Below are 57,671 nucleotides of genomic sequence, written 5' to 3'. Positions count from 1 at the left end.
TTCTAGGCTTCTTCAGTTCGTACTGATGGCTGGTATTCTGGTGATGGCCACCAGCGGAAATAAAACCTTACTTCTGGCAGGGGTTATCCTATTTGCGGTCACCACTCTTTTTGCTTTCGTTACTTTACCTGTGGAATATGATGCGAGCAACCGGGCATTGGCTTGGCTGAGAAGTTCTGGGACACTGGCCAATAATGCTGAATATGAAGGCGCTCAGGACAGTTTGAAATGGGCTGCCAGAACCTACGTTGTTGCGGCATTAGGTTCGCTTGCACAGCTCATTTATTTTGCTTCACTGCTTACAGGAAGAAGCAGCGATTAAGTTGCAAAACTAAAAGAAACATGAAGCATTTCGGACAATTGTTCTGAAATGCTTTTTTTTTGCGACAATTTTACCATGGCACGGATACGGCAGTTATGTTCACTTTCAAACTCGATAATCTGCGCTCCGGCTTTGTTGAGAAGGGTGAAAATAAGATGTTGCTGGCTGAAACTGAAACTTGCAGAAAGTTCTGTCTCAAGTTCCCGGGTAATAATTTTTGAAGATTCCAACGTCAGTTTTGCGGTTTCTTTATACGCTTTTACCAATCCTGAAACACCGAGTTTTGTGCCACCATAATACCGGACAACGATCAGAAGAATATTGGTAACTGCATGTGCTAACAACTGATTGTAAATCGGAAGTCCAGCGCTTCCTGCAGGTTCTCCGTCATCGTTGGCTCTGTGCAATTCACCTTCAAGTCCGATTCGAAAAGCATAACAATGGTGTGTAGCCTTTGGATGTTCCGTTTTTACAGCTTCCAGACAGGTTTTCATGCTGTTTTCATCATGAACCGGAAACGCATAACCGATAAATTTACTTCCTTTTTCTTTTAAAAGAACGGAATCAACAGAAGTTTCAATTGTGGTGAATTCATACATTACTGATACTTCAGTTTTAATTAATGATTTTTATAATGATATATCGTGTTTTCAGAAATTACGCTTTTCCCATCAGGAGCAACGGGCAGAACCGGAGCTACTGTTCCTTTTTTGAAATGTAGGTGTTCATTATGAATCACCACGGCTTCGTCCCAAAGAGAACTGTCAATAAATTGTTGAAGGGTGTTTCTGCCACCTTCTACCATCACCGATTGTATCTGTTCCTCAAAGAGAGTGGCCATCAGATGTTTCAGAAAATGTTGTCTTTCTGTTTTAATGAAAGTAAGATGACCTTCTTGCATTTCTTTTACAGAGTTGAAAATAAACGTTTTCGCTTCAGCATTAAAAATATTAAAATCAGAAGGAACTTTCAAATCAAAATCGATAAGAATCCTGATTGGGTTTTTCCCCGAAACCTGACGAACTGTAAGGCTGGGATTATCGTTCAGAGCAGTGTTGGTTCCCACTAAAATAGCATGTTCCTCGGCGCGCATCTGATGCATATATTGATGGGTAATTTGGGCGGAGATTGCTGCCGGCTGGAAATTTTTGTCCATAAAACCGTCTGCAGACTGTGCCCATTTCAGAAGGATGTAGGGTCTTTTTTTCTCATGATAAGTGAAAAATCTTTTGTTTAACTCCCGACATTCTTTTTCAAGAACTCCCGTCGTTACGTCAATTCCGGCTTGTTTCAGTAATTTTATACCTTGTCCGCAAACTTTTTCATTACAGTCTGTACTTCCGATTACCACTCTTTTGAAACCAATTTCCACGAGTTTCGCAGCGCAGGGTGGTGTTTTTCCGTAATGGGAACAGGGTTCAAGGGAAACATACAGCGTAGATTCCCGCAAAAGTTCTGGATTTTTAACTGACGCGATAGCATGAATTTCGGCGTGAGGGCTTCCCGCCCGTTGATGATACCCTTCTCCGATAATGACGCCGTTATGCACAATAACACATCCAACCAAAGGATTCGGAAAAGTGTTTCCTGCTGCTTTTTCAGCAAGTTCTATACACCGGTGAAGGTAGATTTCATCATGATTCATAGGATTAAAAAAGGCGAAGTCTTGATGCTCCGCCACTTTTTTTTAATAGGATGTAAATTTATTCGCCTCCAATGATTTGATGAAGGCTTTGTTTCATAGATTCCAACTGAGCCTTTTTTTGATCAATTGTGTTGTAAGTATCTCTCAAAAGCGGATTTTCACGGGAAGGATTGGTAAAAAATCCAATGTTGTTTTCCAGTTTTACAATCTCCGCTTCCAGATCTCCAATCTGATTCTTGATTTTTCGGGCTTTATCGGTAATTTGACCTTCGCTCAATCCATCTTCTTTCAGTTCATAATCATGGATTTTGTTCAGCTTCATCTTTTCTCTCATGGTTTTGTTAAACTCAGAGTTGATGCTGATTTTTTCTCTCGGTACTTTCCCGATATTGTTCCATGAAGTTTTGATTTGTTCTATTTTTTCTACGCTTCCTTCTTCATCGGTCACGTTTTTCAATTCTTCAAGAAGTGCTTTTTTCTGCTGAAAATTCTCTTTCCAGTTATCATTTTGCACATTGTTTTTTGCTCTGTATTGGTTGAAGAAAACATTGCAAGCTTCGCGAAACTCGTCCCACACTTTATTGGCCATACTTCTGGGAACATGCCCGATCGTTTTCCAGTCATCCTGAAGTTTTTTGAACAGCGGAACAGCAGTATCCCAATCTTCAGAATGCATATTATCTTTGGCAGTTTGGATGAGTTTCATTTTTTCATCCAGATTGTGTTGCTGATTGTGTTTCAGATTTTTGTAGAATTCATTTTTAGCGGAATTAAAGTTCCGGATGGTTTCTTTAAAATCATTCCAGTTCTGATTGGATATTTTTCTGGGAACATTTCCGGTTTTCAGGAAGTTGGCCCGTAATTCTTCCATAGTTTTTATGGCGGTTTGCCAATAATGATGATTGGGTTCCTTCTCCGGTGAAGCCAGTTTCTTAATTTCCTCGATAATGTTGTTCTTTTTCTCCAGATTCTCTTGTTGCTCCGCTTCTATTTGAGCGTTCAACTCACTCTTTCTTTCATGTATCCTGTTAGAAATTTCTTTAAACACCTCCCATGTTTTTTCTCTGAATTCTTCTGCAACAGGTTCAGCTTCCTCTTTCCACAATTTGTGCAGAAACTGCAGTTCGTTCAATGCTTTCTGTACGGAAGATTCTTTTTCCAACTCTTGAGCTCTTTCAATAATATGTTGTCTTTTCTCAAGATTATGGCTGTATTCCTGTTCCAGATATTCCTTGTTCATATCCAGCATCTGATAAAACTGATTCAGATGATGAAAGTAATTGTTATTCAGTATTTTAAATTCTGATTTAGCTACTTGTCCGGCATTTCCCCACTCTTGTTTTATTTCCCGGATTTCTTTAAAAAGATTCACTCCCGGTTCCGAATTGGTATATAGATTTTTCAACCTCTCAATGATACTTTGTCGTTGTTCCAGATTTTTTGCCTGTTCCGCATCTTGCTGTTGGTGAAAAGCATCTTGTTTTTCCCTGAAAATGGAAATTAATCCGGAAAGTTTGGCCTGAGAAGGGTGTTCATAATGAACTCGCTCTTCCGGAAGTTCTGTATCAGCAGCTTGATTTTTATGCTCTTCAGATTCATCATGAATGATTTTGAAAGCATGTTCTTTCAGTTGGTGGAATTTTTTATGGTAAGCTCCGGCATTATTTAGATTAATCAGCTGTTCCATTCGCTCCATGATCTGTGGCAGAGTAAGTCCGGAAAGTTCGTCTTCTTTATGTTCGTCTTCCAAAGCTTCGTGAATTTCTTCAGATTCTTCAGCTACAGGTTTTTCTTCAGAAATAACTTCAGATTTCGGTTCCAGCTTGTTCTCTTCAGCAGAAGTTTGCTTCAGCTCTTCAGGCGCCATTTCAGGCTTCGGATCTTCATGAGCCGGAATCTCTTCTTCTGCATTTTCAGAAGAAGTTTGAATTTGATCTTCAGAGATTGGTTGAACAGCTTGGTTTTCAGTGTTGTTTTCTTGATTTTCTGATGCTGGCTGAACCTGTTCTTTTTCAGAACTGTCCTGAATTTCTTCAGGTTGTTTAGTGTCAGGTTCTTCTTCAGAAGAAACTTCAGACTTCGGTTCATTGGAAGTTTCTTTTCCTTCTTCATAAACAGCTTCTATTTGAGAATCTTCCGGAGCTGAAATCTCTTTTTCAGCATTTTCAGAATTGGGTTGGATCTTATTTTCAGACGTTGACGGTTGAGCCGCTTTATTTTCAGCGTTCATGTCTTGGTTTTCGGAATTGGGCTGGTCCGTAATCATAGCAAATCTTTTTGAGATAAAGGTCAATATATACAGAGTATGGCGATGGTGCCACAATCAGGCAATAAATATAATAATTTTTTTTTGAAACCTCATTTGGGATTTACTTTTTTTAGCATGCATCAACGGTTCCAGAGTTGCCAAGCTTTTTCTGCCTGTTGTTCAAGCATATAGAGGCCGTTCAGCGTAGTGGCGCCGGATATTCCAGCTTTTTTCAAAAAATGCGTAACCGGAGGATTGTAGATGAGATCAATCACCAAATGTTGTGGACTTAGGCTCTCAAAAGGGAAAGGTACACAATCTTCCGTCGCCGGAAACGTGCCGACAGGGGTACACTGCACAATAATCCGGCGTTGTTGAACAAACTCCGGACTGAGATTTTCGAAATTTAGATTTCCTTTCCGGCTCACTGTTTCATAAGGAATATCCATTTGTCTGAAAACATACTGTACTGCTTTTGCTGCACCGCCGTTTCCTAAGATTAATGCGCTGTTGTGAAAATCTTTCTTTAGAAGGAGCAGGCTTTTCTCAAATCCTACAGCATCGGTATTGTATCCGGTTTTCTTCCCGTTTCGGATCGCGATCACATTCACAGCTCCAATTTGTTGTGCTTCTTCACTCAGCTCATCTAAGTAAGGAAGAATCTGTTCTTTATAAGGAATGGTGACATTCAGCCCGGAAAGTCGTTCTATTCTGAAAATCTTGTCTATTTCTTGAATATCTTTGAGATCAAAAACCTGATAGGTGTCTTCCAGCATTAGACGGTCAAATTTATCGCTGAAATACTTTTGGGAAAAAGAGTAGGAGATATTACGGCCGATCAGCCCGAAAATTCTTGGTGGCTTCATCCTTCAAAAATACAAAAAAGACTCAGTAAAACTGAGCCCTTGATGATGATTTTTGCGATGTTTAAAGTTATCGAACAATAATTTTATGAGATTTTCCGTCTAATACCAGCAAGTAAGTTCCTCTTGCAAGATGATTAAGATGGATTTCAGAGGAAGTTTTGAACGGATGCGCAATGCGTTGCATCAAACGTCCTTCCAAGCTATAAATCTCAGCACTCATTATTTTCTTGAGATATTTTCCTTTTACATACAATACGCCGTTTACTACAGGATTAGGATACACTTTTATAGTTTCCTGTACATTGTTTTCAGCGGTATTTAAGGTGTAACATGACCATGTAAGATCATCTATTGCTACACGTTCTCCAGAGTTAGGTTGAATAACTTTAATCACCACATCTCCTGTAATATTCAGATTACTCAAAGTAGTTGTAGTAACTGTTGAGCTGTATGGAATGGTTCCAACGTTGGCTCCGTTGATTTCTACATTTAAATTTCCGCCACTTCCGGAAAATTTCAACTGCGTTGTCAAGGTGATGGAACTGATTCCTCCCGAAATTGAGGAAGAGGTAAGGCTTCCGTTGCGAATGGTAATTGCTTTGTTGTTGATAGTTTCGTCGGTTCTGGCATCGGTCGCCGTCCAAGTAATTCCGTTGTTGGTCCAGGTTCTGCTGCTGTAACTTCCGGAATTTGTTGTAGGAATATTTTCAAAATCTTCTGTACCGCAACTTCCTCCCGGAGTTCCGGCAAGGGTGGTAGCAGAAATGGTATTGCTGGCAGCGGAGGAGTTTCCTGAACTATCCTTGGCAATAACATAAAAAGAATATGTAGTGGAAGCTGTCAGTCCGGAAATGTTAGCGGAAGTTCCTGTTACGGTAGAGTGGTAGGTTCCGTTCATATAAATATCATAAGCCGCAACAGCGATATTATCTGTAGAAGCTGTCCAGCTTAACGAAACAGAATTTGTAGTAGTTCCGGTCGCGGTTAGTGCTGTTGGTGCTGTTGGGGGCGTACTGTCCGGTGTTCCCCAAATGTCATTTACCCATTGCGGATTATCAATAAAAGGATTCCGGTTTCCCTGAAAAGTATAGGAAGCATTATTTCTGGAAATTTCTGCATTGGATACAGGATCCTGAATGTGCCACAGCATCAGCTGCTGAAGCTGCCAGTTTTGAAGTCCAGGATAAGCACTTCCTCCCAACATATTTCCGGAATTGAAACCGCTCAATTGCGTTTCATAACGCGTTACAAAATAAAAAATCATTCTCGCTACGTCACCTTTAAAAGCGTCGATAGGCTCAAAAACAGTTCCTGAATATCCCGGGGAAATAGAACTGCCCACTTTTGATCCGTTGAGGGAAGTAAAAGATGCGCTGCCCACTTTCCCAAAAGGATAATTGCTTCGCATTCCGTTCACTTTTCCGTCGGTAGCACGTACAGTATGAATGTCATTTTTCATCGGGCTGCCTTCGTTAAATAGACTTTGTGGAACAATATGTTCGCGGTTATAACAGTCGCCTTCATTGGAATAATTTCCACATTGTTTTTGTCCAGGAGTAAAGTTATAAGGATCTGGACCATTAGGGTTTTCTGAATAAATGTCGAGAACAGTTCCGTCGTTTTCATAAAAATAATCACGGTCGGTAGTCATATAACCAGTCCAGAGTCCGTTATATCCCTGATCGGAATGTCCGTTGGTGATAATTTGTTTCAGTTTCGTTTTCAAGGCTGCACCGGTTAGGGTAGCAGTCCCATTATAATATCCCGCTGGAGGTTGCGCATCGGCATAGTGCCCAGCCAGAATAAACAAAAGTACTATGAGTATTTTTTTCATTATAAGTGACATAAAAAATAAACGGCAAAATTACGAAAAAATAAATAGGCAACAGATCAGGAACGGATGATATATCTCCTGTTAATTTTTGAAAATAACCACGAAACGGCAAATCCAAAACCTCCCGCTGTAAGGGTAACCAAGACATAATTAATCGGTTCTATTTTCACAGGAAAAGGAAGGGTCGGGTTGGCCATGAAAATGCCCGTATGCAGTTGTAGCAGGCAGATGAGTGTTCCGATAATCAACCCGGAGACAATTCCTGCAAACACAATCAGAAGGCCGGTAAAGAAATAGGTGCGCCGGAGATGATGCAGCGGAAAACCAAGAGAGATCAACGATAGCGACTGGTTCTTTTTGTCTAGCTGAAGGATAATAATTGCGCCCGCCAGATTGAAAGTTGTGATGAGAATGACCAATCCGAAAATAAGATAAATAAAAAGTTTTTCGATGTTAATCATCTTCCAGAAAGCAGCGTTTTCTTCATTTTTCGTGGTGATGGTGTACGGACTTCCCAGTTTCTGCTGAAGTTCTTTTTTTATTTTATCTGTAGCAGCGGGATCTTTCAGCTGAATGACGATTTGATAAGCCGCATTCTTAGGAAGTTCCAAGAGTTGCTGTGTGATTTCGATAGGGCCGATAATATAATTGTTCAGCTGATCGTTTCCGGAGAAAACACCGCTCACATACACATCTTTTTTATTGAAAATATCTTCCTCTTTCTGAATCAGACCGGTTCCTGCTTTTGGCATAAAGACCGTGGCAAAATCTAGTCCGTCGCCTACAGGAACAGCGAGCCGGTTGTTCAAGCTGTGCTCCATAAGCACTTCATTGGAATATTTAAAACTGGGATAAGTGCCGTAAAAAACATTTTTATGAATAGGATTTACACTGGTATAAGCAGAATCCACTCCCCGAAGAACTGCAATATCCCCTTTGCCGGAATAATCTATATAAACTTTTTCCTCAATTACTTTGGAATATGCTGCAACAGACGGCTCTTTCTTCAGGACAGATTCCAGTGCAGGAATATCTTTCAGGGTTTTTCCTGATTTGCTTTTTATGGTAAGGTCAGCATGAAGGTCGGAGATGAGTTCCCGGTTCAGTTCTTCCAATCCGGAAAATACAGAAACAATGATGAACATCGCAGCCACAGCCACCGTCATGGCAATTGCGGCAAGCCAGGTAATAAAAGTAACCGCTGTACTGCCTTTTCGGGCAATCAGATAACGTCTTGCAATGTACAGAGGTGTGTTTTTCAAAGCGGCAGATTTATGCTATAAAACAGGATTATCTCCTTCGCCCCGCAGTTCGCGTTCTATTTTTTCCACATCGTCCAGAGAAGTGTCCAGATAAAACTGAAGATCAGGAATTATACGAACCTGTTTTGCCATTTTCTGTCCCAAATAGTTGCGGTATTGCGCTTTATTGGTTTCTATTTCTTTCATCACAGGACCTCTAAACTCCTGCGGAAAAATGCTGAGGTAAATTCTTGCGATACCCAGATCTGGAGTTACTTTAGCATCAGAAACCGATACCAGAAAATTCTGTTTGCTTTCTGAAGCCTGCTTTCTGAAGAGTTCCGCGAAATCTTCCTGAATAATCTGAGCTATTTTTCTCTGTCTATTGCTTTCGTTCATAATGCAAATTTAGTACTTTTGTCTGAAATCTACAGTCTCGGTGATGAACCAAAACAGTTAGATTAATTTTTTAACAACATATGAAAATAGAACATTTAGGAATTGCCGTGAAATCGCTGGAAAATGCAGATTTGCTTTTTTCAAAACTTCTGGGAGCTGAACCATATAAGCACGAAACCGTCGAGAGGGAAGGCGTCACGACTTCATTTTACAAAACGGGAGAGAGTAAAATCGAACTTCTGGAAGCATCCAATGCCGAAAGTCCTATCGCAAAATTCATCGAAAAAAGAGGCGAAGGTATTCATCATATCGCTTTGGGGGTTGAAAATATCGCAAAAGAAGTTGAACGGTTGAAAAAAGAAGGGTTTATTTTCATTTCCGAAGAGCCCAAAGAAGGTGCTGATAACAAGCTCGTTGTCTTTCTTCATCCCAAATCTACCAATGGAGTGTTGGTGGAATTATGCCAAGAAAAGCCTTAATTAGTTTTGAAATTCTGTAAAAAAGATTATTTTTGCAACCCAACAAAAGAACAAATGTTCTTCGGGTCCTATAGCTCAGTTGGTTAGAGCACCTGACTCATAATCAGGTGGTCCCTGGTTCGAGCCCAGGTGGGACCACAATCCGTCTCATGATAAAAATTGAGACGGATTTTTTTATTTTCACGATTTTTTATTCTGAATCTTTCTTTTTCTGACAGCTTTTACATTTATTAAATGGGTTGTTAAAAAAGTATTAATTATTTTCATGGAAACTGTATTTACATTATTTTTGCCCAAATCTGATAATTAATGGAGCATTTTGATAGCTGGAAAGATCTTTTAAATCCTGAATTTTATATTAAGCTTGGTGGATACTGGCTGATACTGTTCATTATTTTTGCAGAAACAGGTTTGTTTGTAGGTTTTTTCCTTCCGGGAGACAGTCTTTTATTTATTTCCGGAATTTATTCTGTCGAAATGATCAGTTCCGCGTATGGTTCCACAGGCAGCGACTTTCTCGATACAACCTTGTTGGCACTTTCTATCGCCGCCGCAGCAATCATTGGTAATGAAGTAGGTTATTGGTTCGGAAGAAAAGCCGGACCTGCACTTTACAAGAAAAATGACAACTTTTTTTATAAGAAAAAATACCTGTATCAAGCGCATAATTTTTTCGCTAAGCATGGGAGTTTGGCCATTATTCTTGCTCGTTTTCTTCCGATTGTAAGAACGTTCGTTCCGATTGTGGCAGGAATTGTAGGCATGAATAAAGGACGCTTTTTTCTTGACAATGTTCTGGGAGCACTTCTTTGGTCTTTTTCTCTGGTGTTTGCCGGACATTATCTGGATAAGCTTTTTATAGACCAATTTGGAATCGATCTGAAAGCACATTTAGAGCTTATCATCCTCATCCTCATTGTTTTTACCACATTGCCGGTACTTTTCAAAATCGTTTTCGGAAAACATGAAGAACCGGATATGCCGAATCAACCTTAGAATTGTTTAATTTTCTCAGTAAAACGTAAACAGATGGTTAGTTTTGAATCCAATCTAATATAGCGGGAAGTATAATACTATCCCGCTTTTTTTTGCTGTACAGCCGCGGTGTATGCCCTGTTTTTTTCATGAAAATAAACCGGTGCGGTACTTCCATTGCAGTCAGCACACTGTCCAAAGCAATACCTTGACTTTTATGAACCAAAACATCCCGATCTCCCTGAAAAATAAGCGTAGGAACGGCCGCAACCTGCGAAATAGGGCTCGCTTCTTTGAATTTTTCTGAAAGTTTTTTTCTGTTGAATTTCTCTCCTACCACATCTTCAATCGTAGGGGAAGTATATCTGGAATAGACTGAGTTCAGAAAGCCTGAGGTATAAAAATCGGAAGGTCCGCTCAGAGAAATAATTTTCTTTACCTGATTCGGGTTTCGGTAACCGTATAATAAGGCCAGATGCGCACCGGAACTTTCCCCTAGAAGGATATAATGATTACTCATCAGGCCTGCATTCCGGGACAAAGAATTAAATTTTTCGATCGATAGTGCAATATCTTCCAGCTGTTCACGATAAGATATTTTCTGTTTTTTGCTTACCAAACGGTAATTAATATTGACAGTCGGAATACGGTGACGATGGAGAAAATTCTGTATCTGTATCATTTTCTGCTTGCGTCCGAATTTCCAGAAACCACCATGAATAAGCAACACCACAGGAGTATCCGGGGTGTAATACGCGGGCAGAAAAATATCCATATTCTGTTTCCGGTGTTCGCCGTATTTCAGATTGAAAATTTTCTGTTCCATTCCTTTTCCTACCCAAATTCGGTGTTTGGTGTTGCAGGAAAGCAACAGAAGTGGAAATGTTAGCATCAACAAAAAGTGAAAAAAGCTCTTTTTTATCATACTTAAGCACAAAGTTACTAAAATCAGCACATTAACAAAAGTCTGTGATATGGCGGGTTAAGAGATATTATGTAGGATACAGAATGACAATAAACTGTTAATTTATGAATTTTTAGCTGACTTTGTTAAACTAATGTTTTTTTTATTTAATTTTACTTCAATATATGTCTAACTTAATTAAAATTTGTGTAATATGAAACGTAAACTATTTTTTCTGGCCATTTGGTTAATGGCTTTCGGTCTGGCAGGAGCTCAGGATCTACAATATCAGACTGCATTGATGGATAACGGAAGTACCTCCGCAAATTCAAGAGCACCACAGGGATCTCAAAGATACCAGCGTTCTGTTTACTTGATTACAGCTACGGAAATGGCAGCTTCTGGCCTTGTGAATGGCGATATACTTCGAGGAATTGGTTTTGAATATACGATACCATTGACGGCCCCAATAAGTGGTAATATCAAAATCTACCTCCAGAATACAACAGATATTGCCAATAACAAAAGCACCGCTTGGGCTACTGCGGTAACCGGAATGACTGAAGCCAGTAACGGATCTATTACGATTCCCGCTGCTGCCACACTTTTTCACGCTTTTTCAGGCGGTAGTAATTTCACTTATACTGGTGGAGGCCTTTATGTAGCTTTTGAATACCAGAATCCTTCGGGTGCTCTTGCTACAACAGGGAATACTGCATTATGTTCCACTACATTGACTGGCGGACTAAAAGGGGCTCAGAGCAACTCTGCGCTACCAACTACTTTAACGGCGTCTAACTGGAGGCCTAAAACATTTTTGGCAAAAGCAGTGGCTTGTGCTACATTGCTTAGCCCAACGATGACCGCATATACGGATAATTCAGCCACTATAAGCTGGATTGGAGTTTTGAACGCTCAGATAGAATATGGAATATCTCCCTATACACAGGGCAGCGGCGGAACTACAGCAACGGCCACTTCTTCCTCTTCTCAAACTATATCTGGTTTGATGCCGGGTAAAGCGTATGATGTTTACCTAAGAAAAGACTGCGGCGGTGGCGTGTACAGTGCTTGGACAAAAGTAACGGTAGGAACATCCAATTCAGCTCCTATCACATCTTTTCCCTATTCAATGAATTTTGAGACTGCTCCAGATCAAGCTTTTATATTTAATTTGGGCTGGGATAATAATCCTGTTGGTAATGTTGGTGGTTGGTCTTGGTACAAAGACGATACTACGGATGGCGATCCTACAAACGATTTTGCGCATTCTCCTGTTTCATTCATAGGAAGCTCTATTGCTACAACAGCACAGAATGCATGGAGTTTCTCTCCGCCATTGCAACTTGAAGCAGGAAATACTTATAACATCAGTTATTATTACCGTACTTTCAGTACAGCAGCTACCACCGCATCAGTGAGTTTTTCTGTGGGAATTAATTCTTCAAAAACAGGAACAGGAGCCACTATTTTAGCAAATCATCCGGATTATAATAACTTGACTTATGTTCAGGGTAACGTGCAATTTACTCCAAGTACGTCCGGCAATTATTACCTTGGTTTCCATAATAATACACCGGCAAGAACAGGAATTACGACCACGAATTATGTCTTTATTGATACAGTGAGCATTTCACAACAACTGGGTACCCACGAAACAGAACTGGAATCACCAAGCCTGAGCATTTATCCAAATCCAGTTGCTGATATTTTGACCGTGGAAGTAAAAGACAAGCTGAGAAACATCAGTATTTACGATCTTTCAGGAAGAAAAATGAACGTTCCGGTAGCTGGAAATACGGTGGAAGTCCGTCATCTGAAACCGGGAAGCTATTTGATCGCAATTGAAACTGACCAAGGTTCTGCGTCAGCAAAATTCATTAAGAAATAATTTTTTTGTAACACTTCAAGAAAGAATCCGCCTCAATTGAAGCGGATTCTTTTCTTATTTATTGATTGAACTCACTGATAAAATGCAATTTCACATTCGGAAATTTCTCCTGAGTCATATGAATTGTGAATGAAGAATCGGCTAGAAAAACCAGTTGTCCGTATTTGTCCCGAGCCATAAATCGTTGTTTCAGCCTTGCAAATTCCTTAAATTCTTCTGATTTTTCATCCGCTTCTATCCAGCAGGCTTTATGGATGGAGAGCGGTTCATAGGTGCATTTTGCACCGTATTCATGCTCTAAACGATATTGGATGACCTCGTATTGTAGTGCACCCACTGTTCCTATGATTTTTCTTCCGTTCATTTCCAGCGTGAAAAGTTGTGCCACACCTTCATCCATCAATTGATCAATACCTTTCGCTAATTGCTTGGCTTTCAGAGGATCGTTATTGTTGATATAACGGAAGTGTTCCGGCGAGAAGTTTGGAATTCCTTTGAAGGAAAGCTTTTCTCCTGCCGTCAGCGTGTCGCCGATCCGGAAATTTCCTGTGTCGTGAAGCCCCACAATATCACCGGGAAAACTTTCTTCCACCACTTCTTTCTTATCAGCAAAAAAAGCATTGGGCGCCGAAAATTTCATTTTTTTTCCTTCTCGAACCAGCAGATAATTTTCATTTCTTTTAAAAGTTCCCGATACAATTTTTACAAAAGCAAGACGGTCCCGATGTTTGGGATCCATATTGGCGTGAATTTTAAAAACAAATCCTGTGAAATCTTTCTCTTCCGGGCGCACCAGTCGGATATCAGATTCCCTGGGCTGCGGCATCGGAGCGATCTCGGTAAAAGCATCCAGCAGTTCCCGGACTCCAAAATTATTGAGGGCTGAGCCGAAGAAAACCGGTTGCAGATTTCCTTCCATATAATCGTCCCGGTTGAATTCCGGATAAACAGATTCCACAAGTTCCAACTCTTCACGAAGCGTGGCAGCAGCTTTTGAGCCTATCATTTCATCAACTTCAGCGTCCTGAATATCAGTAATTTTTACTGAAGTTCCTACTTTCTGCTTCTTCTCTTCCAGAAAAAATTCAATATTCTTTTCCCAGATATTATAAATGCCCTGAAAATCTGAACCCATTCCGATAGGCAAAGATAATGGCGTAACGGTAAGCCCGAGTTTCTGTTCGACTTCATCCAGCAAATCGAAAGCGTCTTTTCCCTCGCGGTCTAATTTATTGATAAATACCAGCATCGGAATATTTCTCATCCGACACACCTGTACCAGTTTTTCGGTCTGCTCTTCTACACCTTTGGCCACATCTATTACCACAATCACAGAATCTACTGCGGTTAAAGTACGATAGGTGTCTTCAGCAAAATCCTTATGTCCGGGTGTATCCAGGATATTGATTTTAAATCCTTTATATTCAAATGCTAAAACCGAGGTCGCCACAGAAATTCCCCTCTGTCTTTCAATTTCCATAAAGTCAGAGGTAGCGCCTTTTTTTATTTTGTTGGATTTCACAGCTCCCGCTTCCTGAATAGCACCTCCGAAAAGAAGGAGTTTTTCAGTAAGGGTGGTTTTTCCGGCATCGGGATGCGATATAATACCGAAGGTTTTACGTTTTTGTATTTCTTTGATAAGGTCTGACATATTGAAATTTATGGTTGCAAAAATCGGTATTTTACATGAGAACAGAAAACTTCAATATCCAAAGTTTGTTATCTTTGCCCGGAAACAAATCAAAAAATGGCTCCGGAAAAAAATATGCCTGTTTTTACCTTCGATTGGAAGGGCTTTTTCATCTTAATCGCAGGTGCTGTTATTCCGACCTTTGCGGTGGCGATGCTGAATGTCATGTTCATGTTGCTGCAGAACGAGAATCTTCAGTATAACTTCTTTTTTCTTTTACTTTCCAATGCTGTTTTATGGTTGGGAGCGATCCTCGCGTTTGATTTCTTTATTTGCAGACCCGAAACGGGAAGGAAACTTAATTTCCCCATGCATTCTCCGGATCTGAAAGCGTATCTGATTATATTTCCATTGATGTTCGGAATGATGCTGACAGCGGAATTTATCACTTCGCAAATTCCTGTTACCGGACCCGTATTTGGTCCGATGTACGAATGGTTTTCGCTGCAAATGGAAATGCTTTCCGACGATATTTCCGTTATGATTGTTTTGGCGGTAGTGATGGCACCCGTTTTTGAAGAAATTGTATTTCGCGGAATTATACAAAAAGGATTGATTAATAAAGGAATGAAGCCTGGACCTGCAATTTTATTCAGTGCTTTCCTTTTTGGTTTGGTACATTTTAATCCATGGCAATTTGCCGGTGCATTGCTGCTGGGGATCGTTCTGGGATGGGTGTATGAAAAAACTCGGTCGCTGCTGATGCCTATTTTATTGCACGCTTTCAATAACCTCGGCTCTACATTAATCATTGTATATACAGGAACAGAAAGTTTTGCCGACGCATTTTCGGTTTCAGAATATATCCTGTTGGCCATCGGATTGTTGATGGTGGCGGGATTTGGATTTTTGTTGAAGAAATACGGTTCTCAGGAAGCAGCACCTTATAATAATTAATAAAATGAAAGAAATTTTATTCGCCACTCATAATCTTCATAAGAAAGAAGAAATTCAGCAGATTCTCGGCTCCCGGTTCTTGGTCAAAAGCCTGACGGATTATCACCTGAATGAAGAAATTGAAGAAAATGGAACCTCTTTTCATGAAAATGCGCTCATCAAAGCACAGTATTGTTTTGAACAGACCGGAATCCCGAGTGTGGGCGATGATTCCGGATTGGTGGTAAATGAATTGGGCGGAAGACCGGGAATTTATTCCGCACGATATGCGTCAGATCATGATTTTCAGAAAAATATTGCGAAAGTTCTGGAAGAAATGAAAGGGAAAACCGACCGTTCAGCTTATTTTGTCACCGTGCTGTGTTATTATACAGAACAGGGCCCGGTTTATTTTGAAGGGAAAGTATTTGGAAATTTATTGGATGAAAATAAAGGAGTTCAGGGTTTTGGCTACGATCCGATTTTCGTTCCGGATGGCTTTCAGATGACGTTTGCCGAAATGCAGCCGGATGAAAAAAATAAAATCAGCCACCGGAAAAAAGCACTGGATCAATTTCTCCATGCTTTCGATCTGTAATTCCTGCCGTAGTCTTTTTTTTCCTATTTTTACGGAATTGTTAATAGAGAAAATACTATTTTTTGAGTACCCATCTTACCATTCTCGGTTTTAATTCCGCAATACCCACGGTAAATTCTGCACCTACAGCTCAATTGTTGGAAATGGAGGAACGGCATTTTCTGATAGATTGTGGCGAGGGAACACAGGTGCAACTTAGAAAAGCGAAAAGCAGATTTTCGAAAATAAATCATATTTTTATTTCTCATCTTCATGGCGATCACTGTTTCGGATTGCCCGGGCTTATCGCTTCTTTCCGGCTGTTGGGGCGCGAAACGCCGATGCATATTTATGGCCCGAAAGGAATTGCTGAAATGTTGGAAACCATTTTCAGATTGACGGAAACCCATCGAGGTTTTGAAATAATCTATCATGAGCTGAGCAGTAAACAATCAGAAAAAATTTATGAAGACCAGAGGGTAGAAGTATTCACGATTCCACTGAAACACAGAATTTATTGTAATGGTTATCTTTTTCGGGAAAAACAGAAACCACGCCATCTTAATATAAAGGAAATTATAAAATATCCTGAAATTGAAACCTGCGATTATCACAATCTGAAACTGGGAAAAGATTTTATATTGAAAGATGGTTATGTGTTGAAAAACGAAGTGTTGACCACCGATCCTACAAAATCTGTTTCCTATGCTTTTTGTAGTGATACCCGTTATTCAGAAGAGATCATTCCCATTATTCAGAATGTAGATGTCCTGTATCACGAAGCTACTTTCCTGCACGATCTTAGCGAAATGGCGCAACACACCGGTCATAGTACTGCGCTGGAAGCCGCCAGAATTGCTCGGAAAGCGCAGGTTGGGAAATTAATTCTCGGACATTTTTCCAACCGTTATCAGGATCTGTCGGTTTTCACGGATGAAGCTAGGAAAATATTTGCCGAAACGTATCTCCCTCAACAACTGATTCCAGTTCAAATAGGTTGAGAACCAGGGTCTTGAAGATTTATTATTGCCGTAACATAAAAATTCTGCGGATTTAAAATATAATTGTATCTTGCACCCAGTTATTTAATGAGAAATTCAATCAATGTTCATATGTCCGTTCAATTGATTTCCACTATTTAATCAAATTTTTTTTAATTTTTTATTATGAACATTTTTATTTCAAATCTTAACTACAATACAGTTGAGAGCGAGTTACAAGCACTTTTCGAAAACTACGGAGAAGTGGAATCAGCAAAAATCATTACCGACCGTGAAACGGGAAGAAGCCGTGGATTCGGTTTCGTTGAAATGCCGGAAAACGAAGACGCACTGAAAGCAATTGAAGAACTGAATCAAAAGGAATTCAAGCAAAAAGTGCTGAATGTATCTGAAGCACGTCCGAAAGAGCAGAAGCCAAGAAGCTTCGGTGGAAACGGAGGTGGCGGAGGCTACAACAGAGGCGGCAACGACCGGAGAAGAGACTGGTAATATTAAATATCTTACCAAAAAAGAAGTTCAGGAATTTCCTGGACTTTTTTTGTGGGTAAAGATGAGGTATATAAAGAGCGGAAATTTATTTCCCCATTCCTTCATATCTTTATTTTCCAGTCACGATCCATATCACTATCTTTGCGCTCACTAAAACAAAAGGGCATAGGAACATCGTTTTTCTTAGCCCGGAATATTCTAATTCGTCATCTATGAAATGTGGTATTGTAGGGCTTCCGAATGTAGGCAAGTCAACTCTTTTTAATTGTTTAAGCAACGCCAAAGCACAATCGGCAAACTACCCTTTCTGCACGATTGAACCCAACATCGGAACAGTTTCTGTGCCGGATCCGCGACTTTTTGAACTGGAAAAACTGGTCAATCCTGAGCGCGTTCTGCCTGCAGTAGTAGAAATTGTGGATATTGCCGGCCTGGTGAAAGGAGCTTCAAAAGGAGAAGGTTTGGGAAATCAGTTTCTTGCCAACATCCGCGAATGTGAAGCGATTATTCACGTGCTAAGATGTTTTGAAAACGGAAATATCATTCATGTGGAAGGGTCTGTAGATCCGTTGCGGGATAAGGAAATTATCGATATCGAACTTCAGTTGAAAGATTTGGAAACGATAGGAAAAGCCGTAGATAAAGCAAAAAAGTTCATCAAGTCTGGAAAGAAAGATGATATTCTGGCCTACGAAACATTGCTTGCACTTCAGAAATTTCTGGAAGACGGAAGAAATGCAAGAGAGTTTCACACGAATGATCTCGCTCAGGCGATGATTGATGAGGTTCAGCTTTTAACGAAAAAACCAATTCTTTACGTGTGCAATGTTGATGAAAATTCCATTAAAAACGGCAATGAATGGATTTCGAAAATTGAAGAAATGGCCGCAAAAGAAAATGCAGAAGTAGTAGTACTCGCTGCACAGATAGAAGCAGACATCAACGAACTGGAAACCTTCGAAGAAAGACAGATGTTTCTGGAAGAACTCGGCTTAGAAGAACCGGGCGTTAACAAATTAATTAGAAAAGCGTACGATTTACTTCATCTCCAAACGTATTTCACGGCCGGAGTAAAAGAAGTTCGTGCCTGGACTATTGGCCAAGGCTGGACGGCACCGCAGGCTGCGGGCGTTATTCATACCGATTTTGAAAAAGGTTTCATTCGTGCCGAAGTGATTAAGTACGACGATTTCATCCGGTATGGTTCCGAAGCGAAAGTGAAAGAAGCTGGGAAAATGGGCGTGGAAGGCAAAGAATATATTGTGCAGGATGGCGATATCATGCATTTCAGATTTAATGTATAAAAGAAAATAAATAAGATAAAACAAGAGCCGGAGAATATGATCTTCGGCTTTTTTGTTTCCATACATTAAAAGAAAAGCTAAATTATGGAAGAATAATTGGTTTGGTTTTATGTAATTTTACTTTTCCTTAATCCAATAATCATTGAAAAACATAAAACAATAGAAACAAAGTGGCAATAATTAAATTCATTGCTGTGCTTTTTCCCTAAAAAACAGAAAAGTTAGTTAGTGATATTGATGAGAAAAAGGTAACAGGCATCATACAAAACTAAAACACTTAGAAGAAGAAGTTCATGTGAACAGATTCTTTAAGCAACATCTTTAAACAAAATATTTTTATGTCAGATTTTACAAACAAAACGGTAATTATTACGGGAGCAGCAATGGGCTTAGGCCTTGCAGCTGCGGAGGAACTTGCATCAAGAGGTGCCAACTTAGCGTTGGTAGATTATAATCAGGATGCATTAAACAAAGCTAAAGATGAACTGTCAGGGAAATATCCCGATGCAAAATTTTTAACAGTAATGGCTGATGTTTCCAATGAAGAAGCAGTGAAAGGGTATGTGAATGCTACGGTAAAGGAATTCGGAAAAATTGATGGTTTTTATAACAATGCCGGTATCGAAGGCAAACAGGCTCCATTAACGGAATATGACGTTAATGTATTCAAAAAGGTGGTGGACATCAATTTGATGGGAGTTTATTACGGACTGCGTTATGTAATTCCGGTGATGCAGAAAAACGGCGGCGGAAGAATTGTAAATGTAGCCTCGGTGGGCGGTATTCGGGGTGTGATGAATCAAACCCCTTACGTAGCCACGAAACATGCGGTGGCCGGAATGAGCAAAAATGCAGCTTTGGAATACGGAAGATATGGAATTCTGACCAACGCCATTGCTCCGGGTGCCATCAAAACGCCTATGGTGGCGGAAGCTTTTAGAGAGGTAAATCCCGATAATCCACAGGCTGCTGAGGATGAATACGCCTCCCGAAACCCAACCAAAAAACTTGGCAAATCTTCTGATGTTGCCTCATTGGTGGCATTTCTCCTAAGTGATCAGAACGGATATATTTCCGGTCAGGTCATCGCTATCGATGGCGGTGAAAGCAATATCTATGGTAATTCGTGATTAACTTTTTGGTAAAAATCAAAGTGATAATTTAACATTTTAAAATAAAAATTATGGCAAAAAAAATCGCAGTGTTAGTAGGGAGCTTAAGAAAAGAGAGCTTTAACAGAAAAATAGCAAATGAATTGAGCCGCCTTTCATCAGACGGATTTGATCTGGAAATAATAGAAATCGGAAATTTACCATTGTACAGTGAAGATCTCGATCAGAGCCCGCCACAGGAATGGACAGATTTCCGTCAGAAAATTAAAAATTCGGATGGTATTCTGGTAGTTTCACCAGAGTACAACAGAACGATTCCGGGTGCGCTGAAAAATGCAATTGACGTCGGTTCCAGGCCTTACGGAAGTTCGGTGTGGCCAGGGAAACCCGGAGCTGTAGTTACTTCCTCTATCAGTTCGCTGGGAGGTTTGGCGGCCAATCATCACATTCGCCAGGCTTTTGTATTCATTGATGTTCCGCTGATGCAGCAGCCTGAAGCATACATCGGAAATTCTTCACAAATCTGGAACGATGACGGAACGGCTGTGGAAGAAACCCAGAAATTCCTGAAAGACTGGATGGGAGCTTATGAAAAATGGGTGAACGGATTCTCGAAATCCTGATCAAACAGAATAATGACTAAAATAAAATAGCCGGATGAGATTAGCAATCACCCGGCTGTTTTATGTCTAAAATAAGTTCAGTAACTGAATTAAATCCAGCCTTGTTCCTTCATCCATTCGTCGTTGTAAATTTTTCCAACATACCGCGAACCGTGGTCATGAAGTAACACGACGATGATATCATCCTTGGTAAACTGATGCTGAAGCTGTTTGATAGCGGCAATGGCACTTCCGGCAGAATAACCACAGAAAATGCCTTCTTCCTTGGCTAATTTCCGAGCATACAGTGCGCCGTCTTTATCGGTAACTTTTTCAAAATGATCGATAACGGACATATCATAGTTTTCCGGGATAATATCTTCGCCAATACCTTCGGTAATATACGTATAAGCATTTTCGGGATGCAGTTCGCCGGTTTCATGATATTCCTTCAGGATGGATCCGTAAGTATCTACCCCAATGATTTTTATATTTGGATTTTTTTCTTTAAAAAACATTCCACAACCGGTGACGGTGCCTCCCGTTCCTGCGCCTACAATGAAATGAGTGAGTCGTCCGTCCGTCTGTTCCCAGATTTCAGGAGCGGTTTCTTCATAATGAGCCTGTCGGTTCGAAAGGTTGTCATATTGGTTCACGTACCACGCGTTTTCCGTTTCTTCTGCCAGTCTGCGCGAAACGGAATAATAAGATCTCGGATCATCTGGAGCCACATCGGTCGGGCAAATAACTACTTCTGCTCCCAGAGCTTTCAGGACATCAGCTTTCTCTTTAGACTGCTTGGTATTGGTAACAAAGATACAGCGATAGCCTTTTACAATGGCAGCCAGTGCAAGGCCCATTCCGGTATTTCCAGAGGTTCCTTCAATGATGGTTCCGCCCGGTTTCAGGCGGCCGTCTTTTTCGGCATCTTCGATCATTTTCACCGCCATTCTGTCTTTGACGGAATTTCCGGGATTAAAGGTTTCCACTTTGGCCAAAACCAAAGCAGGAAAATCTTCTCCTAATACTTTATTAAGTTTTACCATTGGTGTATTTCCAATGGTTTCCAGAATATTGTTTGCGAATTTCATATAGTAATTATAGAACTGCAAATATACTACTTAAAAATAAGTTGCTCCGGAAATCTAATTGTATTTGATGGACTTCACCGGTGAAATTTTGCTAATCAGATAACTTGGGAAAATCAATGAAAACCCTGAAATAATGAGAATTCCTGCTGAAATAACGAGCGGAATCAGCGGATTCATATCCACGGGAACTACACTGATGTAGTAATTCTCAGGATTCAGACGGATAACGCCCCAGAAATGCTGAATCGCCAACAGTCCGATGCCGATTAAATTCCCGAAAACAAGCCCCGGAATCATAATCATCAGTGTATAATTGATGAAAATAGTCCGGATTTGCGTATTAGGAGCACCCAGCGTTTTTAAAAGCCCGATAGAATTGGTTCTTTCGATAATGAGAATCAGCAAGACCATAATAATGTTGATCACAACTACAACAAGCATAATCACGATAATTACAGCGATATTATTGTCAAAAATATTGATCCAGTCTACAATCTGAGGATATTTATCTGTAGCTTTCTCAGTGTAGTTTTTCACACCCGTATATTTCTCAATATCAGGAAGATCCTTGTCAATATCATTCACGTTTTTCAAAAAAACATCGATACCTCCAACATCCGTTTTTTCCATATCCAAAATACGGCGCGCATGGTTGATATCACCGATGATGAATTGATCATCAATCATTTTAATATCCGTTTTATAGATCCCTGTAACCTCGAATTTTCGGTATAAAGGCTGTTCTTGTCCGTTTTTGGAAAAGATGGCCACAATGCTGTCTTTCACTTTCAGGTGTAGGTCGCCGGCGATTTTCTCTGAAATGGCAACGCCGGAATTAAATCCTTTTTCTGTAATCTCAGGGGTTTTTCCCGCAATCAGGAATTTTTCAAAACGCTGATGGTCAAAATCTTTCCCGACTCCTTTATAAACAATTCCTGCAAAGTTGTGCTCATTTCTCAAAATCCCATAAACAGTAGCGTATTCTTGCATTCCGGCAACGTCGGGGTGTGCTTTTATTTTATTGAGTTGTAATCCTTTTTGATCTAATACCGAAGAATCGTAAGACGAATTGGAACGTTTGGATTTAATATTGATATGTCCGCTGAAATCGGCCATACGCAGTTTGATCGCTTCCTTGGAGCCAAGACCTACCGATACCGTGATCAGGGAAACAATGATGCCTAATGCCACGGAAAGCCGTCCAATAAAGATAATGACCCGGGAAAGGTTATTTTTATTATCTTTGGAAAGCGCGATTTTTTTGGAAAAGTATAATGGAAAATTCAAACTGATGGGTTTAAGCCTCAAAATTAAAAATTTACTTCTTATCTCCCTAATTTTTTTAGGAATCAATAGTTTAAAATCACAGGAAAAGAAAACCGGATTCAAGACCGGAGCGGATCGTCATGAACTGTATCTTCCATTGATCAAAGGAAAAACAGTCGGTATTGTTACGAATCAGACAGGATTGTTGAGTGATAAAACACATCTTGTAGATTTTCTTGTAAAAAATAAAGTAGACATCAAAACCATTTTCGCGCCGGAACACGGTTTTCGTGGGGATGCCGATGCCGGTGAACATATCAAAAACGGAACAGACGCGAAAACAGGAATTCCGATTGTCTCTCTTTATGGGGCCAACAAAAAACCAAGGCCGGAACAGCTCTATGGAATTGAAGTGATTTTATTTGATCTTCAGGATGTTGGTGTGCGTTTTTACACTTATATTTCTACATTAACCTACGTTATGGAAGCTGCCGCAGAACAAGGAATTGAAGTGATGGTGCTCGATCGCCCGAATCCTCACGATGGATATACCGACGGTCCCGTCTTAAAATCAGGATTTTCTAGTTTTGTCGGGCTTCATCCTGTTCCGGTGGTGTACGGGCTCACTATTGGAGAATATGGAAAAATGGTGAATGGAGAAAATTGGCTGAAAAAGGGAAAGAAAGCTAAATATACGCTGATTCCTATGGCGAATTATCACAAAAAACAACGCTACGGAATGCTGGAAAGGCCTTCTCCCAACCTGCCGAATGACCAATCAATAAATCTGTATCCAAGTCTGTGCTTTTTTGAAGGAACTCAGGTGTCTGTAGGTCGTGGTACAGATTTGCCGTTTCAGATTTATGGTTCTCCCTGGACGAAAAGTTTGCCATATCAGTTTGTTCCAAAACCCAACTATGGCGCAAAAAATCCTTTCCTCAACGGTCAAACCTGCTTTGGCGAAAACCTTTCGGGTTTTTCAGAAGACCTTCGGGAATTGAACTTGGAATGGTTGCTGAAGTCGTATCGATATTATAAAAATACTGAGCAGGGTTTCTTTCTGAAAAACCTGTTTTTCGATAAACTGGCTGGAACGGATGTACTGCGCAAACAGATCATCGCCGGAAAAACTGAGAAAGAAATTAAAGCTTCTTGGAAAAGGGATTTGGAAAATTTTGAAAAAATCAGAACCAAATACGTTGTTTATCCTGATTAATCGAAATCCTGATGCGTATCGTCATTCCGGTTACGGTACACCAGCCACATTCCGGCGGTCAGGCCCACTACTCCGGCTGCTGCTGTCATCAGCGCACGTTCCAGTTTATCATCTGCAGAATTTCCAATGTAATTCATCAGAAAAAGAACGACGAAAGTGATACAGGCGATGATTAAATATCGGGTACTCTTTATATTCATTATTTTAATTTGTAAGAAAACATAACTCCGCCACGGTACGGAATCCATTCGCTGCTTTTATTCCATCCTGTTACTTCATCATACCGCACATCCAGTGTCTTGTGAAAGCCTTTATAGTAACTGTTGAAAAATCCTCCGCCGGCAAAAATATCCATATTCCATCGCTCGCTAATAGGGAACTGGTAGCCCACCGTTGCTCCCAATGCAAAAGCGAAGCCGTCCTGATAGAGATCCGAAGTTACATAAATAGGAGAATTTTCTGCATACTGATAAGGACCATCGCTCCAATAGTTCCATTTCTGCATAATAAACTTGGCTCCGCTAATATTGGCTCCGACATACCATTTGTTAAAAGCACCTTCAAAATAATACCGCGCATCAAATCCCAGCATATACATTTGGGCATATTTACCTAAAACAGATTTCCATGGCGAGATGAAAACATCGCCCTGAATGGTCATTTTTTCACTTAACTGATATTCTGCGCCTGCATTGATGATACCGACGGGCAGAAATACACCATTGGCTTTAAGATATAGTTTTTTAGATTCTGGAACTTCCACGTTTTCCTGTGCGGCAGCAGTGGTGCAGAGCAGCAAAAAAACTGTAAGAGTTATTGTTTTCTTCATTATTGGTTTTTCTTTAGTTCTTCTATCAGCTGTTCTGCGGCAGTCGCATCAGTTTCTCTTTGTTTGGCCAGTCGTGCTGAGGTTTCAGCGTACATTAGCGCTTCTGCATTTTTGCCGGTTTTTTGATAAAGCCGTGCTAAAATATATGTATTTTCAGGATTTTCTGAACGCATGACGGTTTTTTCGGCCCACATCAGCGCAGTCGCGAATGAAGTTGGAGTGCTGGCTTTATCTAGAAAAACCCACGCTGCTTTCAGTAATTCAGTGCTTTCGTGGGCATCAGGATTTTGATAGTGCGCCAGTGCGGTTCGTTCGTATTCCGCAAACTGGCCGGTTTGTTCGTAATGATTAAGTTTCAGTCGATTCAGGATTTGTTGTGCGTTTTCTTTTCCGACTAAAATACTGGCTTTTTCCAGAAACTGATTTTCGTTCACCGATTTAGTTGTAGTATTAACGGCATTTTCCCACAGTTTCTGAATCTGAAGCTGGTTGTCAAAATCGATAAAAGTCTGAGGAGTAAAATGCTGATTCAGCGCTTCACGGTTGGCCTGAAAAATTTTGTAATTGGCATCGTCCACAGATTTTACGAAAAACAGAAGATAACCGACTTCATCCTTAGTGAATTCCTTGGTTTTCTTATTTTTAAAATACCGCTCCGAAGCTTTTCTTGCAAACTCATAATCGGTGCTGGAATGAAGTTTAATAATGTTGATTAAAAATTCAGGATCGGTTTCGCCTTTCTCAAAACGTTCTTTCATCGAGCCGAATTTACTGTTAACAGCCGCAGCTTCACGTCCCAGTTCCAGAAAAGTACTTTCCGGAAGATAACCCATATTCTGTGAAATCAGTTGGCCGTCTCCGTTAATGAAAAGAAAAGTGGGATAAGATTGAACGCCGTATCGCGCAGCAATTTCACGGCCTTCGCCTTTTTCCATGTCAAATTTCCCGTTAATGAAATGGGTGTTGTAAAAATCGCCGACTGATTTTTGTGGAAACACATTCTTGTCCATCATCTTACACGGGCCGCACCATACCGCCATGGCGTCGATGAAAACCAGTTTGTTTTCCTTCTTAGCCTGCGCCAGAAGCTGGCTGAAAGATTCTTTCCGGAATTGGATGCCATCTTGTGCAAACCCAGAAAAACTGAAGGTGACGATAAGGAGGAGGAGTATTCTCTTCATGTTATTTTGCATTTTTGCAGTAGCGAAGATAAAAAATATTTGGCAATTCCTGCTCTAACCTTATTAGGAAGAGACCCCAACCGAAAACATCAAACTGAATTTTAATAAGGCGACAAGACTTCGTTTTTATTTGTAATAAAGAGCCTAGGTTCAAAGTGCCGTAGCTGCGAAATGCCTGTAGAAAATTGGTTTTCTTTCAATATCGAGCAGCGTAGCTGCGACCTGTTAATAAATTGTGCCCTTTTTAAGTAAAGGAACCTCTCAGGTTAGTCTTTATAAATAATTCCCGACACATCAATTTTATATCAAAACAAAAAATTCCGACAGCCAAAAGCTTCTTTTTTCGTAATTTTAGAGCCTGTTTAATTTTTTAATGATTGAAAGACCAAAGATCTCAATGAAACTAAAACAGGTTTTTAAACCCTCAAAATGGATGTAATATGACTTCAAAACAAAAAGTAGCATTGCTGAGAGAAGCAATGGCAAAAGAAAATATAGACGCTTTTATTGTCTTTTCTGCAGATCCGCACATGAGCGAATATTTGCCGGAAGAATGGCTGGAACGTACCTGGATATCAGGGTTCACCGGATCCGCAGGTTTTGTTGTTATTACCCGTGAGAAAGCAGCTTTGTGGACAGATGGAAGATATTTCGTACAGGCAGTTCAGGAATTGGAAGGATCAGATTTTGAACTGATGAAAGAAGGCGTGGAGGGAACACCCAACTATATCGACTGGCTGAAAAAGGAACTTCCTGACCACAGCACCATCGCACTGAATGCACTCGCCACTTCCCATCTGCACTGGAACGATCTGGAACAGCAACTGGCTGAAAAGAATATCAAAATAATCAATAAGCCTTTACTGAAAAACCTGTGGGTCAACCGGGTTCAGGAAAAGGAAACAGCGAAGGTTTTTGTTCATCCGGTAGAAAGAGCCGGCCTTTCTGTTGGCAATAAACTGGACATGATCAGAAAGAAAATGAAAGACCAGAATGCCGACGTACATATCATCACTGCGTTGGATGATGTTGCGTGGACCACGAATTTAAGGGGAAGCGATGTGCAGTACAATCCTGTTTTTTTAGCATATCTGATCCTGTCTTCTGAAGAAACACAATTGTTTATCGGCAATGACAAACTGAATGATGAAGCGAAAGCACAGTTGAAAGAGGCCGGCGTTACTGTTCATGATTATGATTCCTTTTATGACGAATTGAATAATATTAAAAACAAAAAAATTCTTATTTCTCCGAATACGAATCAGGCCATTTTCAATGCGCTGCAGGAAAGTAACACGTTCATTCTGGCTGCAGCTCCCGGAAATCTGATGAAAGCCAGAAAAACGGAAGTGGAACTTCAGGGATTCCGCACGGTAATGCGTCGGGATGGCGTAGCGATGGTAAAATTTATCCATTGGCTGAAAACCCATGCTGGAAAAGAACCTATGAACGAGGTGTCGATCGGAAAAAAACTGAAAGAATTCAGGCAGCAAGGAAAGAATTTCGTAGGAGAAAGTTTTGGTAGCATTATTGGATATAAAGGCAACGGCGCTATTGTTCATTATTCCGCAAAAGAAGAAGATTGCAAAGAGGTGACGAATGAGGGGACGATCCTTATTGATTCCGGTGGACAGTATCTTGAAGGAACCACCGATATAACACGAACGCTGTCTCTCGGTCAACCTTCAGAACAGTTCCGGGAAGATTCTACACGGGTGCTTCAGGGGATGATCCGCCTTTCTATGGTGAGATTTCCAAAAGGAACCCGCGGAGTTCAGTTGGATGCAGTCGCCAGAATGCCTTTGTGGAACGAAGGAAAAGACTATGCTCACGGTACAGGACACGGTGTAGGGAGCTTTATGAATGTTCATGAGGGGCCGCAGAACATCCGGAAAGATATGAATTTTCAGGAACTGCTTCCCGGAATGGTCTGTTCCAATGAACCAGGATTTTATGTGGAAAATGAATACGGAATCCGCCACGAAAATCTGATCGCCGTCCGAGAATGGGAAAATACACAATACGGCACTTTCTACGCTTTCGAAACCCTGACCATTTGCCCGTTCGACAGATCGGTGATTAAAAAAGAATTGCTTCGCGAGGATGAAATCAACTGGCTCAATGGATACCACGCTTGGTGCAAGGAAATGCTGGAAGAAGACCTGAGTGGAGACGTAAAAAACTGGTTTCTGGATCAGGTAAAACCATTATAATAAATAAAGGCCGGCTCTGCATGAACCGGCCTTTTTCTTAGTTAAAATTAATCTTTTCAAGAATGAAATTCTGGCAGTCGTCTTTTCGGATGATGCGCAGCTTAATTTCATCTCCAAACTGATTTTGAAGCCGCTTGGCAAACCTGAAAAGAATATTTTTCTGATAACGGTCTTTGCGCAATTGTTTAAAAGCTCTTTTATTGGTAAACATTTTTTCTTCTTTTATAATAATCACTTCCAGATTCAATTTATCATTCAGTGAAGTGAGGAGTTCCCGGTCTTCCGCATTCAGGATATGGTCAGCTTTTATTTGATGAAGAGCGTTCATTTTATTTCAATTTTCCGCAAATATATACACGAATTTTATCGCATAGAACAACTACTGCAAAAGTTATAAACCTTCCTCAGAATCCTGAAAATGCAAGCAGCTGAGCAAATAAGCAAATTTGCAAATCCGCAAATTAACCTATTTTTGCATCATGAATTACGAAACCATTTGCGCACTCGCTACACCCAACGGAGTGGGAGCTTTAGGAATTATCAGAGTTTCCGGAAATGAAGCTTTAGGGATTGTTAACCGTTGTTTTGAAGGAAAAAATATTACAGAAGTTGCTTCTCATACAGTCCATTATGGGTTTATAAAGGACGGTGACGAGCAGATTGATGAGGTGATGGTTTCGGTGTTCAGAGCGCCTAAGACCTTTACTACGGAAAATTCGGTGGAGATTTCCTTTCACGGTTCTCCGCATATAGCCCGGAAAATTCTGGAGGTTTTGATGAAAAACGGAGCCCGAATGGCCAAAGCCGGTGAATTTACGATGCGGGCTTTTATGAATGGAAGAATCGACCTTTCGCAGGCAGAAGCCATTGCCGATGTGATTGCTAGTGAAAATGAAGCGTCCAGAAAAGTGGCGTTGAACCAGCTAAAAGGCGGTATTTCCAACGAAATTTCTGTGTTGCGGGGAGACCTGCTCAACTTCACTTCTCTCATAGAACTTGAGCTGGATTTTGCAGAAGAAGATGTGGAATTCGCCGACCGTACCGCCATGAATATGCTCCTGAACCGGCTGGAAGAAAAATTAAATGCACTTATGGAAAGTTTTCAGTACGGAAACGCCATTAAAAATGGAGTAGATGTGGCCATTATCGGAAAGCCAAACGCCGGCAAATCCACCCTCCTGAATGCCTTGCTGAAAGAGGAACGCGCCATCGTTTCAGACATTGCCGGAACAACCCGCGATACCATCGAAGAGATTTTGCACATCAAAGGAACGGCATTTCGCTTTATTGATACCGCCGGAATCCGGGAAACCACCGATGCCATTGAAGCCATAGGAGTTCAGAGAGCAAAAGAGAAGATTGCAACGGCGAAAATCTTACTGTACCTCTATGACGAATGGGATGCGACGCCTGAAGAAGTCATTGGTTTTGTAAAAGAATTCTGGCGCGAGGATTTAAAAGTTATCTTACTTCATAACAAAATCGACCTCAGCAAAAGTAATGAAAATGAGTTCGATCAAATATTGTCGAATGCTTTAATCCCGGAGTTCACCACCACCATTATTCCCATTTCGGCAAAGGTCCAGACCGGAATTGAGACATTAAAAAAGGAACTTTCCTCTTATGTCGAAAACCTGAAAACAGACGAAAGTACGGTGATTACCAATCAGCGTCATTTCGAAGCACTACAGAAATCCCTGCAGTCAGTCCGCAATGTGAAAACAGCCCTCACCCAGAGCTTCCACACAGAACTCTTGGCCTACGAACTTCGCTACGCTTTAGAACACCTGGGCGAAATTTCTGGCGAATTCACCAATGACGAAGTTTTGGGCAATATTTTTTCTAAGTTTTGTATCGGAAAGTAATCCACAAATTCAAAACACTCCAATTTACTTGAAAGTGCGATACACTTAAATCACTGCATTTTTACGAAGAATAAATTTATTCACTTCTCAATATACCCTTTCGGGTATAGTTAATTTATAAAATCATTAAGGTATAAATAATGTAGCAGGAATCATTACTGAAAATGATGAAGGATATATTTTTCAATATGATGAAAAGTATTTGAAGACTGAAAATTCAAAACCTGTCAGCTTGACTTTACCAATTTTTGTGCATCATGCTTCTCAAATCCAAAAAACTGTACCTTTGCACCGCAAATAGGAAGACACAACGTCTTCCGCAACTGAAAAGGGATGATGGATACCGAAAAACAAATCTCAGGGCTGATAAAAGCCTTTCAAGAAATACAAAATCTGTTGCATAAAGCGGCTGCAGAACCTGCATTGCAGGAAGAGTTTCAAACCGTGCTCACGAGAGCAAAGCAGGAAAATCCCTGGTTCACTCAGGAAAACGTGAAATTCGCTTTGGAACAGTGGGCACAACTTCTTACCAGGGAAAACATCAAAGCGTGGCTCAGCAACTACAGAATTGCGAAAATACCCAAAAAAGTAGGCCTTATTCTGGCAGGAAATATTCCCATCGTCGGTTTTCATGATGTGCTTTCTGTTATTCTCAGCGGAAATATTCCGATGATCAAAATGTCTTCCAAAGACAGGCTGCTGTTGCCTTTTATTCTGAAACAATGGAGCCTCTATTCTGAAGGAAATATAAAATATGAACTGGTGGAAAGACTGCATGACTATGATGCCGTAATTGCGACTGGCAGCAATAATACCGCCCGTTATCTCGAGTATTATTTTAAAGATACGCAGCGTATTATCCGGAAGAACAGAACCTCTGTGGCGGTCCTAAGTGGTAATGAAACGGACGAGGAACTGAAATTGTTGGGAGAAGATGTGTTCCGCTATTTCGGAATGGGCTGTCGCAATGTGACACAGTTGCTGATTCCTGAAGATTTTCCTCTCGACAGGATTTTTGAGAATTTTACTGCTTTCGGTGACATCATCAACCATAACAGTTATGCTAATAATTACGATTATCACAAGGCGATTTACCTGCTGAATCAGGAGAAATTCTGGGACAATAATGTGGTGATGATGAAGGAAGAAACACAGTTGTTCAGTCCGCTTTCCGTATTGTACTTCTCAAGGTACAACAACCAGCAGGAAGTACACGATTTTCTGGAACAAAATACTGAGAACATCCAGTGCGTGGTGGCAAAGCCGGAATTAGAGATGGAATCGGTCTATTTTGGAGAAACCCAGAAACCCTCTCTTACCGATTATGCGGATAAGACCGACACCATGCGGTTTCTGGAACTGATATAAGCTCAATAAGCTTCAATAAAAAGCGCTGTTCTTCATCAGGACAGCGCTTTATTTTATAGATTTCAGCGTCAGGCTTTGTCGATACTGCCCATTACTTTTTGGGCAAAACCGTTGAGAGCGTCTTTCTCACTCATGCCGTTTTGTACATTGGCGTGAACTTCCACCGCGCCCAGCATATTGGTGATCAGTTCGCCAACCACGTTCAGGTCGTCCTCGGTAGCACCTCTGAATTCGCAAAAGCTTTCTAATACTTCCACTGCTTTCTCCAGATTCTCTGCACTCTGTTGCTGATAAAATTGTCTGATAACAGGTAATTTCATACTGATATATTTTTTTAAAAAGGCCCTCCGTTTCGGGAAGGCCTTGGGTGATTATTTCAATTCGCTGAATAATGTGTTGAGACTTTCCGCTTGGTTGGTTTGCACCTGATTCACCAGCTGTCCGTTTTTAAAAACAGCAAAGGTGGGCAGGTTGTCAACTTTGGCTAATTTCCGGCTTTCAGGAAGCTTTTCAGCATCCACATAATAGAAAGCCACATCTTCATTTTCAGAAGCCAGTTTCTTGAACTTGGGCTTCATGATTCTGCAGTTTCCGCACCAGGTGGCGCCGTACTGTACTGCAACTTTTTCATGCTGTGCCACCAATTCCTGTAAGGTGTCTTCTGTTAATTCCAAATACATGATAATCTTAATTTAAATGTTTTGATAAATAAGCTGCGGTAGAATTTCTGTCCGCATTCATCGCTTCTTTGCCTTCTTCCCAGTTGGCAGGGCAAACTTCGCCGTGCTTCTGAACGTGGGTGTACGCGTCAATAAGTCTCATGAATTCTTTTACATTTCTGCCTAGTGGCATATCGTTCACTGCTTCGTGGAAAATTTTTCCGGATTCATCAATCAGGTATGTAGCTCTGTACGTAACGTTGGATCCTGTGAAATGTTCATTTCCTTCCTCATCGTAATCGAAATCCTGATCTACAATACCCAGCGCATTCGCAAGCTGTCTGTGGGTATCTGCTAAAATTGGATATGTTACACCTTCAATTCCTCCGTTGTCTTTCGGAGTATTGAGCCACGCGAAATGGACTTCGTTGGTATCGCACGATGCGCCGATCACTTTGGTGTTTCTCTTTTCAAACTCGCCTAAAGCTTCCTGAAAAGCGTGGAGTTCAGTAGGGCATACAAAGGTAAAATCCTTCGGATACCAGAACAATAGCACTTTTTGTTGGTTTTTTACAGCTTCGTCCAGAATGTTGATTCTCAAATCGTCTCCCATTTCGGACATTGCATCTACGGTAATGTTTGGAAATTTCCTTCCTACTAATGACATACTTTTATATTTTTTATGGTTGATACTTGAATTTTGTAGTGCAAATATACTACAGGTTCATCTATTATAAAATGAATATCAATTAATAAAATCTATTGGAATGATTATTCTGTTTGATGAAATGAATCAGCTGTAATATACCATATTTCCCTTTTAAAAACAAATTTCAGGAGTTATAGAAAGAAAGTTAAATGCTGAGGAAATATTACACCATATTAAAAACTGCTCCCATCAAACCGACAAATAAACTGAAAGCGTACACACAAAGCATCACCAGAATAAGGATGCCGATGTACTGATAGTGCGCTTTTAATTTTAGAAATGCCTCATTCATCAGCATCTGGTCTGATTCTAACAATGCCTTCTTGATCTTTCTGGAAAAATCGTACAGATATTTGATCGGGAAATAATAGAGTGCCGCCATCAGAAGATAAAAGAACGTAAGAATGCTGCCGGAAATTCCCAACGGTAGCGATTGCATTCCCATAACACCCATGCTGGTAAAAATAGTTCCCATAACCACTCCCGCCACTACCATGAGTCCGATGCTGACAAATCCGAAAATTGCAATCAGACGGCTCCAGCGCGCTGCTTCCAGCAAAATCGTATACGTGTTCTGATTGATAATTAAAGAATTCTCAGTGGATAAATTGGTTTTCATAGATTTTGTTTAATGGGTTTCGGAAATAAAAATGTTATGATTCAAATATATTAATTTATACGAAAAAGCGGAACATAAAGGTGAATTTCCCTTCCAATTTTGTTCTGAGATCCGGTGGAATCCGTACAGGAGTACATTCATTTTAGTATCTTTATGCCCTCAAATTAATTTAGAATATGACATTCCAGGAACAGATAAAACAGGGTATTCCCAACGAATTGCCACAGCCCAAACCGTATGAAACGCAAATCAACCACGCTCCGAAACGCAAGGAAATTCTTACTGATGAAGAGAAAAAACTGGCCGTCAGAAATGCTTTGCGCTATTTTGAACCAAAATTTCATGCGGAACTGATAGCGGAATTCCGAAAAGAGCTGGAAGATTACGGAAGGATTTATATGTATCGTTTCCGGCCTGAGTATGAGATGAAAGCCAGACCCATTTCCGAATATCCGGGAAAATCAGAACAGGCAAAAGCCATTATGCTGATGATTCATAACAATCTGGATTACGCCGTCGCACAGCATCCCCACGAATTGATTACGTATGGAGGAAACGGCGCCGTATTTCAGAATTGGGCACAATACCTCCTTACGATGAAATATCTGTCGGAAATGACCGATGAACAGACTCTCGTTATGTATTCCGGTCATCCGATGGGATTGTTCCCTTCGCATAAGGATGCACCCAGAGTAGTGGTAACCAACGGAATGGTCATCCCGAATTATTCAAAACCCGACGACTGGGAGAAATTCAATGCACTGGGTGTTTCACAATACGGACAAATGACCGCGGGAAGCTATATGTACATCGGTCCGCAGGGAATCGTACACGGAACCACGATTACCGTGCTGAATGCCTTCAGAAAAATCAGTAAAGAACCAAAAGGCGGCTTATTTGTGACTTCAGGATTGGGCGGAATGTCCGGAGCACAACCAAAAGCAGGAAATATCGCAGGTTGTATTACCGTGTGCGCTGAAGTGAATCCCAAAATCACCCGCATTCGCCACGAACAGAAATGGATCGATGAAATTCATGAAGATATAGAGGTATTGGTAGAAAGAGTGCGAACCGCACAGAAAAATAAAGAAACGGTTTCCTTGGCCTATCTCGGAAATGTGGTGGAAGTCTGGGAGAAATTTGCAGAGGAGGGATTGAAAATCGACATCGGATCGGATCAGACTTCACTTCACAATCCATGGGCAGGCGGTTATTACCCTGCGGGAATTTCTTTTGAAGACTCCAATAAAATGATGGCTGAGAATCCGGATTTGTTTAAAGAAAAAGTGCAGGAAAGTTTGCGGAGACATGCCGCCGCGATTAATCTTCATACAGAAAAAGGTACCTATTTCTTCGATTACGGAAACGCTTTTTTATTGGAAGCAAGCCGTGCCGGAGCAGATGTGATGGCAGAAAATCCCACTCTGGGACGGGAATTCAGGTATCCGAGTTACGTTCAGGATATCATGGGTCCGATGTGTTTTGATTATGGTTTCGGGCCGTTCCGTTGGGTTTGTGCCAGCGGAAAGCCGGAAGATTTAAGAAAAACCGATGCTATGGCGTGTGAGATTTTAGAAGAAATGATGAAAAATTCACCGGAACAGATTCAGCAGCAAATGGCGGATAATATCCAGTGGATTAAAGGCGCTCAGGAAAATAATCTGGTCGTCGGAAGTCAGGCCAGAATTCTCTATGCGGATGCCGAAGGACGGATGAAAATTGCGGAAGCATTCAACAAAGCCATTAGAAACGCAGAAATTGGTCCCGTGGTTTTAGGCCGCGATCATCATGATGTTTCCGGAACCGATTCACCTTACCGTGAAACATCCAATATTTACGACGGTTCGCGCTTCACGGCAGATATGGCCATTCACAACGTTATTGGCGACAGTTTCCGCGGTGCTACCTGGGTGTCTATTCACAACGGTGGCGGAGTAGGCTGGGGCGAAGTGATCAACGGCGGATTCGGGATGTTGCTGGACGGTAGTGACGATGCCGGCAGAAGGCTGAAATCCATGTTGTTCTGGGATGTAAACAACGGAATTTCCCGCAGAAGCTGGGCGAGAAATGAAGGAGCCATTTTCGCCATCAAAAGGGCGATGGAAGCCGAACCGAACTTAAAAGTGACGCTGCCGAATTTTGTGGATGAGAGTTTGTTATAAAACAATTACTAATGAAAAAAATATATTTTTTAAGTACATTTTTTGTTTTCAATGTTTTTTTCTCTCAAACAAATTATGTTTTGAAAATGAAATTCAATGAAAAATATTTTCTTTCCAACTTTTTCCGGAATAATACAAAAAATGAATTTGTTCTAAATGCTTTCAGAAAAGCTGACTCTGTTATACAAAAATCACCTAATAGTGATTATTTAAATGTTTTGGATACAGTTTTAAAGGATGAATTTAAAATTAGTATAAAAGAAAAGAACAATTTTTCAGATTTAGAGAAAAAACAATATGATTCATTATCATTGGAAATGCAAAATGGTAATTTACTAAACCTATTCAAAAAAGCAATCCAAGTAAATTATAATTCTGAATTTTTAGAAACTATATTACTGGATTCTGCAATCAATGATTTTAAAATTATTACAAAAGATTATAATCAATTTTCAATTAGTTTTGCTAACAAAGTAGAGTTAAAAAAAGCAAAGATTATTTTTCAAAAAAACCGATTGTCTTTTCACGACGCAATTGAGGAAAATGAATTAGAAGTTATTCAAAATTGTTTTATTAAAGAAAATTATAAAATGTTCGAAAACAATTATTTGAAAAAAGAGAAAAACTATCTTTTAGTATACAAAGATTTTACGCAGCTTTTTGAGAAATCATACCAACAATCAAAATGTCTTGATACAAAAAAAACAATCTTTTTGTTAGATAATGGCAAAGATTTCGATGTTTATTCAAAATTGTTTTTTGTTAGTGAAAGCAGTAACTCGGAAAAAAACTTGGTCAATTCTATTACTGGTTTTAATATTAGTTTTAAACAAAACAAAGAAATCTATAAAGATAATTACTTTTATTTAAGTATTTTCACAGATGACCAAGGAAAAGAAATTTTCAGTAATATTTCTGAACAAAATATTGGAAAAAAAATATTTATTGCAGATAATTCTGAATTTATATCTAATCTGAATATATCGTCAAAAATCAGAAATGGTATTTTCATTAGTGGAAATTTATTTGAGGAAAACTGGCAAAAATTATTTGAACTGGTAAAGTTTGAAACTTTTAGAAATTCTTTAACGATTGACTAATCTTCTAATCCTAATGGTTTTCTATTAGTTACTAACTTACAATTAAAAGAAACGAAAAAAAATCAATGCTGTTCTGGGACGTGAACAACGGAATTTCCCGCAGATCATGGGCGAGAATTGAAGGAGCCATTTTCGCCATCAATCGGGCGATGGAAGCAGAACCGAACTTAAAAGTGACGATGCCCAATTTTGTCGACGAAAGTCTTTTTTAACAAGATGCAGTAATAAGCTTAAAGTGTTGAAAGAGACGCTGTAATTTTAATCAATTGAGCTTATCAAGGTAAAAATAAATGTTTCAGGTATCAATAAATAGCTATATTTGTATCATAAACTGACTTTAAAAGTAAATGAAATGATAGCGGATATTAAAAAATTCATATTTATACAGAATAATATCGACCGGATTCTGAAAGAGTCTCCGTTCAAAATGAACTATATCATTGAAAAATCGGGCATTAAAAAACCGACTTTCTTCAGAAAACTGAGAGAGAAAAAATTCACTCCGGAGGAACTTCTGGAAATCGCCAAAGCCGTGGAAGTAAAAGAATGGCGCAACGAAACCAAAGAAGAAATCCTGGAATCACTGAAAAAAGCGGAAGAAGATTTTAAAAACGGAAGAGTGTATTCCCATGAGCAGGTAATGGAAAGGATGAGGAAAAGAATTGAGGCATACAGAAATGCAAATTAAGTACAGCGAAACCGCATTCCGGGATTTGGAGGCGATTGAAAATTTTCTGTTATATAAATGGAATGAAACGGTGCTTATGAATTTTGGGGTGGCCTTGGAAAACTGCATAAGAACCATTATAGAAGGAGTTGTTGTTTTTCAGAAATATGAAGATACTCCATATCATAAAATACTTATTACAAGACACAACACGCTTATTTACAGGATTGAAAACGACACACTTCATATCGTCCGCATCCTCCAAAACTTTCAAAATCCTGACGATAATTACGAATCCCTAACCGACGAATAAGTTCCTGTGTGCTTTATATTTATTATTTCATCAGGATCACCTAATTTTGCCTACATTTAAATAAAAGCACCTATGACTGCACTTTTTACCCGGACGGTATTCATCCTGTCACTATTTTTTGCAGCGATTTTTTCTGCCCAAACCGGAAGCCTGAACATCAATGTTTTTGATGATTTCTCGAAAAAACCTTTAACAGCGACGGTTACAGTCACTTCCTCCAAACAGGAATTTTCGGGTGAAGGAAATGTATTGCTACCGGATTTGCCCGCAGGAAATTATAGTTTTCAGATCTCCGCCGAAGGATATCAGAATGGCTCCCTGAACGATATTTCCGTGGTTCCCAACCAAAACCTTACGTTTTCCATCGGGCTTCAGAAAACTACCACGAGTGAACAGGAAATTGAAACGGTGGTCATCACGGCCAGAGTATACAAAACAACAGCGGAAAGCCCGGTGTCCCTTCGAAACATTACCAGCGAAGAAGTGCAGAAAAATGCCGGTTCCAACCGTGATATTTCAAAAGCCATTCTTTCCCTCCCCGGAGTAGGATCCACGGCAACCTTCCGAAACGACCTTTTTATTCGCGGCGGAAGTTCAGCAGAAAATAAATTTTATATCGACGGCATCGAGGTTCCGGTCATCAATCATTTTCAGACTCAGGGAGCGAGCGGCGGTCCGCGGGGTTTGATTACCATTGATTTTATTAAAGATGTGGATTTCTACAGCGGAGCTTTTCCCGCCAAACGCAACGGAACGCTTTCTTCGCTTTTCGAATTTAATTTAAAACAGGCGCGTAAGGATAAAATCGGTTACAAAGCAGTGATAGGTCTGGATGATATGCAGCTGATGGCCGATGGCCCGCTTTCTAAAGACCAAAGCTGGACCGGGCTTTTCAGCGTGAGGAAATCCAATCTCCAGTTGCTTTTCAAAGCGATCGGATTGCCGTTTCTGCCCAGTTATTATGATTCCACTTTCAAGGTTTCAAAGAAATTCAAAAACGGAAATGAATTGTATTTCATTGGATTAGGCGCTCTGGACGAGTTTAAATTTAATGAAAATGCAAAAGCTACGCTGAACAATCAGACTCTGATTGAAAGACTTCCCGTATCGCCGCAGTGGAATTATACCATTGGCGCCGGATACCGTCACCTGGCAGAAAACGGAAACTGGCTCTTCACCTGGAGCAGAAATATGCTGGACAATAAGGCGACGAAATACTACCGGAATATCGAAACACCAGCGAATCTCCTCACCCGTTACCACTCCCAGGAAAGTGAAAATAAAATCCGTGTCGACCGCAACTTCCGCCTTGGCGATTTTCAGCTGAGTGCCGGAACGAACGTGAACTTTGCCCGTTATTTCAATGATTCTGATTTGCGGATCATTACCCAGAGCGGCCCGGTGATCGATAACTATCTTTCCGATCTCAACCTGACACAATATGGGTTCTATCTGCAGGGTTCACGGAAACTGCTTGATAATAAACTGGAACTTTCCGGAGGACTCAGAATCGATGGAAGCGATTACTCAAAACTCACGTCCAATCCTCTGGAACAGTTTTCACCCAGAATTTCCGCCAGATATCGTTTTGCAGAGCGTTTTGCCCTGAACCTGAACGGGGGAATCTACCACATGTTGCCTTCCTATACGGCGTTAGGATTTATTCAGAATGGAAATCTCATCAATCAGAACACGTTGAAATACATCCGAAACGAGCAGATCGTCGGAGGAATTGAATTTAACGGAAAAAACAACCTGCGCATCACGGCAGAAACCTATTACAAGAAATACAAAAACTATCCTTTCTCGCTTCGCAACGGGATTTCCCTTGCCAATGTGGGCGGTGATTTCGGAGTAGTAGGCGCCGAACCTTTGGACAGCAGAGGAGTGGGGGAAACCTATGGTGTTGAAATTCTCGCACAGAAAAGAACCCTGAACGATTTCTACGGAATCGCATCTTATACTTTCGGACACTCCAGATTCAGTGATATCAACGGCAGTTTGAAGCCTTCCAGTTGGGATAGTCGCCATATTGTTTCCCTTACAGGTGGAAAATACTTCAGCCGCAACTGGAATATTGGCGCAAGGTTCAGAATGCAGACCGGCCTTCCGGAAACACCGTACGACATCGCCAGAAGCCAGCTGGTGAACGTCTGGAATATTGCCAACGCGCCGGTGTCCAATTACGCGCTGTTGAATTCCCAACGCGGAAATGTGGTGCATCAGCTCGACATCAGAGCTGAAAAGAAATGGATCTTCAGCAAATGGCAGATGACTTTCTATGTTGATGTGGTGAATGCCTACGGTTCCAAAAGCCCGAGCAGGCTGCCTGTTATTGCGCTCGAAAGAGGTGCTGATGGAAACGGAATTATTGCCAATCCGGGAGCGCCGCAGAATGATCAGGTGTATCAGCTGAATTATGGCGAAAATGACGGCTCAACACCGCTGCCGTATTTCGGATTTATTTTTGAATTCTAACAGGCTCTAAAAAAATACTAAAAAAGATATTCCCTCATCCGCTGTTTCTGAGAAACGAAGGGTGTGGGATCTTTTTTACAAAAGAAGTAAGATACCCTTAACCGGAAGGCATTGCTTTATAAATCCACATTCTTTCTTTCTGTTCCAAAAAAATTCTTTATTTTCGGTTTTTCTAAAATTAAAAGTATGCAAAATCAGCAGGGTTCTGTTTTCGATTCTCAGGTGTTGGGCCATCCTTCGGCATTATTTGTATTGTTTTTCACCGAAATGTGGGAACGTTTTTCCTTCTACGGAATGCGGGTGCTCCTGGTATTATTCCTTACCGCAGGTTTGCTCTCCGATAATCCGGGATGGGAATGGCCGCGCGAAAATGCGCTGGCACTCATCGGAACTTACGGATCACTTCTTTATTTAACGCCACTTGTCGGAGGATATATTGCCGACAAGTTTACGGGATATCGTATGGCGGTGGTCATTGGCTGTGTTGTCATGACGCTGGGACATGCTGCCATGGCGGTGGAAACCAAAGGTTTTTTCTATCTTGGATTGGCTTTACTGGTGATTGGGACAGGTTTCTTTAAACCGAATATTACGTCCATGATTTCCACCATGTACAAAGGGAAAAACGAGAAAAAAGACGGTGCTTACACCATTTTCTATATGGGTGTGAATGCCGGAGCGTTTTTCGGAATGATGCTGTGCGGATATCTGGGTGAAAACTTCGGCTGGTCCTGGGGATTCGGTCTGGCTGGAATTTTCATGATGTTGGGATGCCTTCAGTTCTGGCTTGCAAAACCCATTTTTGGAAATATCGGTGCGCCTCCGTCACAACTCAAGATGCTGCAGGCAGAAGATGTGGCCGACGAAATTCCGGATATTGCAGGAGGCCCGGTGGTAGTGAACGAAGCTACGGACAAAAGAAATCCTTTCAAACTGCTGGATTATGTTCTTATCGTTGTTTCAGCCGTTGGCGGATTGCTCTATCTTTTTAATGATCCGCTGGAAAAAATTGAAAAAATCAACCTGTTGCCTTTCACCGTAGGAAACCTGAGCGGAACCAGTTTTGTGGTGCTGCTCGCATTGGTATCTTTCCTTATATTGCTCATTTCGCGGATCGCAAGGTATTCCGCCATTACCCGTGACAGAATTATCGCGGTGTGCTTTTGTGGATTGTTTACCGTGTTCTTTTTCATGGCTTTCGAACAATCATTGGGATCCATGACCATTTTCGCAGACAGCTATACCAACCGCGAACTGGAAGGTTCTGCCGCTATGATCTTTAAAATTATCGATGCATTGCTCACCACAGTTCCGCTCATCATCGTTTCATGGGTACTGCTAAAACTTTTCGGGCAGACCTTTAAAAGAATCAGCGTTTCCAATATCATTTTGGGAATTACCTTCATCGGCATTTGGGCTTTGGTACTGTTCAGGTTGTTCAATAAATTTTCCGAACCGGGCAATACCATTGACGCATCGTGGTTTGCGATCCTCAATTCCTTCTTTATTATTTCTTTGGCACCTTTATTCTCCAAATGGTGGGAAAGCAAATACAATCCAAGTGCAGGAATGAAGTACGGTTTCGGGCTCATCCTTTTGGGTATCGGCTTTGGTATTCTGGCATACGGCGCGTGGGAAATTCCGCAGGGAGCCATGACGGCAAAAGTGAGCATGATCTTCCTTATTCTGGCGTATTTGTTTCATACCATGGGCGAACTGTGCCTGTCGCCGTTGGGACTGTCGTATGTCAGCAAACTCGTGCCGCCGCGCATGATCGGGTTTATGTTCGGGGTGTGGTATCTTGCCATAGCAGTAGGGCAGAAATCGGCAGGAGCCATGGGTGGAATGATCGATAAAATTTCAAATGAATATTCCATCGGAACCTTCTTTCTCATATTTACGGTCGTACCGATGGGAATGGGATTAATCGCTATTCTGCTGAGTCCGGTCATGAAGAAATTGATGCACGGTATCCGGTAAGAGCTTCTATAACCCCCCCCTCCTTCGTCGGACGCCTCCTCTCCGAAGGAGGGGAATACTTCGGTCATTTTTGTGCCGGAGACAAAACATTTACTTTTTCTAAACAACTAACCGATTAACCGATTAACGGCTATTCGGCAAATTTGTAAATAAGTGAATAAGCAAAAAGCCACCCCGTCATCCTCCTGTCGTCGGACGCCACCCCTCCGGAGGAGGGGAATATTTCAGCCGCATTTGTAGCGGAGACAAAACATATACTCTTTCTACACCACTAACAGATTAAGCGCTTAACCCCTTCACTCATTCACCATTCACTCCCATTCACGCTTCTCCTCGCAACTACTCTTAAGATTTCGGAAACCCGGCACTTGCTTTCACTTCGGCAATTTGCAGCGTATGTCTTGCGGTATGACCTGCCATGAACAACAGGGACTGATACGCATCAGCCACTCCCGAAGGAGCATCGCTGATCCGGTTTCTCAGCTCTTCAGGCGGCGTTCTCCTAATAAAATCAAGAACAACAGCCCGCTGTTTTTTCAACTCATTGATTGCCGTTTCGGGGTCGTTGAATTTGCCTTTTCCGATAAGAACTTCCGGTGCTTTGTATTTTTTACTGCGGTCAGTAGCAGCAGCCATAATCTCCTTATCGGTGTACTGAAGATCTTTTCTGCGCTCCGGGTTGGCAGGCTTTTTCATCGTTTCCTGAACCATATCGAAGATCATTTTTTCTGTGACAACCATATGTTCCAGGCATTGGCTTACCGACCATGCGTTCTCAGCAGGTTTAAAATGAAGCTGATCCGGGCTCAGGCCTGCCACCTGCTTTTGTAGATTTGCCATGGTTTCCTGATAATAGGAGAGTGCAAAAGTAGTTTCCGGCTTTGGGCTTTTCTGTTGCTCTACAATTTCTTTCAGTTTTTTCAGTCCCTGCTGAAAGTCGTCATCCATATTGTAAAAAGCATTCATGATGTTCCATGGGTAAGGTGTCCTCCAGGAAATTCCCCACTTGACGAGCGTTTGATTGGGAGACTGCTCTTCCGTAGTGAAGTAGGCTTTGCTGGCCGAATCATCGACATCGAAAAAAAACATATCCGATTCCATCCGTTCGCCCTCTACAATGTGGGTGATCACTTGGGCGCCTTTGCCCAGTTTCTCGCTGTCCCACCTGTATCGGAAACCCTCTGTTCCGTCGATGCCTTCAGAAGTGGTCTTCATTCCGGGATCTGAAAGTTGCCAAACGCCAAAATGATCTTGATTTTTAACCTGTTTTATATAATCAAAAACTTCGAGCTTTGGCTTGTTTATGATGATTTGGCCCTCGCTGGAAGATTGATTGGGGATGAACAGTGCTGCAATCAGCGGAAGGGCAATAATGGCCAGCAGAATAAGAAGAATTTTTTTTAATGTTTTCATAACAAATAGTTTAAGATGAGGTAAAGGGAATTTTCTAACCCGAAAAAAAAGGTTTCCGGTCCGGTAGGTTTTATTTCATGGAAGCAGTCCGAATCTGTTTCCTTCTGTATCGATGCACACGGAACAGAAACCATACTCACCGATCGACATTTTGGGCTGTTCCACTTTTCCGCCGGCAGCTTCTGTGCGGCTTTCTTCTACAGCACAATCATCACACTGGAAATACACGAGGGTTCCTCCTGTTCCGGGAGAAACTCCGTTCATTTTCACCAGAGCTCCGTTGGCGTTGGGAGCGTTTTCTACTCAAGGGAAAAAAGCCATTTGCATGTCCGGCATTCCTTCCATTTCCGGAGCCTTCACAAGGGGTACTCCCAGAACGGTACTGTAAAATTGTCTGGCTCGGTCCATGTCATCCACATAGATTTCCAACCAGCATACTGCGTTTTGTTTTATTTCTATTTTAGTTTATTTAATAAGGATTTCATCATAAAAATTTAATGGTGGGTTTCTTCACACTGGCCTTTAGCCATATCCATATAAAATAATTCCCACGTATGTCCGTCCGGATCTTCCAGGGTGCGCAGTTGCATAAAGCCGTATTAACCCATTAATCAGCAAATTTGCAAATTTGCAAATAAGCAAATAAGCAAATTCACTCCTCTAAGGATTAACCGATTATACAATTCATTTGCAAAAACCACCCCGTCATCCTCCTGTCGTCGGACGCCTCCTCTCCGAAGGAGGGGAATATTTCAGCCACATTTGTAGCGGAGACAAGACATATACTCTTTCTACACCACTAACCGATTAATCAGCAAATTCGCAAATCAGCAGATTCACTTTTCCTCAATTGCTAACCCTTAAACGATTAACCGATTACTCAACTAACCATTTTTTCTATTTTTCCCTTCCTTCCTGAACACCAACAGCGGCACATCCAGCCGGAAAGAAAGCTGTTCCGTTTTGCTGGGTGAAAAAATCTTTTCCCAGAATTTCTTTTCCTGATGGGTAAACATGACCACTACCGAAGGTCTTTTTTCGCGGATTTCATCATGAAGATTGGTCATCAGTCTTTGCGTCACATCATGCGCTGGAAAACTCAGTTTAAACCCGTATTCATAGTCTCTTCGCAATGGAGAATCGTCGGAATAATCCTCATAAGGCCAGGAAAAATGCAGAATCTCAATCTCCGCTTTCAAGGGTCTGGCAAAACCCATTACTTTCTCTATTTCCTGAGGGTAATCCATCAGGTCGGAAGCATATAGAACCCTGTTCAAATCATTTTCCTGATGATGAAAAGGTACGGCCATGACCGGAATTTCCGAAGTGGTAATGAGGTTGCCGGTGTTCGTTCCCAGCATTTTTTTTATTCCGCTGGCACCGCGTGTGCTGATGCAGATATAACTGATTTCGGGATGCTCGTCACAATAGGCCAGCAGGGAAGTGTCGGCACTGAAACCTTCCACAACTTCCACGGCGTAATGCTTTGGCTGTACGTTAAACTCTGCAAAAACAGTCTGGATAAAAGTTTCCAGTACCTGTTTTTCGTGTCTTATTTTTCCGGCAATAAAATGATGGAATTCCTGTTCAGACATTCCGCTTTCCCTGTTCACCTGCAGGACATGCATAAACAGAAGCTTCACTTCCTCCCTGGAAGCCCATTGAAGAGCAAACTTCAATCCAGCTTTTGAGTTATCAGAATAATCGGTAGGAACTAAAATAGTTTTCATAATATCGGTCTTTTATCACCTGAAATTTACGAACAATCCTGCGATAAAACAAGGAATATTTTTCATCAGCTGAGATTAATCGATTCATCGTTTAAACGATTAAATGTTTAACCAATTAATCAGCAATCGGCCATCAGCAATCAGCCATCAGCCATCAGCAATCAGCGATCAGCAATCAGCGATCAGCAAATTTGTAAATAAGCAAATAAGCAAATAAGCAAATAAGCAAATTCGCTCCTCTCACCGATTAACCGATTAATCGATTAACCAGCCATCAGCAAATTTGTAAATAAGCGAATAAGCAAATAAGTAAAAAACCACCCCGTCATCCTCCTTCGTCGGATGCCACCCCTCCGGAGGAGGGGAATATTTCAGCCTCTTTTGTACTGGATGGAAAAATTCACTTTGTAAGCTATCAGCAGTCAGCTATCAGCCATCAGTCATCAGCCATTAGCAAATTTGTAAATAAGCGAATAAGCAAATTCGCTCCTCTAAAGATTAACCGATTAATCGTTTAACCATTAACGCAAACCGATCTTTCAACTGTGGCTTCGAGAGCCTCAGCCACCGCTCTGTTATTTCCACCCACTTAATTATAACGTAAAGCTCAAAGGAAAGCCACGACCTACGAGCTTTTTGCGTTAATAAAAATTTCAATTTCTTGTTACACACACAGCATACATGGACTACAGCTAAAAATCCGGTGTCTGAAGCGCGACACTAAAGTATAAACCGAAGCGAGGGCATCTTATCGCGCAAGTTCGGATTTTTAATAAAAAGAAATTGGAATTTTTTAGCAAAAAGATCCAGTCTTGACTTTTTGGTTCTTTTGTGTCAAGACAAAAGAACAAGAGAAAAATATCAATCAGCCATCAGCCATCAGCAAATTCGCAAAAATCCCGGTCCGTTTACCCTAACTCTAAAGGTAACCATTCCGGGATTTTTCACTGTCGCATATAGCAAATTCGCTCTTTCTAAACAACTAACCGATTAATCGATTAACCAGCCATCAGCAAATTAGCAAATTAGCAAATCAGCAAATCAGCAAATCAGCAAATTCACTCTTTCTAAACAATTAACCGATTAACCAATTAATCAGCAAATTTGTCATGCCTGTCTTTGCCGCCATCTCCTCATCTTTGCTCTTTATTTTATGAAGAGTTCATGATAAATTCTAATTAATTTTGAATATCCATTTGCGTTTTAATATATTTTATATAATTTAGCCATTATCTAAAAAAGTTTTTATTATGAGAAGAATTTATTTTTTAACCGCATTGCTCATGTTCATAGGGCAGGTCAATGCACAGTATTGCACCCCGGCTTTTGCCAGCGGATGTGGAGGTGGAGATGAAATTAACAGTTTTTCCATTCCTTCAGCTGGATTCAGCCACCTGAATACCGGATGCTCTCCGGGAGCGTATGGCGATTATACTTCCCAAACCATTACGCTGGAAATTGGGACACCGTATACCTTTACGGTAACCCATAACTTCGGCAGCCAGCAGGTAAGGATCTGGGCAGATTTTGATAATGACCAGATTTTCACGAACGCTGCGCCTGAATTAATTGCTATGGGATCTTCTGCCTCGGTAGGCGGAGTCAATACGACTACTGGATCCATTACTATTCCGGGAACTGTAGCACCGGGAACCTACCGCATGAGGGTAGGAAACCGCTACTCCTCGCAACCTGTTCCTTGTAATACGGATGGATATGGGGAAGCACACGATTATACCCTGATGGTAACAGCACCTGCTTGTTGGGTGCCTTCTTCGCCAGTAGCCGGTACTCCAGGGCTTACTACGGTATCCCTTTCCTGGACCGCAGCTTCTACAGCGCCAGCCGAAGGATACGAAGTGTATTACAGCACTTCCAATACGCCGCCTACACCAACTACTGTACTGGATGCGACCAACTCCACAACTTCTATGACTCCTTCAGCCGATCTTACAGGGTTGTCTCCTTCCTCCGTTTATTTTGCGTGGGTAAGATCATCGTGTTCCGCTACGGTTAAAAGTGCCTGGGTAGGTCCCGTGAGCTTTACCACGATGTGTGCACCATTAACGACGATGAGCGAGAATTTTGATGCTTATGCTACGGGTTCTATCGTACCCATCTGTTGGGCAAGAATAGTACCTGCGACGGATGCCGGAAGCCAGACGATTACCGCTACCACTCCGGCGTCAGGTCTCCGAAATATTTATCAGTATGCGTCCACTTCACAGAATCCTGTTATTGTGGTGCTTCCTGAATACAGCAACGTGGCGGCGGGTACACACTGGCTCAAATTTAAAGCGAGAGTGACAACAGCACCCGGAGCTTTGGAAGTCGGATATGTAACGGATCCCACAGATGCCAGTAGTTTTGTGAACCTCCAGACGCTGGACATTACCAATACATCATACAACAGCAGTTATTATTCTGTCGTAATTCCCAACTTCATTCCGGCAAACGCCAGACTTGCTGTGAAGAACCCTTCAGATGATAAATCCTATTATTGGGATGATGTAATATGGGAGGCGACACCAACCTGTTTCCCTCCGACCGGAGTTACTTTTACAGGCCACACCACCAGTAGTGTAACTGTAAACTGGGTGGCACCTGCTACCGCTCCTGCCAACGGGTATGAAGTGTATTACAGCACGTCCAATACCGCACCAACAGCCACTACGGTACTGGATGCTACCAATTCGGCGACTTCCACATCGTTATTTGCAGCCATCAACGGCCTTTCATCCGGTACTCAATATTATGTTTGGGTACGTTCCGTATGTTCGGCATCGGATAAAAGCCCATGGTCAATTCCGTATATGGTAACGACACCGTGTACCACATTTTCGCTGCCTTATGCCATCGATTTTGAAAATGCCACCATACCGGAGATGCCGGTGTGTACCGTGCGGGAAAATGTAGGCAGCGGAAACAACTGGACCACTTCTTCCCCTAATGCTTATGGATTTACAACCAAAGTGCTGACCTATATATACAATAGCTCAAATCCTGCCAATGCGTGGTTCCACACCGGTGGTGTGAACCTGACTGCCGGAACCAGCTACCGTGTCTACTTCAAGTATGCAAAAAACACGACCGGCTATACCGAAAAGCTGAAAATAACCTACGGTACCGCTCAGGATGCTGCTACACAAACCAATGTCATTCATGATTATACTGCCGTTCCCGATATATCTTCAGCGGTTCAGACGTATCATGATTTTACGCCTTCCGTTTCCGGTGTATATTATTTAGGGTTTAATGTTTATTCTGATTCCAATCAGTATAATTTATACATTGATGATATTCTTATTATGGAATCGCCAACGTGTATAGAACCCACGGCAGTCACCGTTTCTGCAATTACTACAGGCGGAGCTTCTATTTCCTTTACTCCACCTTCGGTAGTTCCGGGCAACGGTTACCAAGTGTATTACAGTACCTCAAATACTGCACCTACGGCAAGTACCGTTCTGGATGCAACCAATTCTGTAACGGCTCCGACTTCTCCGGCTACCCTGACAGGTTTAAATCCTGCGACCACCTATTACGTTTGGGTAAGATCAGATTGTGGGGGAGGAAACCTCAGCATGTGGTCAGTATCATCATCCTTTACTACTTCATGTGTTCTGGTAACAGAGTTTTCGGAGAATTTTAACGCAACTGCTGTTAACGCTCTTCCATCGTGCTGGGCCAAATTGACTACAGGAGCGTCTGCTAATGCGTATGTACAAGCAAGTACTGCCATGAGCAGCCCGAATGCCCTGTATGTGTACGGCGACAGCAGTTCCAGCAATGTGTATGTGACCATGCCTCAGGTGAGCACCCTGAGTTCCGGAAATTACAGGTTGAGATTCAAGGCAAGAGCTAATTTTACAGCTGGGGGAATCTTGGAAATAGGATATATGTCCAATCCGACAGATCATACGACCTTCACTGCACTGGGAACCTATACTTCTTCCAGTAATACAGCCATTGATAATTATTCTCTGAATATTACAGGAGTTCCTGCGGGAATTACTACCCTGGCATTAAGGCACACCGGTGCACCAGCCTACAGTATTCTGGTAGATGATGTTATCTATGAGCCAGTGCCGGGTTGTGGAGATGTTACAGCACTTACTGCGTCTAATCCTACCTTAAACGGTGCAGATCTGATGTGGACGGCTCCTTCAACGGCACCTGCAGGCGGATATGAAATCTACTACAGTACTTTAGCTACGCCTCCTACGGCGTCTACGGTACTGGATGCATCCAATTCATTTACGTCTCCTACAGTAGGAATGACCACAACAGGAATGGCTTCTGCGACTACCTATTATGTATGGGTGAGATCAGTGTGTTCTCCGACAGAGAAGGGTGCATGGTCGAATGTGGCTACGTTCTCAACGTTGTGTAATGCAACGGGCGTTCCTTATGAAATGAATTTTAACAATGCTGTAGTTCCAGCCATGCCAGCCTGTGGTATTGTGGCTAACGGAGGTACCGGAAACAACTGGACTACCGCAGCGGCTCCTACCGATAGTTCCGGATTCAATTCTCAAGTATTGAGGTATGCCTACCATAGCACGCAGGCAGCTGATGCATGGTTCTTTACGCAGGGAATCAACATGACTGCCGGAACTACGTACTATATTTCCTATAAATACGGAAATAATTCTACTTTCTTTGAAGAAAAAATGAAAGTAGCAGTAGGAAACGGAGCATCACCTTCAGCCATGTTACCGGCGAACGGAGGAACACAGATCGCAGATTATCCGAGCATCATGACGGGTCAGGCGGTAAGTGTGAACAACCTCACCTTCACACCAACAACCTCCGGTGTATATTATGTAGGATTCCATGCGTATTCTGATGCGAATGAATACTATCTGTATCTGGACGATATTCAGGTCACTGCTTCGGCACTGAGCACCAGCGAAATAAAAGCAGATGCGAAGGACGTAAGAGTGTATCCGAATCCGTTCACCGATGTGATCAATATTTCTGATGCAAAAGATCTGAAATCTGTTTCCGTGATCGATGCCTCAGGAAGAATGGTGAAAACCATCGCTTCCCCTCAGGCTCAGATCAGACTCGGCGACCTGAAATCAGGCTTATACATCCTGAAACTGGATTACAAAGACGGAACTGTAAAAACAGTAAAAGTCATTAAGAAATAAAATGTAAAATTTTATGACACCATGAGCGGCCTCCGGGCCGCTTTTTTTATTTCCCTTCTTACCCCAGACGCTACCGGAGCAAATTCGCTCCTCTAAAGATTAACCGTCAATAAGCAAATTTGTAAAGAAGCGAATAAGCGAATAGGCAAAAAAGCAAAAAAGCAAAAAAGCAAAAAAGCAAATTTGTAAACAAGCGAATTCGCTCTTTCTAAAATTCACCAGCAAAAAAACCACCCCGTCATCCTCCTGTCGTCGGATGCCACCCCTCCAGAGGAGGGAATATTTCGGTCACTTTTGTACGATTAATCGATTAACCCATTAACCGATTAACCGTCAATAAGCAAATTCGCAAATTCGCAAATCAGCAAATTCGCAAAAATCCCGGTCCATTTTACCCCAACCCTAAAAGGAGATGTCCTGGGATTTTTTGGTCTACCAAGAACAGATCTCGATATTCACTCTTTCTAAACAACTAACCAATTAATCGTTTAACCATCAAAAATCCACCCCGTCATCCTCCTGTCGTCGGATGCCACCCCTCCGAAGGAGGGGAATATTTCAACCACTTTTTGTACTGGAGAGAAAAATTCACTTTGTAAGCCATCAGCAATCAGCTATCTGCAATCAGCCATCAGCCATCAGCAAATTCGCAAATTAGCAAATTCGCAAAAACCCCGGTCTATTTTACCCCAACCCTAAAAGGAGATGTCCCGGGATTTTTTTGTCTACCAAGAACAGATCTCAATATTCACTCTTTCTAAACAACTAACCGATTAATCGTTTAACCATCAAAAAACCACCCCGTCATCCTCCTTCGTCGGCTGCCACCCCTCCGGAGGAGGGGAATATTTCAGCCTCTTTTGTACTGGAGAACTAAGTTGACCCGCGGTCACAATTCCCCTCCCATGGAGGGGCGCCGTTTAGCGTCAGCGAAACGGTGGGGTGGTTGGTCGTCCGTTTCCATAATGCCCATTCTCTTTCCCCAAAAAACCTAAAAATGTACATTCCTCTGCTCCGGTGGGGTGCCGTTTTGCGTCAGCGAAGCGGTGGGGTGGTTCAACCTTTCTTTACGTTTCTTTTGCACCATAATGCAGAATAATAAAATCCTCCAGTTCCTTCATAACAATGGCCAGATGATGCAATACGTCATAATTGGAAATCCTGAAAACCTTGAGGCCGAGACTTTCCAACTCCCTTTGTCGCTGCCGATCGTACTCAACTTTATCCTCGTGAGTCCATCCATCAATTTCAACCACCAACCCTAAATTTTTGACATAGAAATCCACAATATAATTTCCGATGATTCTTTGCCGGTCGAAATCAATCTTGTAAAATTTTTTCTTATGAACTTGCTGCCAAAAGAGCACTTCACAGAGAATTCCGGCTTTTCGTTTACCTGAAAGTAAAGTTTTAAGATTTTTGTTATAAGGTAAATGGGGTGCCGTTGGTTTCAGAATGGGAATATCGCGGATATGGGTTATTATTTCCATGTTTTTTTGGATAAAAATAAGAAAACTTCAACCACCATCGAGGAACCACCCCGTCATCCTCCTGTCGTCGGATGCCACCCCTCCGGAGGAGGGGAATATTTCAGCCACTTTTGTACGATTATCGATTAACCCATTAACCGATTAACCGATTAAACAGTTAACCGATTAACAATGGATCAGCAAATTTCTTTTTCACTTACTTCGACTTTCGTGATCAAGGCAAACTTTAAAGTATGATGATAACTTTTTATATATTTGCCTGAACTTATAATTACAATTATAATAATGTTTGATCAAGATACTATTGTTCGGCCGATTTATATTGACAGGGTGCAGCCCTTCATCGGGAAAAGTTTGATAAAATGTTTTACCGGACAGCGAAGGGTCGGAAAGAGTTATCTCCTCTTTCAGTTAATGCAGCTTATTCAGGCAGAGCATCCCAGGGCTAAAATCCTTTATATTAATAAAGAAGATTTGGCTTTTTCAGAAATTAAAAATGCAGCAGATCTACATCAATACGTATTGCAAAACAAATCACTCAACAGTAAAACGTATGTTTTCATAGATGAGATACAGGATATTCAGGATTTTGAATCTGCCCTTCGGTCGTTGTTATTAGATACTGATCTGGATCTGTATTGTACAGGCAGCAATGCGAATCTTTTATCAGGAGATATTTCCGGACATTTGAGCGGCCGGGCTATTGAGATTACGGTATATAGTTTATCGTATCAGGAATTCTTATTGTTTCATGAGTTAGAAGATGATCCTGATTCGTTGGAAAAATATCTTCAGTATGGTGGATTGCCCTATCTAAAGCACCTTCCTTTTGAGGATCATATTATTTTCGAATATCTTAAAAATATTTATTCTACCATCGTTTTTCGCGATGTCATCAATCGGTATGCTGTTCGGAATACGGTGTTTCTTGAGCAGTTGGTTTTCTTTTTAGTGTCCAATACAGGGAGTATTTTTTCAGCAAAAAAGATCAGCGACTTTTTGAAGTCTCAAAAAATAAATATTGCCCCTAATCAGGTGCAGCTCTATATCCGGCATCTTACGAATGCTTTTCTGATCCATCAGGTAAAGCGCTATGATATAGAAGGAAAGCGTCTTTTTGAAATAGGGGAAAAATATTATTTTGAGAATTTGGGTATCCGCAATGCTTTATGGGGCTATCGTCTGGAAGATCGGGGCAAAATATTGGAAAATGTGGTCTACAATCATCTTTTGGTGGAAGGATATACCGTAAAAACAGGCGTACTTAGTGAATACGAGATAGATTTTCTGGCCGAGAATAAAGGAGAAAAACTATACATTCAGGTTGCTTTAACTTTACTTGAAGAAAAAACGCTGGAGAGAGAATTCGGAAATCTGCAAAAGATAAAGGATAATTATCCCAAAATGATGGTTACAATGGATACTTTCTCTGGAAACTCAGTTGAAGGGATTCAGATTATTGACCTAAGAAGTTTTCTCAATAATCAATGGAAATAAATGGTATCATCCAAAGTCGCAAATACGCAAATACGCAAATACGCAAATTAGCAAATACGCAAATCAGCAAATCAGCAAATTCACTTTCTAAACAACTAACCGATTAATCGTTTAACCATCAAAAACCCACCCCGTCATCCTCCTTCGTCGGCTGCCACCCCTCCGGAGGAGGGGAATATTTCAGCCTCTTTTGTACCGGAGAGAAAAATTCACTTTGTAAGCCATCAGCAGTCAGCCATCAGCCATCAGCCATCAGCCATCAGCCATTAGCAAATTTGTAAATAAGCGAATAAGCAAATTCGCTCCTCTAAGGATTAATCGATTAATCGTTTAACCATTAACGCAAACCGATCTTCTGCAGTGGCTTCGAGAGCCTCAGCCACCGCAGAGGAGGGGAATATTTCAGCCACTTTTGTACTGGAGAGAAAAATTCACTCTTTCTAAACAACTAACCGATTAACCAATTAACCAATTAACCAGCAATCAGCACTTCTGTAAACCCGTAAAAGAAAGAGGCATTATTCAGTATGCTATTCTTTTATTGTTGAGTTCTACATTAAAATTCACTTTTGCTCCTAAAGCTTCAAACACTTTCAGAATAGTCGTAAGCCTCGCATCCGTTGTGCTGTTCTCAATCTTAGAAATCTGTGCCTTTTTCACACCAACGAGGTCTCCTAATTCCTGTTGTGTCAGGTGACGTTCCAGTCTTGCTTGTTTAATGGCTTGTCCTAACAGGTCAAGACGAAGTTCGTTTTCAAATTCGTCACGCTTTTCTGTTCCTTTCTTTCCGATGTAATGGTCGGTCAAATCCTCTAAGCTATATGTTTTCATTTCTTTTTAATATTAAAATATTTTTCTCTTAATCTAACTGCCTTTTCGATTTCACTTCTGGAAATTTTATCCGTCTTTTTAATCAGGCCGTGGGTTGAAATAACCACTGTGTCAATTTTGTCAGTTTTATCCCAAAACGCAAAAAGGCGATAATACGATTTGTTATATTTTGTTCTGAACTCCCAGATTTCGTCTTGTAGTTTCTTAAAAAGTTCCTTGTCACTTGTGCTTCTGGCTTTCCAGATGTTGTAAATAACCTTATTCCTTGATTTCTCATCAAGTCCGTCCAAAAAGCTTTTTGCCTCTTCTAAAAACTCAACCCGAAACTTATATGAATCCATTCAAACAATGTTATTGATAAAGCAAAGGTAAAAGTTTCTTCTTTAGGAAACAAGAGTAAATTGTTCAAAGTCTAAAATGTATGGTAAAAATCTCTGCTATCATCAATAAACAAATTTGTAAATAAGCGAATAAGCAAATTCGCAAATCAGCAAATTCGCAAATCAGCAAATTAGCAAATAAGCAAATTCACTTTCTAAACACCTAACCGATTAAACAATTAACGAGCGATTCAGCAAATTTGTAAATAAGCGAATAAGCAAAAAACCACCCCGTCATCCTCCTGTCGTCGGACGCCACCCCTCCGGAGGAGGGGAATATTTCAGCCTCTTTTGTATTGGAGGGAAAAATTTACTCTGGCTAAACGATTAAACGATTAAACCTTTAATCAGCAAAAAAGCAAAAAAGCAAATAAGCAAATAAGCAAATTCACTCTGGCTAAACAATTAACTGATTAACCAATTGAACCTTTCATCAGCAAAATCACTCTGTCTAAACGATTAACCAATTAATCGCTTAATCGAGTAATCAATTCGCCATTCAGATGGCCGTTAACCGTTGAGCTTCCTACGGAATGACAAACGAAGTTTTTTGTCACTAAGCAAAAACCACCCCGTCATCCTCCTTCGTCGGATGCCACCCCTCCGGAGGAGGGGAATATTTCAACCTCTCTTGTACTGAGGGAAAAATTCACTCTGGCTAAACGATTAAACGATTAAACCTTTCATCAGCAAATTTGCAAATTCGCTCTTTCTAAACAATTAACCGATTAACCGATTTTACCCCAACCCTAGAAGGAGCTGTCCCGGGATTTTTTCTGGCTACCGAAAATATAACTTTGATAAAATATAGATTTTGTGCCGAACTTATATAAACTAATAGTACATTTGCCGTAAAAAAGATTTTGGCAGCAGCGTTAGAAAAATATATTGGTCGTTATTTCAAGGGAAACGAGAGGCTTTCCAAGCAGAAGCTTGTCGGTTCAATCAAAAAAGATTTTCCTGATTGGTCTGACAATACCATTAATATGTATCTATCCAGGCTAAAAAAGAAGGGAGTTATCCATTCTCCGTCCAGAGGGATTTATGAATTGGATCGTCATGCATCTTTTCAACCGAACATTTCAACTACGCTGAAAAGAATATTCAATAAGATAAAGCGGGAATTCCCTTATATCGCTTTTTGTGTCTGGGATACTGTGTGGTTGCATGATTTTATGCGTCATCAGCCATTCAAACATTATATCGTTTTAGAAGTTGAGAAAGACGCTTGTGAATCAGTGTTTGGGTATCTAAGTGAAACGATGAAAAATATTTTTCTAAATCCCGATGAAGAACTATTTGACCGTTATATCAACAATCTTGACGGTGTTGTTATCGTAAAAAATATGGTTTCTGAAGCTCCTTTGATAGAAGAACAAAAAGTCATTATCCCCTCATTGGAAAAATTATTGGTGGATATGCTAATTGACACGGCACTTTTTTCGGCACAGCAGAGCGAAAAGGAATTTATTATGCGGAGTGTGGTGGAAAAATACACTTTAAATGAGTTAAAAATGCGCAGATATGCTATCCGAAGAAACAGAGCAAGAGAAATTAATGAACTGATAAATATAGGTTTGGCAAAATAAATTTGCTTATGCCAATTCTATATAAATTATGATACATACAAAGTCACATACAATAGAATGGATTACCAACGTACGAAACACGTTGGGTAAACGCATTGACCCAAAACTGATTGAAAAAGTAATATACGCTTTAACACTTTTGGAGCAATTGCAATTGCATAATCTGAATTTTGTGTTTAAGGGCGGAACCGCTTTACTTTTAGCAACGGAAACACCGAAACGGTTTTCGATAGACATTGACATTATTACAGAAGAATCAGAAGATAAAATCAAGGAGGTCATAGAAAAGGTAACTCAATTGGAAATGTTTATCCGTTGGGAAGAGGATAACGATCGAAAACATACACCTGACGCCCCTCTCGGGCATTTTAAGGTCTTCTATAAAAGTGTCGTAGATGGCCACGAAGAACCGATACTGTTAGATTTGCTCTACACGCCTAATCCATATCCTGAAACAAGAGAATATCTGATAAATCATAGTTGGTTAGCCACGTCGGGTGAAAATACGATGGTTGTATTACCAACGTTCGAGGCTATTTTGGGAGATAAATTAACCGCTTTTGCACCCAAAACCACAGGTATATTGTATTCAAAAAACAGACCTGTCGAAATCATTAAACAATTGTATGATATAGGCTTCTTGTTTGACCAACTCACTAATCTCAACGTGGTAAAAGAAAGCTATGCGAGGGTGGTACGGGAGGAAATCGGCTATCGAAAGTTACATATTGATGTTGACGAGGTATTGAAAGACACTTGGAATGCTTGTTATACCTTAGCAGAAAGAGATATGAAGTCAGACGAGTTCAAACACCTGCAGTTAGGCATTAAGAACTTTACGAATTTCATTATTGACCGTTTTTCAATCGAAGAAGCCATAACAGCTTCATCTAAAGTTGCCTATCTGACTTCATTACTGAATAAAGAAAATCAGGAAGTAGAACGGTTTAAAAATCCGTTAGAAATTAAAGATTGGCTGATTGAAGACCCAACCTACAACAAACTGAACAAGTTAAAAAAGACCAATCCGGAAGCGTTTTTCTATTGGTATAAGAGCTTGAAGAATGATAAAACATAAAAAGAGACCATGAAATTCACCGGCGAAAAACCACCCCGTCATCCTCCTTCGTCGGATGCCACCCCTCCGGAGGAGGGGAATATTTCAGCCTCTTTTGTACCGGAGCGAACACATTTACTTTCTCTAAACAATTACCGATTAACCGATTAATCGATTAACCGTCAATAAGCAAATAAGCAAATAAGCAAATAAGCAAATAAGCAAATAAGCAAATAAGCAAATTTGCTCCTTAAACAACTAACCAGTTTCCCTTTTAAACTTTTACCTTTTGCCTTTTACTTTTACCTTTTTCCTTTAAATTCATCTGTGAAAATCTGTGAAATCTGTGAGAACTAT

53 protein-coding genes and 1 tRNA gene (1 of these 54 running past the window's edge) are annotated in these 57,671 nt (G+C 41.0%); 28 read left to right on the top strand and 26 right to left on the bottom strand.

The window, feature by feature from the left end; genetic code table 11:
- Window positions 1-322, top strand: the final stretch of a protein-coding gene (locus DQ356_RS08755) for a zinc metallopeptidase (RefSeq protein ID WP_114304115.1). Its footprint begins 368 nt before the window's first position; 322 of the gene's 690 nt are visible here — the last part of the coding sequence; its start codon lies off the left edge, out of view; it ends in the stop codon at window positions 320-322.
- Here the strand turns inward: DQ356_RS08755 and DQ356_RS08750 are convergent.
- The 7 genes from DQ356_RS08750 to DQ356_RS08720 all read right to left on the bottom strand — a co-directional run bounded on the left by DQ356_RS08750 (window position 319) and on the right by DQ356_RS08720 (window position 8,555).
- Window positions 319-921: an IMPACT family protein gene (locus DQ356_RS08750; RefSeq protein ID WP_114304114.1), complete on the bottom strand. Its 603-nt coding sequence runs from the start codon at window positions 919-921 to the stop codon at window positions 319-321. The two genes, DQ356_RS08755 and DQ356_RS08750, sit on opposite strands and share 4 nt — an antisense overlap.
- A 20-nt stretch (window positions 922-941) precedes the next feature.
- Complete coding sequence (ribD, locus tag DQ356_RS08745) at window positions 942-1,967, bottom strand: bifunctional diaminohydroxyphosphoribosylaminopyrimidine deaminase/5-amino-6-(5-phosphoribosylamino)uracil reductase RibD (protein WP_114304267.1); 1,026 nt, start codon at window positions 1,965-1,967, stop codon at window positions 942-944.
- 58 nt (window positions 1,968-2,025) lie between these two features.
- Complete coding sequence (locus tag DQ356_RS08740) at window positions 2,026-3,834, bottom strand: DUF349 domain-containing protein (RefSeq protein ID WP_114304266.1); 1,809 nt, start codon at window positions 3,832-3,834, stop codon at window positions 2,026-2,028.
- Window positions 3,835-4,355: 521 nt separating this feature from the next.
- Window positions 4,356-5,081, bottom strand: a complete 726-nt coding sequence (locus DQ356_RS08735) for a shikimate dehydrogenase family protein (protein WP_114304113.1) — start codon at window positions 5,079-5,081, stop codon at window positions 4,356-4,358.
- Between the two features lie 67 nt (window positions 5,082-5,148).
- The gene (locus DQ356_RS08730; protein ID WP_114304112.1) at window positions 5,149-6,915 is read right to left on the bottom strand and encodes an endonuclease; all 1,767 of its coding nucleotides are present in this window, start codon (window positions 6,913-6,915) and stop codon (window positions 5,149-5,151) included.
- A 56-nt stretch (window positions 6,916-6,971) separates the two neighbouring features.
- Entirely contained in the window at window positions 6,972-8,177 is a 1,206-nt protein-coding gene (locus tag DQ356_RS08725) for an ABC transporter permease (RefSeq protein ID WP_114304111.1), read from the bottom strand.
- A gap of 15 nt (window positions 8,178-8,192) precedes the next feature.
- Window positions 8,193-8,555 carry a ribosome-binding factor A gene (locus tag DQ356_RS08720; RefSeq protein WP_114304110.1) on the bottom strand — a complete coding sequence of 121 codons (363 nt, stop codon included), beginning with the start codon at window positions 8,553-8,555 and terminating at the stop codon, window positions 8,193-8,195.
- An 80-nt stretch (window positions 8,556-8,635) separates the two neighbouring features.
- Between DQ356_RS08720 and mce the strand changes: the two genes are divergently transcribed.
- From mce to DQ356_RS08705, 3 genes are all read left to right on the top strand, one after another.
- Window positions 8,636-9,034, top strand: coding sequence for a methylmalonyl-CoA epimerase (gene mce, locus DQ356_RS08715; RefSeq protein ID WP_114304109.1), 399 nt, complete (start codon window positions 8,636-8,638; stop codon window positions 9,032-9,034).
- 64 nt (window positions 9,035-9,098) lie between these two features.
- Window positions 9,099-9,172 (top strand) — tRNA-Ile (locus DQ356_RS08710).
- A 171-nt stretch (window positions 9,173-9,343) separates the two neighbouring features.
- Window positions 9,344-10,030 (top strand): DedA family protein, encoded by a 687-nt coding sequence (locus DQ356_RS08705; RefSeq protein WP_114304108.1) that lies wholly within the window; start codon window positions 9,344-9,346, stop codon window positions 10,028-10,030.
- Between the two features lie 37 nt (window positions 10,031-10,067).
- Here the strand turns inward: DQ356_RS08705 and DQ356_RS08700 are convergent, their stop codons facing one another.
- On the bottom strand, window positions 10,068-10,901 hold the full coding sequence (locus tag DQ356_RS08700; RefSeq protein ID WP_228420698.1) for an alpha/beta hydrolase: 834 nt from the start codon (window positions 10,899-10,901) through the stop codon (window positions 10,068-10,070).
- 226 nt (window positions 10,902-11,127) lie between these two features.
- On the opposite strand from DQ356_RS08700, the gene DQ356_RS08695 reads away from it, so the two are divergent.
- Complete coding sequence (locus DQ356_RS08695; protein ID WP_114304106.1) at window positions 11,128-12,804, top strand: T9SS type A sorting domain-containing protein; 1,677 nt, start codon at window positions 11,128-11,130, stop codon at window positions 12,802-12,804.
- A gap of 58 nt (window positions 12,805-12,862) precedes the next feature.
- Here DQ356_RS08695 and DQ356_RS08690 read toward each other — a convergent pair whose 3' ends face one another.
- Entirely contained in the window at window positions 12,863-14,455 is a 1,593-nt protein-coding gene (locus DQ356_RS08690) for a peptide chain release factor 3 (RefSeq protein ID WP_114304105.1), read from the bottom strand.
- A gap of 96 nt (window positions 14,456-14,551) precedes the next feature.
- Here DQ356_RS08690 and DQ356_RS08685 point away from each other — a divergent pair, with 96 nt between their 5' ends.
- The 7 genes from DQ356_RS08685 (at window position 14,552) to DQ356_RS08655 (ending at window position 20,476) form a co-directional block, all read left to right on the top strand.
- Window positions 14,552-15,391, top strand: coding sequence for a CPBP family intramembrane glutamic endopeptidase (locus tag DQ356_RS08685; protein ID WP_228420697.1), 840 nt, complete (start codon window positions 14,552-14,554; stop codon window positions 15,389-15,391).
- Window positions 15,392-15,395: 4 nt separating this feature from the next.
- Complete coding sequence (gene rdgB / locus DQ356_RS08680; RefSeq protein ID WP_114304104.1) at window positions 15,396-15,968, top strand: RdgB/HAM1 family non-canonical purine NTP pyrophosphatase; 573 nt, start codon at window positions 15,396-15,398, stop codon at window positions 15,966-15,968.
- 62 nt (window positions 15,969-16,030) lie between these two features.
- Window positions 16,031-16,948: a ribonuclease Z gene (locus DQ356_RS08675; protein WP_114304103.1), complete on the top strand. Its 918-nt coding sequence runs from the start codon at window positions 16,031-16,033 to the stop codon at window positions 16,946-16,948.
- A gap of 165 nt (window positions 16,949-17,113) precedes the next feature.
- Complete coding sequence (locus tag DQ356_RS08670; protein ID WP_114304102.1) at window positions 17,114-17,437, top strand: RNA recognition motif domain-containing protein; 324 nt, start codon at window positions 17,114-17,116, stop codon at window positions 17,435-17,437.
- A gap of 212 nt (window positions 17,438-17,649) precedes the next feature.
- Window positions 17,650-18,741: a redox-regulated ATPase YchF gene (ychF, locus tag DQ356_RS08665; RefSeq protein WP_114304101.1), complete on the top strand. Its 1,092-nt coding sequence runs from the start codon at window positions 17,650-17,652 to the stop codon at window positions 18,739-18,741.
- 338 nt (window positions 18,742-19,079) lie between these two features.
- On the top strand, window positions 19,080-19,871 hold the full coding sequence (locus tag DQ356_RS08660; protein ID WP_114304100.1) for a glucose 1-dehydrogenase: 792 nt from the start codon (window positions 19,080-19,082) through the stop codon (window positions 19,869-19,871).
- 53 nt (window positions 19,872-19,924) lie between these two features.
- On the top strand, window positions 19,925-20,476 hold the full coding sequence (locus DQ356_RS08655) for an NADPH-dependent FMN reductase (RefSeq protein ID WP_114304099.1): 552 nt from the start codon (window positions 19,925-19,927) through the stop codon (window positions 20,474-20,476).
- Between the two features lie 89 nt (window positions 20,477-20,565).
- Here the strand turns inward: DQ356_RS08655 and DQ356_RS08650 are convergent, their stop codons facing one another.
- Both DQ356_RS08650 and DQ356_RS08645 read right to left on the bottom strand, forming a co-directional pair.
- Window positions 20,566-21,546, bottom strand: a complete 981-nt coding sequence (locus DQ356_RS08650) for a PLP-dependent cysteine synthase family protein (RefSeq protein ID WP_114304098.1) — start codon at window positions 21,544-21,546, stop codon at window positions 20,566-20,568.
- Window positions 21,547-21,600: 54 nt separating this feature from the next.
- The gene (locus DQ356_RS08645; protein WP_114304097.1) at window positions 21,601-22,833 is read right to left on the bottom strand and encodes an ABC transporter permease; all 1,233 of its coding nucleotides are present in this window, start codon (window positions 22,831-22,833) and stop codon (window positions 21,601-21,603) included.
- 4 nt (window positions 22,834-22,837) lie between these two features.
- On the opposite strand from DQ356_RS08645, the gene DQ356_RS08640 reads away from it, so the two are divergent.
- Window positions 22,838-24,028 carry an exo-beta-N-acetylmuramidase NamZ family protein gene (locus tag DQ356_RS08640; RefSeq protein WP_114304264.1) on the top strand — a complete coding sequence of 397 codons (1,191 nt, stop codon included), beginning with the start codon at window positions 22,838-22,840 and terminating at the stop codon, window positions 24,026-24,028.
- Here the strand turns inward: DQ356_RS08640 and DQ356_RS08635 are convergent.
- Genes DQ356_RS08635 through DQ356_RS08625 form a run of 3 tightly spaced genes read right to left on the bottom strand, consistent with a single transcriptional unit; the run spans window position 24,025 to window position 26,038 of the window.
- Window positions 24,025-24,228 carry a hypothetical protein gene (locus DQ356_RS08635; protein ID WP_114304096.1) on the bottom strand — a complete coding sequence of 68 codons (204 nt, stop codon included), beginning with the start codon at window positions 24,226-24,228 and terminating at the stop codon, window positions 24,025-24,027. The genes DQ356_RS08640 and DQ356_RS08635 overlap by 4 nt on opposite strands.
- Window positions 24,228-24,857, bottom strand: a complete 630-nt coding sequence (locus DQ356_RS08630; RefSeq protein ID WP_114304095.1) for a DUF3575 domain-containing protein — start codon at window positions 24,855-24,857, stop codon at window positions 24,228-24,230. Before DQ356_RS08630 ends, DQ356_RS08635 begins: the two co-directional genes overlap by 1 nt.
- Complete coding sequence (locus tag DQ356_RS08625) at window positions 24,857-26,038, bottom strand: thioredoxin family protein (RefSeq protein ID WP_114304263.1); 1,182 nt, start codon at window positions 26,036-26,038, stop codon at window positions 24,857-24,859. The genes DQ356_RS08630 and DQ356_RS08625 overlap by 1 nt, the downstream gene beginning before the upstream one ends.
- A 440-nt stretch (window positions 26,039-26,478) precedes the next feature.
- Here DQ356_RS08625 and DQ356_RS08620 point away from each other — a divergent pair, with 440 nt between their 5' ends.
- Window positions 26,479-28,251, top strand: coding sequence for an aminopeptidase P family protein (locus DQ356_RS08620; protein WP_114304094.1), 1,773 nt, complete (start codon window positions 26,479-26,481; stop codon window positions 28,249-28,251).
- 37 nt (window positions 28,252-28,288) lie between these two features.
- Here the strand turns inward: DQ356_RS08620 and DQ356_RS08615 are convergent, their stop codons facing one another.
- The gene (locus tag DQ356_RS08615; protein WP_114304093.1) at window positions 28,289-28,579 is read right to left on the bottom strand and encodes a hypothetical protein; all 291 of its coding nucleotides are present in this window, start codon (window positions 28,577-28,579) and stop codon (window positions 28,289-28,291) included.
- Between the two features lie 151 nt (window positions 28,580-28,730).
- Between DQ356_RS08615 and mnmE the strand changes: the two genes are divergently transcribed.
- From mnmE to DQ356_RS08600, 3 genes are all read left to right on the top strand, one after another.
- Entirely contained in the window at window positions 28,731-30,116 is a 1,386-nt protein-coding gene (gene mnmE, locus DQ356_RS08610) for a tRNA uridine-5-carboxymethylaminomethyl(34) synthesis GTPase MnmE (RefSeq protein WP_114304092.1), read from the top strand.
- A gap of 133 nt (window positions 30,117-30,249) precedes the next feature.
- Window positions 30,250-30,417 carry a HipA N-terminal domain-containing protein gene (locus DQ356_RS08605; protein WP_114304091.1) on the top strand — a complete coding sequence of 56 codons (168 nt, stop codon included), beginning with the start codon at window positions 30,250-30,252 and terminating at the stop codon, window positions 30,415-30,417.
- Between the two features lie 35 nt (window positions 30,418-30,452).
- Window positions 30,453-31,484, top strand: coding sequence for an acyl-CoA reductase (locus DQ356_RS08600; protein ID WP_114304262.1), 1,032 nt, complete (start codon window positions 30,453-30,455; stop codon window positions 31,482-31,484).
- 68 nt (window positions 31,485-31,552) lie between these two features.
- Here the strand turns inward: DQ356_RS08600 and DQ356_RS08595 are convergent, their stop codons facing one another.
- The 4 genes from DQ356_RS08595 to DQ356_RS08580 all read right to left on the bottom strand — a co-directional run bounded on the left by DQ356_RS08595 (window position 31,553) and on the right by DQ356_RS08580 (window position 33,471).
- Window positions 31,553-31,804, bottom strand: coding sequence for a DUF6952 family protein (locus DQ356_RS08595; RefSeq protein WP_114304090.1), 252 nt, complete (start codon window positions 31,802-31,804; stop codon window positions 31,553-31,555).
- 51 nt (window positions 31,805-31,855) lie between these two features.
- Complete coding sequence (locus DQ356_RS08590) at window positions 31,856-32,164, bottom strand: thioredoxin family protein (protein ID WP_114304089.1); 309 nt, start codon at window positions 32,162-32,164, stop codon at window positions 31,856-31,858.
- 7 nt (window positions 32,165-32,171) lie between these two features.
- The gene (locus DQ356_RS08585; RefSeq protein WP_114304088.1) at window positions 32,172-32,810 is read right to left on the bottom strand and encodes a peroxiredoxin; all 639 of its coding nucleotides are present in this window, start codon (window positions 32,808-32,810) and stop codon (window positions 32,172-32,174) included.
- Window positions 32,811-33,015: 205 nt separating this feature from the next.
- Window positions 33,016-33,471: a hypothetical protein gene (locus DQ356_RS08580; RefSeq protein ID WP_114304087.1), complete on the bottom strand. Its 456-nt coding sequence runs from the start codon at window positions 33,469-33,471 to the stop codon at window positions 33,016-33,018.
- Between the two features lie 176 nt (window positions 33,472-33,647).
- Between DQ356_RS08580 and DQ356_RS08575 the strand changes: the two genes are divergently transcribed.
- The 7 genes from DQ356_RS08575 to DQ356_RS08550 all read left to right on the top strand — a co-directional run bounded on the left by DQ356_RS08575 (window position 33,648) and on the right by DQ356_RS08550 (window position 42,171).
- A complete protein-coding gene (locus tag DQ356_RS08575) occupies window positions 33,648-35,633 on the top strand; it encodes a urocanate hydratase (protein ID WP_114304086.1) in 1,986 nt (661 codons plus the stop codon).
- Window positions 35,634-35,644: 11 nt separating this feature from the next.
- Window positions 35,645-36,733, top strand: a complete 1,089-nt coding sequence (locus DQ356_RS08570; protein WP_114304085.1) for a hypothetical protein — start codon at window positions 35,645-35,647, stop codon at window positions 36,731-36,733.
- 65 nt (window positions 36,734-36,798) lie between these two features.
- Window positions 36,799-36,945 carry a hypothetical protein gene (locus DQ356_RS11230; protein WP_166413085.1) on the top strand — a complete coding sequence of 49 codons (147 nt, stop codon included), beginning with the start codon at window positions 36,799-36,801 and terminating at the stop codon, window positions 36,943-36,945.
- A gap of 140 nt (window positions 36,946-37,085) precedes the next feature.
- Window positions 37,086-37,421, top strand: coding sequence for a hypothetical protein (locus tag DQ356_RS08565; protein WP_114304084.1), 336 nt, complete (start codon window positions 37,086-37,088; stop codon window positions 37,419-37,421).
- Entirely contained in the window at window positions 37,411-37,713 is a 303-nt protein-coding gene (locus tag DQ356_RS08560; protein ID WP_114304083.1) for a type II toxin-antitoxin system RelE/ParE family toxin, read from the top strand. The genes DQ356_RS08565 and DQ356_RS08560 overlap by 11 nt, the downstream gene beginning before the upstream one ends.
- 72 nt (window positions 37,714-37,785) lie before the next feature.
- Window positions 37,786-40,191 carry a TonB-dependent receptor gene (locus DQ356_RS08555; protein ID WP_114304082.1) on the top strand — a complete coding sequence of 802 codons (2,406 nt, stop codon included), beginning with the start codon at window positions 37,786-37,788 and terminating at the stop codon, window positions 40,189-40,191.
- A gap of 186 nt (window positions 40,192-40,377) precedes the next feature.
- Window positions 40,378-42,171 carry a peptide MFS transporter gene (locus DQ356_RS08550; protein ID WP_114304261.1) on the top strand — a complete coding sequence of 598 codons (1,794 nt, stop codon included), beginning with the start codon at window positions 40,378-40,380 and terminating at the stop codon, window positions 42,169-42,171.
- A 345-nt stretch (window positions 42,172-42,516) separates the two neighbouring features.
- On the opposite strand, the gene DQ356_RS08545 is transcribed toward DQ356_RS08550, so the two are convergent.
- The 4 genes from DQ356_RS08545 to DQ356_RS08535 all read right to left on the bottom strand — a co-directional run bounded on the left by DQ356_RS08545 (window position 42,517) and on the right by DQ356_RS08535 (window position 45,314).
- A complete protein-coding gene (locus DQ356_RS08545) occupies window positions 42,517-43,584 on the bottom strand; it encodes a DinB family protein (RefSeq protein ID WP_114304081.1) in 1,068 nt (355 codons plus the stop codon).
- A 75-nt stretch (window positions 43,585-43,659) separates the two neighbouring features.
- Window positions 43,660-43,848 (bottom strand): VOC family protein, encoded by a 189-nt coding sequence (locus tag DQ356_RS11350; protein WP_228420696.1) that lies wholly within the window; start codon window positions 43,846-43,848, stop codon window positions 43,660-43,662.
- Window positions 43,849-43,887: 39 nt separating this feature from the next.
- On the bottom strand, window positions 43,888-43,992 hold the full coding sequence (locus tag DQ356_RS11345) for a VOC family protein (RefSeq protein WP_262510894.1): 105 nt from the start codon (window positions 43,990-43,992) through the stop codon (window positions 43,888-43,890).
- 476 nt (window positions 43,993-44,468) lie between these two features.
- On the bottom strand, window positions 44,469-45,314 hold the full coding sequence (locus DQ356_RS08535) for a universal stress protein (protein WP_114304080.1): 846 nt from the start codon (window positions 45,312-45,314) through the stop codon (window positions 44,469-44,471).
- 1,250 nt (window positions 45,315-46,564) lie between these two features.
- Between DQ356_RS08535 and DQ356_RS08530 the strand changes: the two genes are divergently transcribed.
- The gene (locus DQ356_RS08530) at window positions 46,565-50,470 is read left to right on the top strand and encodes a fibronectin type III domain-containing protein (protein ID WP_114304079.1); all 3,906 of its coding nucleotides are present in this window, start codon (window positions 46,565-46,567) and stop codon (window positions 50,468-50,470) included.
- 1,067 nt (window positions 50,471-51,537) lie between these two features.
- Here DQ356_RS08530 and DQ356_RS08525 read toward each other — a convergent pair.
- The gene (locus DQ356_RS08525; RefSeq protein ID WP_114304078.1) at window positions 51,538-51,960 is read right to left on the bottom strand and encodes an endonuclease domain-containing protein; all 423 of its coding nucleotides are present in this window, start codon (window positions 51,958-51,960) and stop codon (window positions 51,538-51,540) included.
- 285 nt (window positions 51,961-52,245) lie between these two features.
- Between DQ356_RS08525 and DQ356_RS08520 the strand changes: the two genes are divergently transcribed.
- Window positions 52,246-53,457, top strand: a complete 1,212-nt coding sequence (locus tag DQ356_RS08520) for an ATP-binding protein (protein ID WP_114304077.1) — start codon at window positions 52,246-52,248, stop codon at window positions 53,455-53,457.
- 522 nt (window positions 53,458-53,979) lie between these two features.
- Here DQ356_RS08520 and DQ356_RS08515 read toward each other — a convergent pair.
- A complete protein-coding gene (locus DQ356_RS08515) occupies window positions 53,980-54,288 on the bottom strand; it encodes a helix-turn-helix transcriptional regulator (RefSeq protein WP_114304076.1) in 309 nt (102 codons plus the stop codon).
- On the bottom strand, window positions 54,285-54,629 hold the full coding sequence (locus tag DQ356_RS08510) for a type II toxin-antitoxin system RelE/ParE family toxin (protein WP_114304075.1): 345 nt from the start codon (window positions 54,627-54,629) through the stop codon (window positions 54,285-54,287). Before DQ356_RS08510 ends, DQ356_RS08515 begins: the two co-directional genes overlap by 4 nt.
- 902 nt (window positions 54,630-55,531) lie before the next feature.
- Between DQ356_RS08510 and DQ356_RS08505 the strand changes: the two genes are divergently transcribed.
- Window positions 55,532-56,257: a DUF6577 family protein gene (locus tag DQ356_RS08505; protein WP_114304074.1), complete on the top strand. Its 726-nt coding sequence runs from the start codon at window positions 55,532-55,534 to the stop codon at window positions 56,255-56,257.
- 28 nt (window positions 56,258-56,285) lie between these two features.
- On the top strand, window positions 56,286-57,335 hold the full coding sequence (locus tag DQ356_RS08500; protein ID WP_114304073.1) for a nucleotidyl transferase AbiEii/AbiGii toxin family protein: 1,050 nt from the start codon (window positions 56,286-56,288) through the stop codon (window positions 57,333-57,335).
- The last annotated feature ends 336 nt before the right edge of the window (window positions 57,336-57,671 follow it).

It is taken from the genome of Chryseobacterium lacus (genome assembly GCF_003336205.1).
GTDB lineage: Bacteria > Bacteroidota > Bacteroidia > Flavobacteriales > Weeksellaceae > Chryseobacterium_A > Chryseobacterium_A lacus.
The sequence above is the reverse complement of the archived record's forward strand: the minus strand, read 5'-3'. Positions and strand labels throughout refer to the sequence as shown.

Coding starts and splice junctions, on each gene's coding strand:
- DQ356_RS08560 (WP_114304083.1), top strand. CDS start 37,411: ATGCAAATTAAGTACAGCGAAACCGCATTCCGGGATTTGGAGGCGATT.
- ychF (WP_114304101.1), top strand. CDS start 17,650: ATGAAATGTGGTATTGTAGGGCTTCCGAATGTAGGCAAGTCAACTCTT.
- mnmE (WP_114304092.1), top strand. CDS start 28,731: ATGAATTACGAAACCATTTGCGCACTCGCTACACCCAACGGAGTGGGA.
- DQ356_RS08740 (WP_114304266.1), bottom strand. CDS start 3,834: ATGGCGCCTGAAGAGCTGAAGCAAACTTCTGCTGAAGAGAACAAGCTG.
- DQ356_RS08730 (WP_114304112.1), bottom strand. CDS start 6,915: ATGAAAAAAATACTCATAGTACTTTTGTTTATTCTGGCTGGGCACTAT.
- DQ356_RS08705 (WP_114304108.1), top strand. CDS start 9,344: ATGGAGCATTTTGATAGCTGGAAAGATCTTTTAAATCCTGAATTTTAT.
- DQ356_RS08535 (WP_114304080.1), bottom strand. CDS start 45,314: ATGAAAACTATTTTAGTTCCTACCGATTATTCTGATAACTCAAAAGCT.
- DQ356_RS08530 (WP_114304079.1), top strand. CDS start 46,565: ATGAGAAGAATTTATTTTTTAACCGCATTGCTCATGTTCATAGGGCAG.
- DQ356_RS08690 (WP_114304105.1), bottom strand. CDS start 14,455: ATGTCAGACCTTATCAAAGAAATACAAAAACGTAAAACCTTCGGTATT.
- DQ356_RS08615 (WP_114304093.1), bottom strand. CDS start 28,579: ATGAACGCTCTTCATCAAATAAAAGCTGACCATATCCTGAATGCGGAA.
- DQ356_RS08510 (WP_114304075.1), bottom strand. CDS start 54,629: ATGGATTCATATAAGTTTCGGGTTGAGTTTTTAGAAGAGGCAAAAAGC.
- DQ356_RS08580 (WP_114304087.1), bottom strand. CDS start 33,471: ATGAAAACCAATTTATCCACTGAGAATTCTTTAATTATCAATCAGAAC.
- DQ356_RS11345 (WP_262510894.1), bottom strand. CDS start 43,992: ATGGACCGAGCCAGACAATTTTACAGTACCGTTCTGGGAGTACCCCTT.
- DQ356_RS08650 (WP_114304098.1), bottom strand. CDS start 21,546: ATGAAATTCGCAAACAATATTCTGGAAACCATTGGAAATACACCAATG.
- DQ356_RS08600 (WP_114304262.1), top strand. CDS start 30,453: ATGGATACCGAAAAACAAATCTCAGGGCTGATAAAAGCCTTTCAAGAA.
- DQ356_RS11350 (WP_228420696.1), bottom strand. CDS start 43,848: ATGAACGGAGTTTCTCCCGGAACAGGAGGAACCCTCGTGTATTTCCAG.
- DQ356_RS08620 (WP_114304094.1), top strand. CDS start 26,479: ATGACTTCAAAACAAAAAGTAGCATTGCTGAGAGAAGCAATGGCAAAA.
- DQ356_RS08635 (WP_114304096.1), bottom strand. CDS start 24,228: ATGAATATAAAGAGTACCCGATATTTAATCATCGCCTGTATCACTTTC.
- rdgB (WP_114304104.1), top strand. CDS start 15,396: ATGAAAGAAATTTTATTCGCCACTCATAATCTTCATAAGAAAGAAGAA.
- DQ356_RS08500 (WP_114304073.1), top strand. CDS start 56,286: ATGATACATACAAAGTCACATACAATAGAATGGATTACCAACGTACGA.
- DQ356_RS08520 (WP_114304077.1), top strand. CDS start 52,246: ATGTTTGATCAAGATACTATTGTTCGGCCGATTTATATTGACAGGGTG.
- ribD (WP_114304267.1), bottom strand. CDS start 1,967: ATGAATCATGATGAAATCTACCTTCACCGGTGTATAGAACTTGCTGAA.
- DQ356_RS08700 (WP_228420698.1), bottom strand. CDS start 10,901: ATGCTAACATTTCCACTTCTGTTGCTTTCCTGCAACACCAAACACCGA.
- DQ356_RS08550 (WP_114304261.1), top strand. CDS start 40,378: ATGCAAAATCAGCAGGGTTCTGTTTTCGATTCTCAGGTGTTGGGCCAT.
- DQ356_RS08525 (WP_114304078.1), bottom strand. CDS start 51,960: ATGGAAATAATAACCCATATCCGCGATATTCCCATTCTGAAACCAACG.
- DQ356_RS08630 (WP_114304095.1), bottom strand. CDS start 24,857: ATGAAGAAAACAATAACTCTTACAGTTTTTTTGCTGCTCTGCACCACT.
- DQ356_RS08750 (WP_114304114.1), bottom strand. CDS start 921: ATGTATGAATTCACCACAATTGAAACTTCTGTTGATTCCGTTCTTTTA.
- DQ356_RS08625 (WP_114304263.1), bottom strand. CDS start 26,038: ATGAAGAGAATACTCCTCCTCCTTATCGTCACCTTCAGTTTTTCTGGG.
- DQ356_RS08720 (WP_114304110.1), bottom strand. CDS start 8,555: ATGAACGAAAGCAATAGACAGAGAAAAATAGCTCAGATTATTCAGGAA.
- DQ356_RS08545 (WP_114304081.1), bottom strand. CDS start 43,584: ATGAAAACATTAAAAAAAATTCTTCTTATTCTGCTGGCCATTATTGCC.
- DQ356_RS11230 (WP_166413085.1), top strand. CDS start 36,799: ATGCTGTTCTGGGACGTGAACAACGGAATTTCCCGCAGATCATGGGCG.
- DQ356_RS08555 (WP_114304082.1), top strand. CDS start 37,786: ATGACTGCACTTTTTACCCGGACGGTATTCATCCTGTCACTATTTTTT.
- DQ356_RS08685 (WP_228420697.1), top strand. CDS start 14,552: ATGGCTCCGGAAAAAAATATGCCTGTTTTTACCTTCGATTGGAAGGGC.
- DQ356_RS08660 (WP_114304100.1), top strand. CDS start 19,080: ATGTCAGATTTTACAAACAAAACGGTAATTATTACGGGAGCAGCAATG.
- mce (WP_114304109.1), top strand. CDS start 8,636: ATGAAAATAGAACATTTAGGAATTGCCGTGAAATCGCTGGAAAATGCA.
- DQ356_RS08570 (WP_114304085.1), top strand. CDS start 35,645: ATGAAAAAAATATATTTTTTAAGTACATTTTTTGTTTTCAATGTTTTT.
- DQ356_RS08670 (WP_114304102.1), top strand. CDS start 17,114: ATGAACATTTTTATTTCAAATCTTAACTACAATACAGTTGAGAGCGAG.
- DQ356_RS08590 (WP_114304089.1), bottom strand. CDS start 32,164: ATGTATTTGGAATTAACAGAAGACACCTTACAGGAATTGGTGGCACAG.
- DQ356_RS08515 (WP_114304076.1), bottom strand. CDS start 54,288: ATGAAAACATATAGCTTAGAGGATTTGACCGACCATTACATCGGAAAG.
- DQ356_RS08575 (WP_114304086.1), top strand. CDS start 33,648: ATGACATTCCAGGAACAGATAAAACAGGGTATTCCCAACGAATTGCCA.
- DQ356_RS08585 (WP_114304088.1), bottom strand. CDS start 32,810: ATGTCATTAGTAGGAAGGAAATTTCCAAACATTACCGTAGATGCAATG.
- DQ356_RS08735 (WP_114304113.1), bottom strand. CDS start 5,081: ATGAAGCCACCAAGAATTTTCGGGCTGATCGGCCGTAATATCTCCTAC.
- DQ356_RS08640 (WP_114304264.1), top strand. CDS start 22,838: ATGGGTTTAAGCCTCAAAATTAAAAATTTACTTCTTATCTCCCTAATT.
- DQ356_RS08655 (WP_114304099.1), top strand. CDS start 19,925: ATGGCAAAAAAAATCGCAGTGTTAGTAGGGAGCTTAAGAAAAGAGAGC.
- DQ356_RS08565 (WP_114304084.1), top strand. CDS start 37,086: ATGATAGCGGATATTAAAAAATTCATATTTATACAGAATAATATCGAC.
- DQ356_RS08695 (WP_114304106.1), top strand. CDS start 11,128: ATGAAACGTAAACTATTTTTTCTGGCCATTTGGTTAATGGCTTTCGGT.
- DQ356_RS08595 (WP_114304090.1), bottom strand. CDS start 31,804: ATGAAATTACCTGTTATCAGACAATTTTATCAGCAACAGAGTGCAGAG.